This window comes from Candidatus Acetothermia bacterium (assembly GCA_024653305.1).
Lineage (GTDB): Bacteria > Bipolaricaulota > Bipolaricaulia > Bipolaricaulales > Bipolaricaulaceae > JACIWI01.
Genome location: JANLFW010000010.1, coordinates 1 through 53,453 on the forward strand (window position 1 = coordinate 1; position 53,453 = coordinate 53,453).

Annotated in this window: 66 protein-coding genes and 6 tRNA genes; 58 read left to right on the top strand and 14 right to left on the bottom strand. The window is 68.1% G+C overall.

The features are described from left to right. Positions 1-363: 363 nt before the first annotated feature. From NUV94_04875 to NUV94_04900, 6 genes are all read left to right on the top strand, one after another. Positions 364-756 carry a HEPN domain-containing protein gene (locus tag NUV94_04875; GenBank protein MCR4392110.1) on the top strand — a complete coding sequence of 131 codons (393 nt, stop codon included), beginning with the start codon at positions 364-366 and terminating at the stop codon, positions 754-756. Next, on the top strand, positions 731-1,129 hold the full coding sequence (locus NUV94_04880) for a nucleotidyltransferase domain-containing protein (protein ID MCR4392111.1): 399 nt from the start codon (positions 731-733) through the stop codon (positions 1,127-1,129). The genes NUV94_04875 and NUV94_04880 overlap by 26 nt, the downstream gene beginning before the upstream one ends. Continuing rightward, positions 1,126-1,584 carry a sugar transferase gene (locus NUV94_04885; GenBank protein ID MCR4392112.1) on the top strand — a complete coding sequence of 153 codons (459 nt, stop codon included), beginning with the start codon at positions 1,126-1,128 and terminating at the stop codon, positions 1,582-1,584. The genes NUV94_04880 and NUV94_04885 overlap by 4 nt, the downstream gene beginning before the upstream one ends. A gap of 252 nt (positions 1,585-1,836) precedes the next feature. Continuing rightward, a complete protein-coding gene (locus NUV94_04890; GenBank protein MCR4392113.1) occupies positions 1,837-2,058 on the top strand; it encodes a ribbon-helix-helix domain-containing protein in 222 nt (73 codons plus the stop codon). A gap of 411 nt (positions 2,059-2,469) precedes the next feature. Beyond that, entirely contained in the window at positions 2,470-2,955 is a 486-nt protein-coding gene (locus tag NUV94_04895) for an adenosine-specific kinase (GenBank protein MCR4392114.1), read from the top strand. Between the two features lie 347 nt (positions 2,956-3,302). Further along, the gene (locus NUV94_04900) at positions 3,303-4,319 is read left to right on the top strand and encodes an SIS domain-containing protein (GenBank protein ID MCR4392115.1); all 1,017 of its coding nucleotides are present in this window, start codon (positions 3,303-3,305) and stop codon (positions 4,317-4,319) included. Between the two features lie 250 nt (positions 4,320-4,569). Here the strand turns inward: NUV94_04900 and NUV94_04905 are convergent, their stop codons facing one another. After that, a complete protein-coding gene (locus NUV94_04905; GenBank protein ID MCR4392116.1) occupies positions 4,570-8,877 on the bottom strand; it encodes a DEAD/DEAH box helicase in 4,308 nt (1,435 codons plus the stop codon). A 130-nt stretch (positions 8,878-9,007) separates the two neighbouring features. Here NUV94_04905 and NUV94_04910 point away from each other — a divergent pair, with 130 nt between their 5' ends. Further along, the gene (locus tag NUV94_04910) at positions 9,008-10,633 is read left to right on the top strand and encodes a long-chain-fatty-acid--CoA ligase (GenBank protein MCR4392117.1); all 1,626 of its coding nucleotides are present in this window, start codon (positions 9,008-9,010) and stop codon (positions 10,631-10,633) included. A gap of 12 nt (positions 10,634-10,645) precedes the next feature. Here NUV94_04910 and NUV94_04915 read toward each other — a convergent pair whose 3' ends face one another. The 10 genes from NUV94_04915 to frr all read right to left on the bottom strand — a co-directional run bounded on the left by NUV94_04915 (position 10,646) and on the right by frr (position 18,561). After that, the gene (locus NUV94_04915; protein ID MCR4392118.1) at positions 10,646-11,815 is read right to left on the bottom strand and encodes a hypothetical protein; all 1,170 of its coding nucleotides are present in this window, start codon (positions 11,813-11,815) and stop codon (positions 10,646-10,648) included. 102 nt (positions 11,816-11,917) lie between these two features. Further along, a complete protein-coding gene (atpD, locus tag NUV94_04920) occupies positions 11,918-13,318 on the bottom strand; it encodes a F0F1 ATP synthase subunit beta (protein MCR4392119.1) in 1,401 nt (466 codons plus the stop codon). Beyond that, positions 13,318-14,166: an ATP synthase F1 subunit gamma gene (gene atpG, locus NUV94_04925; protein MCR4392120.1), complete on the bottom strand. Its 849-nt coding sequence runs from the start codon at positions 14,164-14,166 to the stop codon at positions 13,318-13,320. Before atpG ends, atpD begins: the two co-directional genes overlap by 1 nt. Beyond that, positions 14,166-15,674, bottom strand: a complete 1,509-nt coding sequence (gene atpA / locus NUV94_04930) for a F0F1 ATP synthase subunit alpha (protein ID MCR4392121.1) — start codon at positions 15,672-15,674, stop codon at positions 14,166-14,168. Before atpA ends, atpG begins: the two co-directional genes overlap by 1 nt. 3 nt (positions 15,675-15,677) lie before the next feature. After that, positions 15,678-16,220 (bottom strand): ATP synthase F1 subunit delta, encoded by a 543-nt coding sequence (atpH, locus tag NUV94_04935; GenBank protein ID MCR4392122.1) that lies wholly within the window; start codon positions 16,218-16,220, stop codon positions 15,678-15,680. 2 nt (positions 16,221-16,222) lie between these two features. After that, entirely contained in the window at positions 16,223-16,738 is a 516-nt protein-coding gene (atpF, locus tag NUV94_04940) for a F0F1 ATP synthase subunit B (protein MCR4392123.1), read from the bottom strand. Between the two features lie 10 nt (positions 16,739-16,748). Then, the gene (gene atpE / locus NUV94_04945; protein ID MCR4392124.1) at positions 16,749-16,988 is read right to left on the bottom strand and encodes an ATP synthase F0 subunit C; all 240 of its coding nucleotides are present in this window, start codon (positions 16,986-16,988) and stop codon (positions 16,749-16,751) included. Between the two features lie 17 nt (positions 16,989-17,005). Next, the gene (gene atpB / locus NUV94_04950; protein MCR4392125.1) at positions 17,006-17,701 is read right to left on the bottom strand and encodes a F0F1 ATP synthase subunit A; all 696 of its coding nucleotides are present in this window, start codon (positions 17,699-17,701) and stop codon (positions 17,006-17,008) included. Further along, the gene (locus NUV94_04955; protein MCR4392126.1) at positions 17,682-18,032 is read right to left on the bottom strand and encodes a hypothetical protein; all 351 of its coding nucleotides are present in this window, start codon (positions 18,030-18,032) and stop codon (positions 17,682-17,684) included. The genes atpB and NUV94_04955 overlap by 20 nt, the downstream gene beginning before the upstream one ends. A gap of 7 nt (positions 18,033-18,039) precedes the next feature. Continuing rightward, positions 18,040-18,561, bottom strand: coding sequence for a ribosome recycling factor (gene frr / locus NUV94_04960; protein ID MCR4392127.1), 522 nt, complete (start codon positions 18,559-18,561; stop codon positions 18,040-18,042). 100 nt (positions 18,562-18,661) lie between these two features. Between frr and NUV94_04965 the strand changes: the two genes are divergently transcribed. The 40 genes from NUV94_04965 (at position 18,662) to NUV94_05160 (ending at position 46,011) form a co-directional block, all read left to right on the top strand. Beyond that, complete coding sequence (locus NUV94_04965; GenBank protein ID MCR4392128.1) at positions 18,662-20,089, top strand: HD domain-containing protein; 1,428 nt, start codon at positions 18,662-18,664, stop codon at positions 20,087-20,089. Between the two features lie 83 nt (positions 20,090-20,172). After that, the gene (locus NUV94_04970; protein MCR4392129.1) at positions 20,173-21,528 is read left to right on the top strand and encodes a DUF87 domain-containing protein; all 1,356 of its coding nucleotides are present in this window, start codon (positions 20,173-20,175) and stop codon (positions 21,526-21,528) included. A 54-nt stretch (positions 21,529-21,582) separates the two neighbouring features. Then, entirely contained in the window at positions 21,583-22,101 is a 519-nt protein-coding gene (gene raiA / locus NUV94_04975; protein ID MCR4392130.1) for a ribosome-associated translation inhibitor RaiA, read from the top strand. A gap of 12 nt (positions 22,102-22,113) precedes the next feature. Continuing rightward, on the top strand, positions 22,114-23,166 hold the full coding sequence (locus NUV94_04980) for a hypothetical protein (GenBank protein ID MCR4392131.1): 1,053 nt from the start codon (positions 22,114-22,116) through the stop codon (positions 23,164-23,166). Between the two features lie 37 nt (positions 23,167-23,203). After that, on the top strand, positions 23,204-23,422 hold the full coding sequence (locus tag NUV94_04985; GenBank protein MCR4392132.1) for a zinc ribbon domain-containing protein: 219 nt from the start codon (positions 23,204-23,206) through the stop codon (positions 23,420-23,422). Between the two features lie 23 nt (positions 23,423-23,445). Then, positions 23,446-28,368, top strand: a complete 4,923-nt coding sequence (rpoC, locus tag NUV94_04990) for a DNA-directed RNA polymerase subunit beta' (GenBank protein ID MCR4392133.1) — start codon at positions 23,446-23,448, stop codon at positions 28,366-28,368. A gap of 40 nt (positions 28,369-28,408) precedes the next feature. Next, positions 28,409-28,786 (top strand): 30S ribosomal protein S12, encoded by a 378-nt coding sequence (rpsL, locus tag NUV94_04995; protein ID MCR4392134.1) that lies wholly within the window; start codon positions 28,409-28,411, stop codon positions 28,784-28,786. A gap of 1 nt (position 28,787) precedes the next feature. Beyond that, on the top strand, positions 28,788-29,261 hold the full coding sequence (gene rpsG / locus NUV94_05000) for a 30S ribosomal protein S7 (GenBank protein ID MCR4392135.1): 474 nt from the start codon (positions 28,788-28,790) through the stop codon (positions 29,259-29,261). Between the two features lie 27 nt (positions 29,262-29,288). Further along, positions 29,289-31,379, top strand: coding sequence for an elongation factor G (fusA, locus tag NUV94_05005; GenBank protein MCR4392136.1), 2,091 nt, complete (start codon positions 29,289-29,291; stop codon positions 31,377-31,379). After that, complete coding sequence (rpsJ, locus tag NUV94_05010; protein ID MCR4392137.1) at positions 31,372-31,680, top strand: 30S ribosomal protein S10; 309 nt, start codon at positions 31,372-31,374, stop codon at positions 31,678-31,680. Before fusA ends, rpsJ begins: the two co-directional genes overlap by 8 nt. Before the next feature lie 10 nt (positions 31,681-31,690). Continuing rightward, the gene (gene rplC, locus NUV94_05015; protein MCR4392138.1) at positions 31,691-32,314 is read left to right on the top strand and encodes a 50S ribosomal protein L3; all 624 of its coding nucleotides are present in this window, start codon (positions 31,691-31,693) and stop codon (positions 32,312-32,314) included. Further along, positions 32,307-32,948, top strand: a complete 642-nt coding sequence (gene rplD / locus NUV94_05020) for a 50S ribosomal protein L4 (GenBank protein ID MCR4392139.1) — start codon at positions 32,307-32,309, stop codon at positions 32,946-32,948. The genes rplC and rplD overlap by 8 nt, the downstream gene beginning before the upstream one ends. Beyond that, positions 32,941-33,240, top strand: coding sequence for a 50S ribosomal protein L23 (gene rplW / locus NUV94_05025; protein ID MCR4392140.1), 300 nt, complete (start codon positions 32,941-32,943; stop codon positions 33,238-33,240). The genes rplD and rplW overlap by 8 nt, the downstream gene beginning before the upstream one ends. Positions 33,241-33,244: 4 nt before the next feature. Beyond that, positions 33,245-34,069: a 50S ribosomal protein L2 gene (gene rplB / locus NUV94_05030; GenBank protein ID MCR4392141.1), complete on the top strand. Its 825-nt coding sequence runs from the start codon at positions 33,245-33,247 to the stop codon at positions 34,067-34,069. Between the two features lies 1 nt (position 34,070). Further along, the gene (rpsS, locus tag NUV94_05035; GenBank protein ID MCR4392142.1) at positions 34,071-34,352 is read left to right on the top strand and encodes a 30S ribosomal protein S19; all 282 of its coding nucleotides are present in this window, start codon (positions 34,071-34,073) and stop codon (positions 34,350-34,352) included. Positions 34,353-34,377: 25 nt separating this feature from the next. Then, the gene (gene rplV / locus NUV94_05040) at positions 34,378-34,707 is read left to right on the top strand and encodes a 50S ribosomal protein L22 (GenBank protein ID MCR4392143.1); all 330 of its coding nucleotides are present in this window, start codon (positions 34,378-34,380) and stop codon (positions 34,705-34,707) included. Next, positions 34,707-35,369: a 30S ribosomal protein S3 gene (gene rpsC / locus NUV94_05045; protein MCR4392144.1), complete on the top strand. Its 663-nt coding sequence runs from the start codon at positions 34,707-34,709 to the stop codon at positions 35,367-35,369. The genes rplV and rpsC overlap by 1 nt, the downstream gene beginning before the upstream one ends. Then, positions 35,370-35,798, top strand: a complete 429-nt coding sequence (rplP, locus tag NUV94_05050) for a 50S ribosomal protein L16 (GenBank protein ID MCR4392145.1) — start codon at positions 35,370-35,372, stop codon at positions 35,796-35,798. Beyond that, complete coding sequence (gene rpmC, locus NUV94_05055; GenBank protein MCR4392146.1) at positions 35,795-35,992, top strand: 50S ribosomal protein L29; 198 nt, start codon at positions 35,795-35,797, stop codon at positions 35,990-35,992. The genes rplP and rpmC overlap by 4 nt, the downstream gene beginning before the upstream one ends. After that, entirely contained in the window at positions 35,985-36,230 is a 246-nt protein-coding gene (rpsQ, locus tag NUV94_05060; GenBank protein MCR4392147.1) for a 30S ribosomal protein S17, read from the top strand. The genes rpmC and rpsQ overlap by 8 nt, the downstream gene beginning before the upstream one ends. A 2-nt stretch (positions 36,231-36,232) precedes the next feature. Then, positions 36,233-36,595 (top strand): 50S ribosomal protein L14, encoded by a 363-nt coding sequence (gene rplN, locus NUV94_05065; protein ID MCR4392148.1) that lies wholly within the window; start codon positions 36,233-36,235, stop codon positions 36,593-36,595. An 8-nt stretch (positions 36,596-36,603) separates the two neighbouring features. Continuing rightward, positions 36,604-36,915 carry a 50S ribosomal protein L24 gene (rplX, locus tag NUV94_05070; GenBank protein MCR4392149.1) on the top strand — a complete coding sequence of 104 codons (312 nt, stop codon included), beginning with the start codon at positions 36,604-36,606 and terminating at the stop codon, positions 36,913-36,915. A gap of 4 nt (positions 36,916-36,919) precedes the next feature. After that, on the top strand, positions 36,920-37,456 hold the full coding sequence (rplE, locus tag NUV94_05075) for a 50S ribosomal protein L5 (protein ID MCR4392150.1): 537 nt from the start codon (positions 36,920-36,922) through the stop codon (positions 37,454-37,456). A gap of 8 nt (positions 37,457-37,464) precedes the next feature. Continuing rightward, entirely contained in the window at positions 37,465-37,650 is a 186-nt protein-coding gene (locus tag NUV94_05080; GenBank protein ID MCR4392151.1) for a type Z 30S ribosomal protein S14, read from the top strand. Between the two features lie 10 nt (positions 37,651-37,660). After that, positions 37,661-38,071 carry a 30S ribosomal protein S8 gene (rpsH, locus tag NUV94_05085; protein ID MCR4392152.1) on the top strand — a complete coding sequence of 137 codons (411 nt, stop codon included), beginning with the start codon at positions 37,661-37,663 and terminating at the stop codon, positions 38,069-38,071. 11 nt (positions 38,072-38,082) lie between these two features. Then, entirely contained in the window at positions 38,083-38,628 is a 546-nt protein-coding gene (rplF, locus tag NUV94_05090) for a 50S ribosomal protein L6 (GenBank protein ID MCR4392153.1), read from the top strand. Between the two features lie 5 nt (positions 38,629-38,633). Continuing rightward, a complete protein-coding gene (rplR, locus tag NUV94_05095; protein MCR4392154.1) occupies positions 38,634-38,996 on the top strand; it encodes a 50S ribosomal protein L18 in 363 nt (120 codons plus the stop codon). Then, entirely contained in the window at positions 38,993-39,499 is a 507-nt protein-coding gene (rpsE, locus tag NUV94_05100; GenBank protein MCR4392155.1) for a 30S ribosomal protein S5, read from the top strand. Before rplR ends, rpsE begins: the two co-directional genes overlap by 4 nt. Next, entirely contained in the window at positions 39,492-39,941 is a 450-nt protein-coding gene (rplO, locus tag NUV94_05105) for a 50S ribosomal protein L15 (GenBank protein MCR4392156.1), read from the top strand. The genes rpsE and rplO overlap by 8 nt, the downstream gene beginning before the upstream one ends. A 1-nt stretch (position 39,942) precedes the next feature. Further along, positions 39,943-41,235 carry a preprotein translocase subunit SecY gene (secY, locus tag NUV94_05110; protein MCR4392157.1) on the top strand — a complete coding sequence of 431 codons (1,293 nt, stop codon included), beginning with the start codon at positions 39,943-39,945 and terminating at the stop codon, positions 41,233-41,235. Beyond that, positions 41,232-41,855 (top strand): adenylate kinase, encoded by a 624-nt coding sequence (locus NUV94_05115; protein ID MCR4392158.1) that lies wholly within the window; start codon positions 41,232-41,234, stop codon positions 41,853-41,855. The genes secY and NUV94_05115 overlap by 4 nt, the downstream gene beginning before the upstream one ends. Further along, positions 41,852-42,649, top strand: coding sequence for a type I methionyl aminopeptidase (gene map, locus NUV94_05120; protein MCR4392159.1), 798 nt, complete (start codon positions 41,852-41,854; stop codon positions 42,647-42,649). Before NUV94_05115 ends, map begins: the two co-directional genes overlap by 4 nt. Continuing rightward, the gene (infA, locus tag NUV94_05125) at positions 42,631-42,849 is read left to right on the top strand and encodes a translation initiation factor IF-1 (protein MCR4392160.1); all 219 of its coding nucleotides are present in this window, start codon (positions 42,631-42,633) and stop codon (positions 42,847-42,849) included. Before map ends, infA begins: the two co-directional genes overlap by 19 nt. 10 nt (positions 42,850-42,859) lie before the next feature. After that, the gene (gene rpmJ, locus NUV94_05130; protein MCR4392161.1) at positions 42,860-42,973 is read left to right on the top strand and encodes a 50S ribosomal protein L36; all 114 of its coding nucleotides are present in this window, start codon (positions 42,860-42,862) and stop codon (positions 42,971-42,973) included. A gap of 4 nt (positions 42,974-42,977) precedes the next feature. Then, positions 42,978-43,343, top strand: a complete 366-nt coding sequence (gene rpsM, locus NUV94_05135; GenBank protein MCR4392162.1) for a 30S ribosomal protein S13 — start codon at positions 42,978-42,980, stop codon at positions 43,341-43,343. 2 nt (positions 43,344-43,345) lie between these two features. Next, the gene (gene rpsK / locus NUV94_05140) at positions 43,346-43,705 is read left to right on the top strand and encodes a 30S ribosomal protein S11 (protein ID MCR4392163.1); all 360 of its coding nucleotides are present in this window, start codon (positions 43,346-43,348) and stop codon (positions 43,703-43,705) included. A gap of 13 nt (positions 43,706-43,718) precedes the next feature. Then, the gene (gene rpsD, locus NUV94_05145) at positions 43,719-44,342 is read left to right on the top strand and encodes a 30S ribosomal protein S4 (protein ID MCR4392164.1); all 624 of its coding nucleotides are present in this window, start codon (positions 43,719-43,721) and stop codon (positions 44,340-44,342) included. Next, positions 44,342-45,271: a DNA-directed RNA polymerase subunit alpha gene (locus NUV94_05150; GenBank protein MCR4392165.1), complete on the top strand. Its 930-nt coding sequence runs from the start codon at positions 44,342-44,344 to the stop codon at positions 45,269-45,271. The genes rpsD and NUV94_05150 overlap by 1 nt, the downstream gene beginning before the upstream one ends. Continuing rightward, positions 45,272-45,622 carry a 50S ribosomal protein L17 gene (rplQ, locus tag NUV94_05155; protein ID MCR4392166.1) on the top strand — a complete coding sequence of 117 codons (351 nt, stop codon included), beginning with the start codon at positions 45,272-45,274 and terminating at the stop codon, positions 45,620-45,622. It begins immediately after the preceding gene. A gap of 2 nt (positions 45,623-45,624) precedes the next feature. Further along, a complete protein-coding gene (locus NUV94_05160) occupies positions 45,625-46,011 on the top strand; it encodes a Rid family detoxifying hydrolase (GenBank protein MCR4392167.1) in 387 nt (128 codons plus the stop codon). On the opposite strand, the gene NUV94_05165 is transcribed toward NUV94_05160, so the two are convergent. Next, entirely contained in the window at positions 46,008-46,964 is a 957-nt protein-coding gene (locus NUV94_05165; GenBank protein ID MCR4392168.1) for an NAD-dependent epimerase/dehydratase family protein, read from the bottom strand. The two genes, NUV94_05160 and NUV94_05165, sit on opposite strands and share 4 nt — an antisense overlap. Before the next feature lie 120 nt (positions 46,965-47,084). On the opposite strand from NUV94_05165, the gene NUV94_05170 reads away from it, so the two are divergent. Then, positions 47,085-48,260 (top strand): glycine C-acetyltransferase, encoded by a 1,176-nt coding sequence (locus NUV94_05170; GenBank protein ID MCR4392169.1) that lies wholly within the window; start codon positions 47,085-47,087, stop codon positions 48,258-48,260. A gap of 10 nt (positions 48,261-48,270) precedes the next feature. Next, positions 48,271-48,918 (top strand): MgtC/SapB family protein, encoded by a 648-nt coding sequence (locus NUV94_05175; GenBank protein ID MCR4392170.1) that lies wholly within the window; start codon positions 48,271-48,273, stop codon positions 48,916-48,918. A 9-nt stretch (positions 48,919-48,927) separates the two neighbouring features. On the opposite strand, the gene NUV94_05180 is transcribed toward NUV94_05175, so the two are convergent. After that, complete coding sequence (locus NUV94_05180) at positions 48,928-49,473, bottom strand: HDIG domain-containing protein (GenBank protein ID MCR4392171.1); 546 nt, start codon at positions 49,471-49,473, stop codon at positions 48,928-48,930. Next, positions 49,470-50,165 carry an endonuclease III gene (locus NUV94_05185; protein MCR4392172.1) on the bottom strand — a complete coding sequence of 232 codons (696 nt, stop codon included), beginning with the start codon at positions 50,163-50,165 and terminating at the stop codon, positions 49,470-49,472. The genes NUV94_05180 and NUV94_05185 overlap by 4 nt, the downstream gene beginning before the upstream one ends. 28 nt (positions 50,166-50,193) lie before the next feature. Here NUV94_05185 and NUV94_05190 point away from each other — a divergent pair, with 28 nt between their 5' ends. From NUV94_05190 to NUV94_05230, 9 genes are all read left to right on the top strand, one after another. After that, complete coding sequence (locus NUV94_05190) at positions 50,194-51,546, top strand: glycerate kinase (GenBank protein MCR4392173.1); 1,353 nt, start codon at positions 50,194-50,196, stop codon at positions 51,544-51,546. After that, positions 51,533-51,949: a DUF296 domain-containing protein gene (locus tag NUV94_05195; protein MCR4392174.1), complete on the top strand. Its 417-nt coding sequence runs from the start codon at positions 51,533-51,535 to the stop codon at positions 51,947-51,949. The genes NUV94_05190 and NUV94_05195 overlap by 14 nt, the downstream gene beginning before the upstream one ends. A gap of 18 nt (positions 51,950-51,967) precedes the next feature. Further along, positions 51,968-52,732, top strand: coding sequence for a class I SAM-dependent methyltransferase (locus tag NUV94_05200; protein MCR4392175.1), 765 nt, complete (start codon positions 51,968-51,970; stop codon positions 52,730-52,732). A 53-nt stretch (positions 52,733-52,785) separates the two neighbouring features. Next, positions 52,786-52,867: transfer RNA gene (locus tag NUV94_05205), tRNA-Leu, on the top strand. A gap of 46 nt (positions 52,868-52,913) precedes the next feature. Continuing rightward, positions 52,914-52,989: transfer RNA gene (locus NUV94_05210), tRNA-Gly, on the top strand. Between the two features lie 11 nt (positions 52,990-53,000). Continuing rightward, positions 53,001-53,086, top strand: a tRNA-Leu gene (locus tag NUV94_05215). Positions 53,087-53,088: 2 nt separating this feature from the next. Further along, positions 53,089-53,165 (top strand) — tRNA-Met (locus NUV94_05220). Between the two features lie 51 nt (positions 53,166-53,216). Beyond that, positions 53,217-53,293: transfer RNA gene (locus NUV94_05225), tRNA-Met, on the top strand. Continuing rightward, positions 53,294-53,366 (top strand) — tRNA-Ala (locus tag NUV94_05230). It begins immediately after the preceding tRNA gene. Positions 53,367-53,453 lie beyond the last annotated feature (87 nt).

Sequence of the window (53,453 nt, forward strand, 5' to 3'; positions counted from 1 at the left end):
ATGATGAAACAGGGACGGGACTACGAGCTAAGGGAGGTCGCATGTCCCACTTGAAAATCCGAGCGGGATGTTCAGATGCTGTATTAGATGTCAAGATGGGACCTGCCAGCGGACGGGCCAGGCCGGCCGGGCCAAGGTCCAGGACTACGCGCTTCCCCGCGTGCTCATGGAGACGGCGACGATCTACGGCCGCAGCCTCGGCCGCAACCCAATGGCCCAAGCGGGCACCGCTGCTAGGTCGTCGGTGCGATGGGGCCAGAGAGTCCCTGCTAACCCCCGGTTTCGCCAACCCGGAAGGGGTTGTGGTGCGCGACACCCACCTAGGGATCGCGGTGCTCGGTGCCGGGCTATAATGGCAGGGCGATGAACCGGTATAAGGACTGGTTGGATCAAGCGATGGGCAATTTGGGCCATGCCGAGCGAAGCCTTGCCATGACGGACTATGCCTGGGCTTGCTTTGCCGCACAGCAAGCGGCAGAGATGGCCGTGAAAGCCCTTCACATGAAGCTAGGCCAGATTGCGTGGGGGCACTCCGTGGTGGATCTCCTCGAGGCCTTGCCTGAAAAGGTGAGACCAGACCGAGAATTCTTGGACAAGGCCAGGGTCCTCGACAAATACTACATTCCCACCCGGTATCCCAACGCTCACCCCGCTGGCCCGGCCCATCGCCATTACATGGCGAAGGAAGCTCACGAGGCGACCACCTTGGCCAGGGAGGTCTTGGAGTACTGTGAGCGTAAGAGTCTGGAGGATTGATCGGGAGGCCATTTTGGCCCGGCTGACCCGTTGGGCGAGCGAGCTCGCGCAGGACGACAACGTGCTTGCCGTGGTGCTTTTCGGATCATTGGCGCGTGGAGATCATACTGGCGCGAGCGATGCGGATGTTTTGATCCTCCTAGGTCACTCTTCGTGCCGTTTCGACGAGCGCATCCCTTCCTTCCTCCCCACGGGCATCGGAATTGGGGTCGATGTGTTCCCGTACACCTTGGAGGAGGCCGCGCGGGCCGTGGAGGAAAGGTGGGGAGTGGTGGAAGTGGCGCTGCGGGAAGGCCTTCCCCTGTTCGAGCGGAGGGAGAAGCTCGGTCGGCTCCGGTCTCTTTTGGGCCCAGGTTTTGAAAAGACAGGGTGAAACCCCAAGGTTGGTACCGCAGTTACAGGAAGCGTTCACGCGACGTGATATTGTCCATCTTGGCCTTGGCAACACTTCTGCCGATAGCCCCAGTGGTGGCGTCGGTTATCCTGGTCTCCATGGGCTCACCTGTGCTCTTCCGCCAAGTGCGCCCTGGGCTGCACGGGCGGCCGTTCACGCCCTACAAGTTCCGCACGATGATAGCCCTGCACGATAAGCAAGGGAACTTGCTTCCGGATGAGCAGAGGCTGACACAGCTTGGGCGCCGCGGTGGTAGAAGACCTGCCGCCGCGCGTGACCCCTGTTGGGACCCCCGCCAAGCCGATGAAAAGATCTCCATGACGGAGGGGGAAGCCATGAAAGAGCTCGTTCCCATGTCGAAGGGCGCTGCTCCTCATTTCCAGGACGTCATTGAGCTGGTTAAGGGATATAGCCAAGCTCGATCCCGGCGTTAAGGAGCGCATCCGGCAAGCCTTGGAGAGGTACGCACAGGATCCTGTCCACTACGCTTCAGAAGATGGCTGATCCCACGCTCTTGAACAAGCAGGGCGTGATTGTAGCGAGGCGCGGGAAGGCGTGTAGTGGGGAAAGGCCCATGGCATCGGGATTGGTGTCGCAGCACGAGGGATGCCTGGGAGCGTCTGGGGAACTAGCCTAAGCTTGCTTTAGCTCGCATGAGCATGTACGATCACCTCGGGTGATCGCCCGTGCTCAAGACATACGTCGCTAAGCTTGAAGAACGCCAGATCGAGGCATTGCGGGAGTTGTCCAAGGAAACAGGGGTCCCCCAAGCCGAGCTCCTGCGCCAGGCGGTTGACCTGCTGCTCGAAAAACGGGCTGCTGAGCGAGAACGGCTGGAGTTTCTCAGGCGCGTGGATCAGGATCTAGATGAGGACCGTGAGGCGATGGAGCGGCTGGCTCGCCTGTGAGGTACCTCACAGGCGAGGAAGTCGTTGTCGTCCATGAGCGGGTCCTGGCCAGGTTTGGCGGGGCTGGGGGCATCCGTGATTGGGGCTTGCTCGACTCCGCCGTGCAGCGTCCTCGGGGGGCCTTCGGTGGGGAGAACTTGTACCCTGACCTGTTCGCCAAGGCCGCCGCACTAGGACACTCCCTCGTTCTCAACCACCCGTTTGTTGACGGCAACAAGCGGACAGCCTAGGAAAGCATGAAGCGTTTCCTTGCGGAGAACGGATATCGGCTCAGGACCGCGAGCGACGAGATCGTCGACCTAATGCTTCGCATCGAGGATAAGGCCTTAGGCGTGGAGCAGACTGTGGATTGGCTTCGTCAGCGGACAATCTCCCCCTGACGGGTGACTCGGGTGGCAAAGGAGGGGAACCGTGGAGCTGAAGGTGGTGCGGATCGAGAAGCCGGACGAGGTGAACCTGATCCTGGGGCAGGCCCACTTCATCAAGACCGTGGAGGACCTGCACGAGACCTTGGTCACCCAGGTGCCGGGGGCCAAGTTTGCTCTTGCGTTTTGCGAGTCGTCCGGGCCGGCGCTCGTGCGGTGGTCGGGCACCGACCCCGAGCTCACCGAGCTCGCCAAGAAGAACGCCCTGGCCCTTGCGTGCGGCCATAGTTTCATCGTGTTCCTGCGGGGCCTTTATCCCATCAACGTGCTCAACGCGGTGAAGATGGTGCCCGAGGTGTGCCGCATCTTCTGCGCCACCGCCAACCCGGTAGAGGTGATCGTGGCCGAGACCGAGCAGGGGCGGGGCATCCTCGGGGTGATCGACGGGGTCAAGACCAAGGGCGTGGAGTCCGAGCCCGAGATTGCCGAACGCAAGGCCTTCCTCCGCACGATCGGGTACAAGCTGGGCTGACCTTGTCACCCTCTCTCCGACCCTCCCCCATCGAGGGGGAGGGGGTTGTGCCCCTTCTCCCCTTTGCGGATCCCTTCTCCCCGTTGTGGGTTCCCATTTATCCCTCTTCCCCGGGTGGGAGAGGGCGGGGGTGAGGGGGCGCCTTTCCTTGCCCGGGCAGTGCCCGAAGGCCGATCATGCTGACCATGTTTCCCGGAAGCGGAGGTGGACGATGAGCACCCGGGTAACGAAGAAAATGGTCACCCCCTTTGAGGCCTGTGGCGCGAGCGGGGCGATACTGATGATCAACCTTTATGACCCTCAAATCCCCACGTGCGTTTGTTCCTCGAGGCCGCGGAGGGGCGGAATTGCCCCTCCTCATCGTGGGGAACAAGCTGGACCTCGTATCGGAAGGGGACGTGCGCCGGGTGCAGGCGGAGCTCGGCATGGAGTTCCCCACGATGTCGCTTCTTTCGGGGACGAATGTGGCCGAGGTCACCGCGGAAGTCGAGAGGAGGTTTCCCCCGGGCTCGCGGATCGTGGTCCTTGGGATCTTCAACTCGGGCAAAACGAGCCTTATCGCCCGCCTGACCGGAAAGGAGTTGAAGATCGGGGACTTGCCGGGCACCACCCTCGAGTTCGAGGAGCATCCCTGGAACGGTCGGGTCCTGATCGACTCGGTAGGCCAAGTGATCGATGTGAACCGGCACTTCATGGTGGGCTACGATTTCACGGGTTGTCAAAGTCCAGAGGCGATGTTCGAGAAGGCCCTGCGGCTTGAGGCAGAGGGCATTCTGTCCTCTCTTGTCACGGCACGGGATGGGTTCATCACGGCGCTCCAGGGGATCTACGGCCGGGTTTCCGCCGGAGGAAAGATCGTGACCACCGGAGCGGGGGCATCGGCGTTGGTAGCGGAGGAGATCGCTGGGCAGTGCTACGAGACCGGGGTTCCGTGTCTATGCATCACCAACAACATGGCCCAGGCGCTGCCGGTATCGTTCGCCAAGGGCACAGCCGAGGAAGAAGGCGGCCTTGCCCGGTACATCGCCGATTCCGTTGGCCCGCGTGATGTGCTCATCGGGATCCCCGCCTCCGGGGGGACGGGGTTCGTCTACGAGGCCCTCCGCTTGGCCCGGGCCAAAGGTGCCCTGACCGTCGCCATCACAGAGAACAAGGATACCCCGCTGGGAAAGAATGCCGATGTGATCATCAAGAGCAACGCCAAGCCCGAGGGGCCATCCAGCACCAGGATTCAGACCGCTCACTTGGCGATCGGACATGCGCTGGTGTGCATCCTCGCCGCCCTCCGCGGGGTGACTGCCGAAGAGTCCATCCAGTTCATGCTCCCGGAGTGCATCGCCACCAAGAAAATGGGGATCAAGTGAGGGCCTGCGGCGATCGTTCCCACTGGCTCCTGTTTTAGCAACCGGTTCAGCTTGCGACCTGGGGCCATGGCAAGCTGCGAAGAAAGGGACGATCGCCGGAGGTGACCCCGGCCGATGCTCTCGCCAGCCTGGCGGTGGCGTGGGCGGCAACCCATGCCGGCGCCTTTCCCCCGATCCCCCGGACCACCGACGCCTTCCCGACGAGCGGGGAGCCCTTGTAGGAAGATCGTGCCGGTGGGGGGCTGGGCCGTCAGGGTCCGCCGTACCGCCGGTAGAGGATCAAGGCATTGGGCCCACGCTGGAACCCGAGGCCCCGCAGAACCTCCTCTAGGGGGCTTCCCAGCACCGGCTGCCCGTTCCAGGTGCGGACGGTGAGCCGGCGGAGTGGGCCCTCGACGAGCTTTGCCAGGGAGGCCAGCGCCTCCTTTCGCTCGGCCTCGGAAAGCTGGGCGAGCTCGGTGACCCGCTCCCCCCAGCCCTCGATCACCAGCACGGGTAGACCTCCGCGGAGGACGAGGAACGTCCCCGGTCCCCGCCGCAGGCGCCACTCCGGATCGGTGGGGTGCGGCACCGGGAACGGGGCCCCCGCCCCGTACAGCACTGCCGGGTCGGACGTGGGGATCAGCATCCAGTCCTCCTCCGACCGGGCGAGGTCGGCCAGTGCCGTGTCGGGAGCGAACTGGGCCCCGGCCAAGCCCTCCACGAGGAGACCCCGCTCCAGTTCCCCCCGCCACTCGAGGCGGGTGAGGAGAGGGTAGAGCTCGCCCCACGCCACGGCCGCCCCATCCAGGGCCAGGATCCCCCGGGAGAGGACCCCATATCGGGCGAGGAGGAGCTGCGCCAGGTTCCCCCGCTCCTCCTCGGTGAGGTCTCCGGCCGGCATGGGGACGAGGGACCACCGTCCGCTTCCGCCCTGCCAGACCCTGGTCTTGCTGACTTCTCGGGGAGGCGGGCCGGCCTGAAGCGGGGAGAGCCCGTCGACTGTCACGAGCCCGGCCCGGGCGAGCTCCCACAGGAGCACCGCACAACGCGCCGCGGGGATCCCAAGGTCCCCGGCAAGCTCGACGAGGAAGCTCGCCCCCCGAGCGGCGAGGCGTTTCCTCAGCGCCTCTGCCTCCGGGGAAAGCTCTCCGCCTGCCGGCGGGGGGTAGGCCTTCCCGAGCCACGGGAGGTCGTCCCGCCGGGCGAACGCGGCCGCCAGGTCCCGCCCGGCCCCGGGCCGGCCCAGCCACAGGAACTCCCCGCTGCGGAGGAGATCCTCCACCCACCCCGTGCGGTACCCCTCCACCCGCGCCGGCAAGGCCTCGCCGTCCCACAGGGCCCACGGGAGCGCGATCCCCTGGAGCTCCCTCAGGACCTGGGCCACGCCCTCCGGCCCGGAGAGGTGCGTGCCCGGCGTGCGGTGCTGGTGGCGGAGCACGTATCCTTGCAGGGCGGCCGGGCCGTACGCCCGGGCCCGCCCGCGGCGCGCGGCCAGGGTCCGGCGGCGCAGGCGCTCCAGGGTCTCCCGGCGCGTCCAGCACCGCTCGCCGCGCCAGGTCACGGCCACGAACGGGGGGCCGGCCAGGGCGGCCTCGATCGTCTCCGCGGGGAACGGATACCGGCGACGAAGCTCGGAACGGGAGACCAGCGCCCGGCTCCCTACACGCCGCCCTACCACCTCGGCCTGGGCTTCCCTGTCCCCAGCGAGGGCCGCCCGGTACAGGGGGAGGTCCTCCCCGGCCACGATCCGCTCCGGCGGGTCGGCTCCAAGGAACTCCACCCGGGCCAGCGTCCCGGTGGCAAGGAACCCGGGCACGGCGCCCCCTGCCTCGGGCGAGGCAAGGGCGGCGAGCTCGTCCTCGCCCACGTCCCCGAGGCGCTTCACGTGGGCCACGAGCTCGGCGCCGGTGCGCGCCCACCGCCCCTCTCCAATTCCGCGGAGCTCCCCCTCCACCTGCGCCACGGCCTCGGGGTCGACCGCGTGAGCAAGATCGCGGTCAAGGAGCACCGCCAGCTCTTCCTCGGCCAGGCCAGTCGGGACCGGGCCGGGCTTGGGCTCGTCCCACTGGTAGAGGTAGGTGGCCTGGAACTCCCAGAGGAGCGAGGCCGAAAACGGGGACGGGGCAAGACCGCGCCGCACGGCCACCTCCACCTCCCCTGCCTCCACCCGGCGGAGCCAAGAGAGGAGCGCATCCATGGGCAGGAACTCGGAGAGGATCTCCCGGTACGTCTCGATGACGATCGGGAACCCCGGTCGGGCCCGGGCCGCCTCGAGGAGATCCCGGGCGGTGAGGCGCCGGAGCCAGAGCGGCATGCGTTTCCCCGGCCGGTCCTGCGGGAGGAGCAGGGCCCGGCTCGCGTTCTCCCGGAACCGGAGGCCGAACAGGGGGGAGTTGGCGAGTTCGGCCAGCACGAGAGGCTCTGCCTCTTCCGGGCGGATGCCCCGGATGAGCGCGACGGCTCGGTCGAAGGGCACTTGGGTGAGCCGGAACAGGATCCCGGTGTTGCCGTGAAGGGAATCGGGCTGGATCCCGAGCTCCTCGCGGAATCGGGCCAGGATCGCCAGGCGCAGGGCGAGGTGGAACCGGCTCCCGAGCGGGGTCAGGAGGGCAAGGCGGAAGCCCCCGGCCTCGTCGGGGAACCCCTCGATCACGGTCCGGCGGTCGGTGGGCACGGCGGACCGGGAGCGTTGCTCCGCCACGTACCGCACGAGGTTCTCCGCCGCCGCCTGGTCCAGCGCGCACTCCTCCCTCAGCCAGAGGACGAGATCGGGATCGCCCAGGCGGTCCTCGATCTCCCGGGCCAGGGCTCCCACCGCAAGCCCCAGGTGGACGTCCCGACCGTAGGCCTCCCCTTTCCAGAACGGGATCTTGGCCGGTCCATCCCCTGGGGCGACCACCACCCGGTCGTGGCCGATGTCCACGATCCGCCACCGGTTCGTGCCGAGGACGATCACCTCCCCCACCCGGGCCTCGTACACGAACTCCTCATCCAGCTCCCCGATCCGTTCCCCTCCTTCGGTGTACACCGGGTACTCCCCGGTATCGGGGATCGCCCCGCCGCTCGTGAGCGCGAGGTGCCGGCTCCCCGGGAGGGGGTGGAGCACGTCGTGCACCCGGTCCCAGACGAGGCGTGGCCGGGCTCCCCAGGGAAGGGCGCCCTCGGAGAGCATCCGCAGCACGGAGAGGAACGCATCCCGCGGGAGGTCGTGGAACGGGTACGCCCGGCGCACGAGGCGCAGGAGGTCGTCCACCGCCATCGGACCCCCGGCGACGATGGCCACGATCTGCTGGGCAAGGATGTCGAGCGCCCCCTTGGGGATACGGACTTCCGCGATCTCCGCCCGGCGCATCGCCCGGGCCAGGGCGGCCATCTCCAGGAGATCGCCCCGGGTCTTGGGGAGGAGCCGCCCCCGGGACGGGGCGCGGTAGAGGTGCCCGGCCCTCCCCACCCGCTGGAGCGCCCGGGCCACCCCATGCGGCGATTCCACCTGGATCACGAGGTCCACGAGCCCCATGTCGATCCCGAGCTCGAGGCTGGCCGTGGCCACGATCGCCGGGAGCTCCCCGGCCTTGAGCCGCCCCTCGAGGTCCCTCCGACGTTCCTTGGCCACCGACCCGTGGTGGACCTGGACGAGCTCGTAGCCCGCGAGCTCGTTGACCTCGGCGGCGATCCGCTCCGCGGCCCGGCGGTTGTTCACGAACACGATCGTGGAGCGGTGGCCAAGGATCAGCTCGTGAAGCCGGGCATAGATCGAAGGCCACACCGAGCCCTCGGGGAGGGCGGTCATGTCCGCGGTGGGGGCGATCACCAGGAGGTCCAGTTCCTTCCGGAGCCCGGCGTCCACGGCCTTCACCGTCCGCTCATGGAACGTCCCCGCGTCTTCGGCGTACCCGCCGAGGAACCGGGCCACCGCGGGGAGGGGGCGGATGGTGGCCGAAAGCCCGATCCGCTGGAACGGCCGTGCGCACAAGGCCTCCAGGCGCTCCAGGAGCACGGAGAGGAACGTGCCCCGCTTGCTCTCGGCCAGGGCGTGGACCTCGTCCACGATCACGTACCGGACGCTCCTCAGGGTCTCCCGCGCCCGGGGCGAGGTGAGCATGAGGTGCAGCGACTCCGGGGTGGTGATGAGGATGTGGGGCGGGCGGCGGACGAGGCGCTGCCGCTCCGCGGATGGGGTGTCCCCGGTGCGCACCCCGACCCGGATCTCGGGCAGGGTAGTCCCTTCGGCCCGGGCCACCTCCTGGATCCCGGCGAGGGGAACGCGGAGGTTCCGCTCGATGTCGTACCCAAGGGCCTTCAGGGGGGAGATGTACAGCGTGTGCACGGCCGGGGCGGAGGGCTCGGGCGGGCGTCGCAGGAGCTCGTCGATGGCAAAGAGGAACGCGGCCAGGGTCTTCCCCGAGCCCGTAGGGGCGAGGATCAGCGTGTGGGATCCTGCAGCGATGGCCGGCCACCCCAGCTCTTGGGCCGGGGTCGGCGTCCCCAGCACCCCCCGGAACCAGCGGGCCGCCACTGGGCTGAACAGGGCCAGCGGATCGTGTTCCGGCGAGGTGATCGGTGAGCGTTCCACCACAGGTCACCGCTCGCATTCTAAGCCCTCGCACGGCTCCCCCTCACCTCGACCCTCGCTCACAAGGGGGAAGGGTGGCGATTGGCCTAGGTCCCCTCTATACTTCGGGCGAATCCAACGAGGAGGGAAAGGGATGCGTACGCTGCCCCAGGTGCTTGAGGAGACGGCCAAGAAGCACCCGGACCGCCCCGCCGTGTTCTACGAGGGGAAGACCCTCACCTACCGCGACCTCGCCAGCGAGGTGGAGCGGTTGGCGGCGGGCTTGGTGGAGCTGGGGGTCGAGCCCGGGGACAAGGTCGCGATCTGGATGTCCAACGTCCCGGAGTGGATCGTGGCCTACTTCGCGGTCGCCCGGGCCGGTGGGGTGGTGGTGCCGATGAACACCCGCTACAAGACCCACGAGGTCGTGTACATCCTCGGCAACTCCGAAGCCAAGGCGGCCTTCCTTGCCCCTGGGTTCCTGGGAATCGACTACACAGGGATGCTCGGGGAGGTACGGCCGAAGCTCCCCCTCCTGCGGGAGGTGATCGCCGTGGGCGAGGGCGCTCCCGGGGCGCGCCCGTACGCAGAGGTCCTGGCCTTGGGCGATACCCCTGCCGCCCGGGCTGAGCTCGCCCGCCGCCAGAACGCGATCCACCCTGAGGACTGCGTGTTCATCCTGTACACGTCCGGCACCACCGGGGAGCCCAAGGGGGCGATGCTCTCCCACCACAACATGGCCGAGAACGCCCGCCAGATCACGGAGATCATGGAGGTGACAGAGCAAGACGTGTTCCTCCTCGCGGTGCCGTTCTTCCACTGCTTCGGGTGCGTGATGGGGATCCTGGGGGCGATCACGTGGGGGGCGGCGATCGTGCCGATGCCCATTTTCAAGCCCGACGAGGCCCTTCGCCTCGTGGAGAAGCACCGGGTGAGCATCCTCTACGGGGTGCCCACGATGTTCGTCCTTGAGCTCGAGGAGCAGCGCCAGGCCAAGGCCGCCGGCCGGCCCTACGACGTGTCCTCGCTCCGCACCGGGATCATGGCCGGGGCGCCGTGCCCGGTGGAGGTGATGCGGGGGACGATGGACGAGCTCGGGTGCAACGTGTGCATCTGCTACGGTCTCACCGAGGCCTCTCCCGTGATCACCATGACTAGGTTTTCGGACCCGATCGATAAACGGGTGGAGACGGTGGGCAAGACCCTCCCCGGGGTCGAGGTCAAGGTGGTGGACGATGCCCGGCGGGAGGTCCCCCTCGGGGAGACCGGGGAACTCGCGTGTCGGGGGTACAACGTGATGCTCGGGTACTGGAAGAACCCCGAGGCCACCCGGCAGGTCATCGACGAAGGGGGTTGGCTCTACTCCGGCGACCTCGCCACCCTCGATGCCGAGGGGTACGTGCGGATCGTCGGCCGGAAGAAGGACATGTACATCGTGGGCGGGTTCAACGTGTACCCGGCGGAGGTGGAGGAGGTCCTGTTCACCCACCCCGGGATCCAGAACGTGGCCGTGGTCGGGGTGCCGGACCGGGTGATGGGCGAGGTGGGGATGGCGTTCATCATCCCCCGCCAGGGCACACATCTGGACCCCCAGGAGGTCGTGGACTTCTGCGCCCACAGGATCGCCGGGTTCAAGGTCCCGCGGTACGTGGTGGTGGCCACGGAGTTCCCCATGACCCCCTCAGGGAAGGTCCAGAAGTACAAGCTCGTCGAGCAAGGTCGGGAGCTCATCGCCCAAGGGAAGGTCCGGAAGCTTGAACCGCGCAAGACCGGACGTTGAGGGGGATCGGGGTTACAGGCCCTGGCGGGCGAGCCAGCGGGCCAGGACCGGGTCGGTGAGGACCCAGTCCCCTCGCCCGCTCCGTTCGGCTAGCCCCTTCTTTTCCAGGTACAGAAGGTAGCGGGACACCACATTCGGCGTGTCCCCCACCGCCTGGGCGATGGCCGTGGGCGCGGAATGGCCTTGGGCCAAGGCCAAGGCCACCTTTCGCTCCTTGGGGGCGAGGTGCGTCCACTCCTCGCGCAACAGGAGATCCCCCTCTTCCCTCAGGAATTCCTCCCCGGCCTGGGCCACCGCCTCCGCGGTCACCTTCCCACCCAGCCGGGCCAGCTCCCGGCCGAGGAACTGGACGTAGAACGGGATCCCATGGGTGAGCTCCCACAACGCCTCCAGGGCTTCGGCGGGGACCCGTTGCCCCAGGTTTCGGGAGAGGAGCGTGTCCACCGCAGGCTTGGGGAGCGGGCCCACCTCCCGTACCACGAACTGGCGCCAGAACGCGGCGGCCGGGGATAGGGCCACCGCCTCCATGGTGCCCCGCATCGATCCGGAGATGGAAAACACGGTGTGTTCTATCCTTTCGTACAGGGTGCGGAGCTTGCGCACTGCCCCCTCCCCCAGCGCCTGTCCGGCGTGCTTGACCTCCATCAGGGTGGGGAACTCGTCCAGGAAAAGGACACAGCGCACCCCGGTCTCCCGGGCCAGGTTCTCCGGGAAGAGCACCGCCCGTTCCAGGAAGTCCGCGGCCGAGGGGCGTTCCTCTCCCCGGGAAAAGAGGAGCAAAATCTCGATCTCCCGACGAAGCCTCACGGAGATTCGCACGCCGTCGAGGACTTCCCGCAGGAGGTCGAGAGGGGCGGAAAGAAGGTTCCGCGCCCGTACGGCCAGCGGGAGCCTCCCCCGCTCCTGGAACCGTTCCAGGGTCTCCCGCACCAGGGATTGGGCAAGCTCCCCGAGTGTCCCCTCCACCAGGTCCCACAGGGACAGGTACACCGGGATCACCCTGGGGTTTTCATCCAACCGACGGACGACCTCCAGGAAGACCGAGGTCTTGCCCATGCGGCGGCGGCCCACGAGGGCGAACCCCATGCGCTCGCGGGGGGAGCTCAGGGCCTCCACCATTTCCGCGAGGAGCTCCTCGCGATCCACGAAGTCCTCCCCATACGCCGGACGCAACGTGAACATCTTACGACAAGTTTATCGTCGACAAATCTATCGTCAACGTTGCCCCCTGGTTTCGTGAGCTGGGGGAGGCCTTGGTTGTGGGAATGGGATGCGTGAAACGGCTTATCGTTTGGCCCGGGCGAGGGCCTCGTCGATGGTGCCCGTCATGTAGAACGCCTGCTCCGGTATCTCATCGAGCTCCCCGTCGCAGATCATGCGGAACCCGCGCACCGTGTCCTCGATCTTCACGTATGCCCCCTTGCGGCCCGTGAACTGCTCGGCCACGTGGAACGGCTGGGCCATGAACCTTTGGATCTTCCGGGCCCGCATGACCACCGTCTGGTCCTCCTCGGAGAGCTCCTCCATCCCCATGATGGCGATGATGTCCTGGAGGTCCTGGTAGCGCTGGAGGATGGCCCGCGTCCGCTGGGCGACCTCGTAGTGCTCGCGGGAAAGGACCCGCGGGTCCATGAGGCGGGAGTCGGACTGCAGGGGGTCCACCGCCGGGTAGATCCCCTTCTCCGCCAGCTCCCGGGTCAGGGTGATCGTGGCGTCGAGGTGGGCGAACACCGTGGCTGGGGCCGGGTCGGTGAAGTCGTCGGCCGGCACGTACACCGCCTGGACCGAGGTGATCGACCCCCGGCGGGTGGAGGTGATCCGCTCCTGGAGCTCCGCCATCTCCGTGGCGAGCGTCGGCTGGTACCCGACCTCGCTGGGCATCCGCCCCAGCAGGGCCGACACCTCGCTCCCGGCCTGGGCGAACCGGAAGATGTTGTCGATAAAGAGGAGCACGTCTTTGCCCTCCTCGTCGCGGAAGTGCTCGGCCATCGTCACCCCGGACAGGCCCACCCGGAACCGGGCCCCGGGGGGCTCGTTCATCTGCCCGTACACGAGCACCGTGCTCGGCAGCACCCCGGCCCGCTTCATCTCCAGGTACAGGTCGTTCCCCTCCCTCGACCGCTCCCCGACCCCGGCGAACACGGAGTAGCCCTTGTGCTCGTAGGCGATGGCCCGGATCAGCTCCATGATCAGCACCGTCTTCCCCACCCCGGCCCCGCCGAACAGGCCGATCTTGCCCCCTTTCGGAAACGGGGCGATGAGGTCGATGACCTTGATCCCGGTCTCCAGCACCTCGTCCTCCACCGCAAGGTCGGCGAGCGGTGGGGGCTCGCGGTGGATGGGGTAGCGCTTGGTCGTCGCGGGGGGAGGCTGCTCGTCGATGGGGTGCCCGGTGAGGTCGAACATCCTGCCCAGGGTCTCCGGGCCCACCGGGACGGCGATCGGCCCGCCGGTGTCCACGACCTTGTCCCCCCGGCGGAGGCCATCGGTGGTGTCCATGGCGATCGCCCGCACCGCGGAGTCCCCGAGGTGCTGGGCCACCTCGAGCACGAGGTCCTTGCCCTCCCGGGCGATGATCAGCGCCTGCCGCAATGGGGGCAGGTGCCCATGTGGGAACTGCACGTCCACCACCGGCCCACGGATGACCGTGATCCAACCCTCGGCCACAGGTTCTCGGTTCGCCATCAGTCCCTCACCGCCTCCGCCCCGCCCATGATGTCGGCGAGCTCAGTCGTGATCCGGTGCTGACGGGCCTTATTATAGTTCAGGGTCAGCTTCTCCATGAGCTCGTCGGCGTTGTCGGTGGCCGCCTTCATCGCCTGACGGCGGATCGCGTGCTCGGAGGTCTTGGCGTCGACCAGGATCTCGTAGATCCGGCCGAGGAGCACGAGGCGAGCCAGCTCGTTCACGACCTGGGGCAGTCCCGGCTCGACCAGGAGATCGCGGGGCCGGCCTTCCGGCAGGGCCAGGGGGAGGAGGCGCTCCACCCGCACCTGCTGGGAGAGCTCCCCGCGAAAGTACATGTACACCGCGTAGGCCTCGCCCACGTCGCGCCCGTACAGGGCGAGGAGGTCGGCCTGGATCGCCCGGGCGATGTCCAGGTTCGGCCGGTCGTAGAGGCGCAGGTACCGGCGCACGATCGGCCACGGACCGCCCCGGAAATGGCGATTCGCTTTGTCCCCGCCCACCAAGAGCCGGACCCCTTCCCGCCCGCGGCAGAAGTGGTCCGCCGCCCGGTTCACATCCCCTACGTAGCGGCCACACAGGCCGCGGTCGGTGTTGATCACCAGCACCGCCGTCCCTGGCTGCCCGACCCCATCCACGAGCGGATGGGACAGGCCCCCCTGCCGGAATGCGGCGACAAGGTCGGCGAGCACCTGGCGGCTCTCCGCGCCGAACGGCCGGGCCGCCAGGAGCACCCGCTTTCGTTGCATGACCTGGGTGGTGGCGATGGTGTACATGGCCTTGGTGATCTGCCGCACGTGGCGGACGTTCTGGATCCTCCGGTAGATCTGGCGGGCGCGGACGGCCATCAGGCCCTGAACCCTTCCCTGAACTCGGCGATCGCTGCCTCCAGGCCCGCGCGAACGCCCTCGGTCAGGCGGCGTTGCCGCTTGAGCTCGGCCAAGACCTCGGGGTGCCCTTCCCGCAGCGACGCGAGGAACCCCTGTTCGAACGCGTTCACCGCTTCCACCGGGATGTCGTCGAGGTGCCCGCTCACCGCCACGTACAGGATCGCCACCTGTTCCTCCACCGGCATCGGCCGATACTGATCCTGCTTGAGGATCTCCATCACCCGCTCCCCCCGGGCGAGCTGGGCCTGGGACGCCTCATCGAGCTCCTGGGCGAACTCGGCGAACGCCGCGAGGTCCCGGTACTGGGCGAGCTCCAGCCTGAGTTGCCCGGCCACCTCCTTCATCGCCGGCACCTGGGCCGCCCCGCCCACCCGCGACACCGAAAGCCCCGCGTTCATCGCCGGCCGCTGCCCCTTGTTGAAGAGGTCGGCCTCGAGGTAGATCTGGCCGTCGGTGATGGAGATGAGGTTCGTCGGGATGTAGGCGGTGATGTCCCCGGCCTTGGTCTCCACGATGGGCAGCGCGGTGAGCGATCCGCCTCCGTATTCGTCCGCCAGGCGCGCCGCCCGCTCGAGGAGGCGGGAGTGGGTGTAGAAGATGTCCCCAGGGTACGCCTCCCGGCCCGGCGGCCGCCTGAGGAGAAGGGAGATCTCCCGGTACGCCACGGCGTGCTTGGAGAGGTCATCGTAGATCACCAGCGCGTCTTCTCCGCGGTCGCGGAAGTACTCGCCCATCGCGCAGCCGGCGTAGGGGGCGATGTACTGGAGCGGGGTGGGGTCCTCGGCGGCCGCGGCGACGACGATCGTGTGCCCCAGGGCATCGTACCGGCGCAGGGCGTCCACGACCTTGGCGATGGTGGACGACTTCTGGCCGATGGCCACGTAGATGCAGTACACGCCTTGGTCGCGTTGGTTGATGATCGTGTCCACCACGATCGCGGTCTTGCCGGTGCGGCGGTCGCCGATCAGGAGTTCCCGCTGCCCGCGGCCGATCGGGGTCAGGGCGTCGATGCACTTGATCCCGGTCTGGAGCGGGGTGTCCACCGGCTGGCGCATGATCACGCCGGGGGCCTTCTCGTCCGTCTTGCGGTGCCCCTCGGGTTGAACCGGCTCCCCGCCGTCTAGGGGACGGCCGAGGGGGTCCACCACCCGCCCCAGGAACCCCCGGCCGACCGGGGTCTCCAGCACCCGCCCCGTACGACGGACCTCGTCCCCTTCCTTGATCTCCTGGTCCGGGCCGAGGAGGGCGACCCCCACCGAGTCCTCGGCCAGGTCCAGCACGAGGCCGTAGATGTCCCCTGGGAACAGGAGCAGCTCCGAGGCCATCGCCGACCGCAGCCCCCACACCCGGGCGATGCCGTCCCCCACCTCCACCACCACCCCGACCTCCTCCATCGCGAGGTCGGCGCCGAGGTCGCGGATCTGCTGCTTGATGATGGACGCGATTTCGTCTTTGCGTGGGCTCATCGGCTACCCCTTTGCCAAACGCTCGGCCAGTCGAGCAAGACGCCCGCGCAGGGAGGCGTCAATGCGCCGGCCGGCCAACTTCAACTCCACCCCTGCCAGAAGCTCGGGGGCGTCCACCGTCTCCAGGTCCACCGGCCGGCCCACGGCCTCTTCCAACCGGGCCTTGAGCGTGCTCAGCCACGCCGCGGATAGCGGCCGAGCCGTGCGCACGAGGACATGCACCGCCTTGCCCTGTTCCTCGGCAGCGTTGAAGAAACCTTCGGCCAACTCGGGGAGGAGGGCGGCCCGCCCCTTGCGCATCAAAAGCCGTAGCAGGTTGAGGGTGTAAGGGTGCACCACCTCCCCTAGGGCCTGACTCAGCACGGCCTCCTTGGTTTGGGTGGCGATCAGGGGGTGGGCGAGGAACGGGGGCACGAGGTCGGGATGGTCGTTCCACAGCTCACGGATGAGGGAGAGATCCTGGGCAATGCGCTCCGTGAGGCCCTCGGCCGCGCTCACCTCGTACAGGGCCTGAGCATAGCGGCGGGCGACCTCTGGCTCGGGCATGGCTACTGAAGGAGCCGGGGGTCAATCCGCCCGCTGAGCTCGGCGAGGAGCCGCTCGTGGTCGGCAGGCCTCACCTCCCGCTCCAGGACCCGGGAAGCCCCGAGGAGGACGAGCTCCGCGTACGCGCGGCGCAGCTCGGCCAGGGCCTCCTCCCGGGCCCGCCCCGCCGCGGCCTCTCCCTCCGCGATGATGCGTTGGGCCTGGTCTCGAGCTTCCCGCCGGGCCTCGCGCAGGAGCCGCTGGGCCTCGGCCTCGGCACGGGCCAGGATCTCCCGCGCCTGGCGGTTGGCCTGGCTCAATTCCTCCTCCCGCCGGCGGAGCAGGGCCTCGGCCTGGGCCTGTGCGTCCTTGGCCCGCAAGAGCCGCTCCTCCTCAAGCTGCCGACGCCGGTCGAGCCAAGCGAGCACCGGCCTCCAGAGGAGGCGCTTGAGGAGCCACAGGAGCAGGGCGAAGTTGACCAGGTTTAGGATCAGCGTCCAGTTGATGTTCTTGACGATGGTGCCCCACTCCAAGCGCACGCTCTCCTCCTCAGGCCACGAAGATGAGGACGATGGCCACCACAAGCGAGTAGATGCCGGTGGTCTCGGTGATGGCCTGGCCGATAACCATGGTCCGGAGCAGGACGTTGGCCATCTCCGGCTGGCGGGCCATGGCGTCCAGGGCATGGGCGGCGGCGATGCCCTCTCCCACCGCCGGGCCGATGGCCCCCAAGCCCATGCAGATCCCGGCCGCCAGGTACCTTGCTGCGTTGATGATCACGCTGTCCATCTTCCTCTCTCCTCCTCTCACTCTGCGGTTACCTGGATGTACGCCGATGCCAGAAGCGCGAACACGAATGCCTGGATGGTGCCGGCGAACAGCCCGAACCACCCGTTGAGCACCACCGGGACCAACACCGGCGCGAACTTCTCCGTGACTATCGTGGTCAAGATCGCCCCCCCCAGGATGTTCCCGAACAGACGGAACCCGTGCGACAGCGTCCGCCCGAAGTCCCCGACCACGTTCAAGGGAAGCAAGAACGGGAACGGCTCGAAGTACCCCCTGAGGTGGCGGAAGAACCCCTTCTCCCGGATCCCGTAGTAGTGGGTGAGTCCGTACACCATGAGGGCCAAGCCCATGGTCACGTTCAAATCCTGGGTTGGGGAAACGACGTACGGGATGGGAAGGAGGCTCGCCCAGTTGCACAGAAGCACGTACAGGAGCAGGGTGGCGATCAGGGGGAGGAGCCGCCGCCTCAAGGACTTGGTGAATCCCCCGAGGAGTTGGTCCTCCACCAGCTCCACCGCCGCGGCCAGGGCCGCGGCGCGACGGCTCGGCGGGGCGTCCGGATCCGCGGAGAGCCCTCGCCGCAGCCACAGCGCAACCAGGGCCAGGGCGATCGTGACCCCCACTGCCGCCGCGATGACGGCGAGGTTGAACGCGATCTCCACGCCGCCGATCCGGATGTGGAGGGCTAGCTCTTTACCCAAGTGCTCGAGCAACCCGCACCGTCCAGATCCAACGCCCCGCGGTGGGCAGGAGGAGCCCCACCGCCACGGCCAGCGGTTCCAGTCCCAAGGCGATCCCGCCGAACGAGAGCACCCCAAGAAGCACCTGGCGGGAGAACGCGGCCAGCCCAGCCGCGGGCCCGCCCCGGGATTCCCGGACCCACGCTCCCAGGAGCCATCCCCGCACCAGCCGGCCGGCGGCGATCACCCCCACCCCCCATGCCACACCGGCCGCCCACTCCCAGCCCACCGCGAGGAAGGCCAGCGCCACCAGCACCGCGAGCAGTGCCCCTTCGCGCATCCCTACCCAGATCCACGCTGGCATTCTGACCTCACAACGTCCGCATCTCTTGGCCTTTTTTCTCCGCCAGCTCGTCCGCCTTCTTCACGTGGTCTGCGGTCAGCTCGTCGAGCTCATCCCGGACCCGGAAGTAGTCGTCCTCAGCGAGACGCCCGTCCTTCTTCTCCTGGTCCAGCTTCTCCCGCACGTCCCGGCGGATGTTGCGTAGGGCGATCTTGGCCTCTTCCGCCCGTTTATGGACGAGCTTGACGAGCTCGTTCCGCCGCTCCTCCGACAGTCGCGGCACCTTGATCCGCACCACTTGGCCGTCGTTCTGGGGGTTGAGGCCGAGGTCGGCGGCCAGGATCGCCTTCTCCATGGCCGGAATCTGTGTACGGTCGAACGGGCGCACCACGATCAGGTCGGGATCGGGGGCCACCACGTTCGCCAGGTGTTTGAGCGGGGTGGGGGTGCCGTAGTACTCCACCATCACGTTCTCCAGGAGCGCCGGGTTGGCCCGTCCGGTGTGCACCTTCCCCAGCTCCGCCCGGAACACCTCCAGCGTCCTCGCCATGTGGGCTTTGGCGTCACGTAGTAGCGGATGTTCCATACGTTCCCACCTCGGCGAATCCTAGCCGCGATGCGTCCCGGTCGCAAGCAGGCGATAATCGCCCGTGCGCATTCCGGTGGGGTCCGTGCTCGCCGGGCACCCGTACGCCCGGGAGATCCTGGCCCGCCTGAACGCGGCCGGCCATCAGGCCGTGCTCGTCGGGGGGGCGGTGCGGGACGCGGTCCTGGCCGAGGCCCGGGGGGAAGCTTTCGTGGCCCAGGACGTGGACATCGCCACCTCGGCCGCCCCGGCCGAGGTGCGGCGTCTGTTCGCCGACCGCAAGGTCCTCACGGTGGGAGAGAGCTTCGGGGTGGTGGTGGTGGTCGGCCCGGATGGCCGACAGTACGAGGTGGCCACGTTCCGCACCGAGGACGGCTACGCCGACGGCCGGCGGCCGGACCGCGTGCGGTGGGGCTCCCTCGCCGAGGACGTGCGGCGACGGGACTTCACCGTGAACGGGCTCGCCGCCGACGCCGACGGGGAGGTCCTGGATCTGGTGAAAGGGATCCCCGACCTTAAGGCCGGCCTCATCCGGGCCATCGGTGATCCCCACCAGCGGTTCGCCGAAGACTTCCTGCGCATGCTGCGCGCCGTGCGCTTGGCCTGCCAGCTTGGGTTTGCCATCGAGCCCCAGACCGCCGCCGCCATCCGCGCCCATGCCCCCCGCATCACCGGCATCTCCTGGGAGCGGATCCGCGACGAGCTTTTGCGTACCCTGGCCACCCCCCGAGCCGCCCGCGGGGTCGCCCTCCTCGAGGAGCTCGGCCTTCTCCGGCACGTGCTCCCGGAGATCGCCGCCCTGCGCGGCGTGCCCCAGCCCCCGGAGTACCACCCGGAGGGGGATGTCCTGGTCCACACCGTGGCCGCGGTGGGCGCGGCGGACGGGGTGTGGGACGACCCGGTTCTCAAGCTGGCGGTGCTGTTCCACGATGTGGGCAAGCCCGCGGCCCTGGAGCGCTCCGGGGGGGAGAACATGGGCGGCCACTGTGGGATCGGGGCCCGCATCGCCGAGGAGGCGCTGACGCGGCTGCGGCTCCCGCGGCGTGAGGTGGACCGGGTCGCCTACCTCGTGCGGGAGCACATGCGGGTGGCCCGCCTCCCGGAGATGGGCATCGGCAAGCAGGTGCGCCTCCTCGGCGAAGGGGAGGACGAACGGGCCCCGCTCGCCGACCTGCCGCGGCGGTTCCCCTTGTTCGCCGACCTCCTGCGCTTGGTGATCTGCGACGCCGAGGCCTCCGCCCATCGGGCCGATGCGTGGCGGCCCCTCCTCTCCCGGTCGGTGGGGCTCCTCGTCCACCTGCGGCACATCCACGGCATCCGCCGGGCGCGGGAGCTCATCACCGGGGACGACCTCGTGGCGCTGGGGGCGCGGCCAGGGCCCCGCCTCGGCCAGGTGCTTTCCGCCGTGCACGAGCGGATCCTGGCCGGGGAGATCACCACCCGGGATGAGGCGCTCGCCCTCGCGGCCCGCCTCCTCGAAGGTCAGCGGTAACGCGCGTCACGTCCCCGATGTCCCCTCGCCGGTTCGCGTCTCGCCTGGCGGAGGGCGGCCGCGCCGGCTAGCCTGGCCACGGTATGGACGCGCTCAACCTCGGACCGGGCCTGGCGCTACCGCTGGCGGACGTCGTCGGGCAATGCGTGGCCATCCTCGGCATCCGCGGGTCCGGCAAATCCAACACCGCCGGGGTCATCTTCGAGGAGCTCCTCACCGCCCACTACCCGATGTCCATCGTGGACATCGACGGGGAGTACTTCGGCCTCAAGGAGAAGTACGAGGTGCTCGTGGTGGGGTCTGGGGAGAACGTGGACGTGGAGCTGGATATGGCCGCCGCGGGCGAGGTCGCCGACCTCTCCCTCCACGAGGGCGTCCCGGTGATCTTGGACGTGTCGGACATGCTCGCCGACGAGCGAGAGCGGTTCCTGCTCGAGTACCTCACCCGTATCTGGGCCCTGGCCGGCAAGCTCAGAAAGCCGTACATGATCGGGATCGAGGAGTGCCACGAGTTCATCCCCCAAGGGGTGCGCACCGACCTCAAGGAGGTCATCGCCCGCATCGCCCTCCGCGGCCGGAAGCGGGGCCTGGGGGCGGTGGTCATCTCCCAGCGCTCGGCCAAGGTGGAGAAGGACGTCCTCACCCAGGCCGGGATGCTGTTCCTCCACCGGGTGGTGCACGAGGCGGACATGCGCGTGTACGGGGAGCTTCTCCCATGGCGCCGGCTGGAGGCCAAGGAGACGGTGTCCCAACTTGGGGTGGGGGAGTGCATCTTCATGTCCGGGTCCACGGCCCGCAAGGTCAAGATCCGGGTGCGGCACACGTTCCACGGTGGGTATACGCCGTCGTTCCGGGCGGTGGAGTCGCCGAAGCTCCGGCAGGTACGGAGTCGGATCTTAGACGCGCTCGCCCGCGCTCGGAACGTGGCCCCGCCGGTCGCGGTGGGGCCCCAACCGTCGCCGCGCGAGGATCCGCGTGCCAGGCCGGTCGACCCGCCCCCGGCGCCGGCCCTGATCGCGGACGACCCGGACCCTCCCGCCCCGGACGCGGACTTGCCCGGCCCGGTCCTCCTGCGGGTGGACCGGCTCCTCCGGCGCCTGCGGCGGCTTCCCCCGGTGAAAAGGCGGCTGGTCGCGTTCCTGGTGGAGCGGGAGCCGAACACCTACACCACGAGCGAGCTCGCGTCCTGGATCGATTGTGCCGAGGCGGCTCTGCTGGCCGAGCCGCCCACCGAGCTCGTGGACCTGGGCCTGATCGTGCAGGAGCGGTTCGCCCGCGGCCTGGCTTATCGGGCGGCCTTGCGGCAGTACGTGGCCGAGGCGTTCGCCGGGTTCGCCGCCGAGCTCGGGCCGGAGGGGACCCGCCGCCTGATCGCCCATCTCCGCCACCGGCTGGCCGGCATTTCCACAGCTGAACGTAATCTAGTTCACATCCCTTGACGGCCCGCCTCCCGACGTGGTAGGATTCACGCGTTGGAAGGGGGAGAACGTATCATGAAGGTCCACATCGTCGAGCGCTACGTTTCCGATTCCGATGCCCTGGAAAACTACGTTGAGAAGAAGGTAGAGACCTTGTCTCGCTACTTCGACAAGATTTTGAAGCTCGACGTGATCATGGAGGTGGAGGGGGCCGCCCATCGGGTGCAGATGATGGGGTACCTCGTAAACCGCAAGGTGGTCAAGGCGGCGGTGGAGACGAACGACATGTACGCCTCGGTCGACCAGGCGGTGGACAAGCTGCAGCGGCAGCTGGTGCGGTACAAGGAGCGGCTGCGGGTGCCGCGGAAGACCGGGCGGCCCGAGCCGACCTCCCCCCGCACCGCGCCTACCGGGCCGCGCATCGTGGTCGTGGACGACTACCCGCGCAAGCCGATGACCCCTGAGGAAGCGGTCCTGGAGCTGGATCGCAGCGACCGCGAGTTCCTCGTGTTCTTCCACGCCGTGGACGATGGGCCGGCGGTCATGTTCCGCCTGGAAGATGGGAAATATGGGCTCATCTTGCCGCGTCGCTAGGAACGGAGGCGGATGATCCGCGCCCTTGCCCTGTATTCCGGTAGCCCCGCGAGCGCCCTCGCGGTGAAGCTGGCGGAACGGGCCGGGGGTCTCGATATCCGCCTCGTGTACTTTCGGTCCCCGTTCTTCCGAGGCGAGGACCGGATCGGGTTGAGCGCGCAGCGGCTTTTTCCTTGTCACCCGTTCCGCTCGGCCACCCTCAAGCGCGACTACCTCCGGTTGTCGTTGGGCGGTCACGGGCTGCCCTTCCCCTGTGGATCCTGTCGGCGTGTGCTTCTCAGCAAGGCGGCCCGGCTGGCCCGAAGGCTGCGGGCGGAGGTGGTCATCACCGGCGAGGTGGTGGGCCGAGGGGGCCTCGGGCCAGATGGGCTGTCCGCCCTGGACGCCGCGGTGGGTTTAACGGGCCGGGTGTTGCGTCCCCTGTCCGCCCGTCTCCTTTCCCCCACCGAGGCCGAGCTCGCGGGGTGGGTGGACCGGGCGGTCTTCCTCGACGTGGAGGACGGGGCGTCCACGGGTGAGGAACGGCTGGACCGTCTGGCCCGGGAGCTGGGGGCAACAACGCCCCGGGGCGAGCAGCGATGCCTCCTCTCCGATCCGGAGTTCGTGGCCCGGCTGGCGGTGTACCTGGCCGAGGGCAAGGCCACGGCGAACCTCATCCAGCTCCTGGAGTTCCGGCATTTCTACCGCGTCGCCCCGGATGCGGTGGTGGTGATGGCGTTGACCCGGGAGGAACAGGCCACCCTGCAAACCATCTTCCTCCCCACCGACGTGCGCCTGTACCTGCCGATCCCGGGTTCCCCGCTGACCCTGGTCCGGGCCGATTGGACCCAGTGCTCGCCGGAGGAACGACGGCGCATCATCGCCGACGCGGCCCGGATCACGTTGCGTGTGGCCGGGGTGGCCCCCGGTCACCCGTGGTCGGTGCGCTTCCGGTGTGAGTGGGAGGAGGAGACCCATCGGATGAGCGTGTTCCCCCCCGGCCAGGGGTGGGAGGCCCGCTGGTCGGACTTGATCCCCCCGCAGGTCGGCGTAGAATTCCAAGGAAGTTGTCAGCCTACAGCTTGATCCCGTTACCTTAGGGCTTGAAGTGAGGAGGTGTATCATGCCCATTTATCGTTACCGTTGCTCCCGCTGTGGTGCGGAGTTCCGCGAACTCCAGGCTGGGAAAGGCGAGGGGTTGGTCCGCTGCCCGGGCTGCGGGGCAAGCGAGGTGGCCCGACTGCTCCCGCGGTTCGGCGTGGTGTACAAAGGCAGCGGGTTCTACACCACGGAGTATCGACGCCGGTCGTCGGCCGATGGCGAGGCCAAGGGCGAGGCGTAAACAGGATGACGAGGTGATCCTGGGTGGCGATTTCGGGGGATGACATCACGCGGATCCGGCTGGGCTTGGCCTCGCCGGAGGAGATGCTGTCCTGGTCCCGGGGGGAGGTAACCAAGTCCGAGACCATCAACTACCGGACCCACAAGCCGGAGCACGGCGGGCTCTACGCTGAAGAGATCTTCGGCCCGGAAAACGACTACGAGTGCGCCTGCGGCAAGTACCGGGGAAAGAAGTACGAGGGGATCACGTGCGACAAGTGCGGGGTCCTCATCACCGACTCCTCGGTGCGTCGGGTGAACATGGGCCACATCCGCCTGGCGAGCCCGGTGGTCCACTTCTGGTACCTGAAGGGGGTGGCGAGCCCCCTGTCCCGCCTCCTGGGCATCAAGCGCCGGGACCTGCGGCGCATCGCGTACTACGAGACCGAGACCTCACGTGAGGACCTGTACATCGTGACGCAGTCCGCGTCCCCCAAGGTCCGGGTCGGCGAGGCGTTGTACGGCACCGAGGCGCGCATCCTCGCCAGCGCATTCACGTTCCAAGTAGAACGGGCGTTCCTCGTGACCCAAGCCCCACGGGTGGTGGCCGAGGAGGCGGGGCGGGTGAGGATTGAGGATCGCCGGCTCCAGACCGGGGAGCCGTTCCGGGCGGTGGGGGTCGGCCACCACGAGTACCCGGTGACCATGGACTGCGAGCTCATGGTCGAGGACGGGGATGAGGTGGGCGAAGGGGAGCTCATCGCCGAACGGCCAGCGCGGGAGATCTGTTCTCAGACGATGTTTGAGATGCTGCGGGCTCGGTACGAGGCGGTGGAGGGCCACCCCATCCAAGAGGTGGTGGACAACCTGGCCTACCTCGTGGTGCGGGTGGGGGAGAACGTGCCGTTGCGGGTGGGGCAAGAGCTTTCCACCCTCGAAGTACGCGCCTACGAGCGCGCGTTCCCCGGTGGGTTCGAGGCGGCTACCGGGGCCGAGGGGGTGAGGCGCCTCCTCGCCGCCCTGAACCTGGACGCGTTGGCCGAGGAGCTGGAAGACGAGCTGGACCGGTCGGCCAACCAGGGCGAGCGCCGGCGGATCCTCCATCGCCTCGAGGTCGTGGAGCAGCTTCGCCGCTCCGACAACCGTCCCCAGGACATGGTGCTGGAGGTGGTGCCGGTGCTCCCGCCGGCCCTCCGGCCGATGATCCAGCTCGAGGGCGGCAAGTTCGCCACCACGGACCTCAACGACCTTTACCGGCGGATCATCAACCGCAACAACCGCCTGAAGAAGCTCATGGAGATGGGGGCGCCGGAGATCATCCTCCGTAACGAGCGGCGGATGCTCCAGGAAGCGGTGGACGCCCTGATCCACAACGAGAAGAAGGACAACCCCATCCGCGGCCGGGACAACCGCCCCCTCAAGTCCTTGTCCGAGCGCATCCAAGGGAAACAGGGCCGCCTCCGTCGCCACCTCCTCGGTCGGCGGGTGGACTACTCCGGCCGGGCGGTGATCGTCGTCAACCCCAAGCTCAAGCTCCACCAGTGCGGCATCCCCAAGAAGATGGCCCTGGAGCTGTTCAAGCCGTTCATCCTCGCCCGCCTGGAGAACGTGCCCTATTCGGACTACGACGAGGTCAAGAACAAGGCCCTCGCCGGAGAGCTCCCCGAGGTGTGGGACATCCTGGACCAGCTCATCCGCGAATATCCGGTCCTCCTCAATCGGGCCCCCACCCTGCATCGGCTCTCGATCCAGGCGTTCGAACCGGTGTTGGTGGACGGCGATGCCATCCAGATCCATCCCCACGTCTGCCCCCCCTACAACGCCGACTTCGATGGCGACCAGATGGCCGTGCACCTGCCCCTTTCCAAAGAGGCGGTGCGGGAGGCGCGGGAGCTGATGCTCTCGGCGAGGAACATCCTGTCCCCGGCCCATGGCCGCCCGCTGGCCCTTCCCACCCAGGAGCAGGTGTACGGCTTCTACTACCTCACCCTCCTCGATCCCAACGGGAAGGGAGCGGGCAAGGCGTTTCGCTCCATCGATGAGGCCCTCAAGGCCTACGAGCAGGGGGTGATCGACCTCCACGCCCCGGTCAAGATCCGCATCGACGGGGAGATCATCGCCACCAGCCTTGGCCGGGCCCTTCTCAACCAACCCCTGCCCCCGGACCTGCGCGACTACAACCTGGTGTTCGACTCGCGGCGCACGCGGCGGAAGGTGGAGGAGTGCTGCCTCCGCTACGGCTGGGAGCACACCGCCGAGCTCCTGGACCGCATGAAGGAGCTCGGTTTCCGGTACGCCACCCTGTCTGGGCTCACCGTGTCCATCCCCGACTGCGAGATCCCGCCGGAGAAGTGGGACCTGGTACGGGAGGCGCAGGCCAAGGTGGAACGGATCAACCACATGTACGACCGGGGCCTGGCCACGGAGGAACAGCGGTTCCAGGCGGTGACCAAGGTGTGGCGGGAGACGGTGGACGCGGTGGAGCGGGCGACGATGAGGAACCTCGAGCGGAAGCCGTTCAACCCGGTGTGGGGGATCGTCGCCTCCGGGGCCCGGGGCTCGTCGGGGCAGGTCAAGCAGCTGGCGGGCATGCGCGGCCCGATGGCCGACCCCGAGGGCCGGGTTATCGAGTGGCCGGTGATCTCCAACTTCCGCGAGGGCCTGTCCATCATCGAGTACTTCATCTCCACCCACGGTGGGCGCAAAGGCACCGCCGACACCGCCCTCCGCACCGCCACCGCCGGCTACCTCACCCGGCGGCTGGTGGACGCGTGTATGGACGTGGTGGTCAAGGAGCGGGACTGCGGGACGCGCCAGGGCACGGAGATCGATCCCCTCTACTTCTCCCCCAAGGGCGAGGTGATGGAGGACATCTCCGACCGGATCTATGGCCGGGTGGCAGCGGAGCCCATCCGCGACCCGGCCACCGGCGAGGTGCTGGTGGAGGCGGGGACGATGATCGACCGGGCCACCGCCGAGCGGGTGGGGCAGCTGAAGGTTGATCTGGATCCGGATGCGCCCGCGGTGGCGGAACGGATCGCCTACTGCAAGGCGGTGGAGGACGTCCACCATCCGGAAACAGGGGCGATCCTCGTCCGCCAGGACGAGGCGCTTACCCCGGAGCTTGCGGAGGAGCTGCGCTTGGCCGGGGTGACCACGGTCCGGGTCCGGCCGCGGGTCGTCGTGCGCTCGCCCGTGGCCTGCCAGACCTCGGGCGGGATCTGCCAGATGTGCTACGGCATGGATCTCGCGTTCCACCGGTTGGTGGAGTTGGGGACGGCGGTGGGGGTCATCGCCGCCCAATCCATCGGCGAGCCCGGCACCCAGCTCACCATGCGTACCTTCCACACCGGCGGCGTGGCCGGGGTGGACATCACCCAAGGCCTGCCGCGGGCAGAGGAGCTGTTCGAGGCGCGCAAGACCACCAAGGCCGCCCACGCCACGGTGGCTCCCCTCTCCGGGCGGGTGACCAAGGTGGAGACGACCCGCGCCGGCCGGGCGCTGGTGGAGATCACGAGCGAGCCGCGTACGGTGCGGGTCCCGGCGGCCCTGCTCCACGTGGGCGAGGGGGAAGAGGTGGACGCCCGCAAGTTCCTATCCCTTCGTTCGCCCATCGATGGCCGGGCGTTCCTGTTCGTCGAGGACGGGCAGCGATACTTGGCCCTGCTCGATGAGGAAGGTCTGGACCGGATGTACGTCCTCCCCGAAGGGGTAGAGGTCAAGGTGGCCCACCGCACGGGCGTGGCGGAGGGCGAAGCGTTGACCGCGGAGTACCACGTCGAGGCCCCCCTCGCCGAGGTCGCCGGGCAGGTCGCGATCAAACAGGACGGGGGAACGCGCCGGGTGATCGTGCGCGGGAAGCGGGGTGAGGTGTTCGAGTATGAGGTCCCCTACGGGGCCCAGATCCTGGTCTCCGACGGCCAGGAGGTGGAGCCGGGGCGCAAGCTCACCACCCGTTCCCGGCCGCTCGCGGTGATCGCCGAGGCCGCCGGAACCGTGCTCGTCGGCGATCGCAGCATTGCCGTGGTCGCCCCCGCCAGCCGGGCGGTGATCGTCCCCGTCACCGGCGACCTCCTGCCGAGGGTGGAGCACGGGGCGCCGGTGCGGCACGGGGAGGAGCTGTTCCACCTGAACCTCCCCCAGGGGGAGGTGGTGGTGGTGGACCGGGTCACGGTGGAGGATGGCGTGGCCACCGTGCGCTTCCGGTACCGCGCCCAGGTAGAGTGTGCCGAGACGGCCATCGTCCGCACCGGGGACAAGGTGGAGCGGGGCGAACCCATCTCCAAGGGCGTCATCCCCCCGCACTACCTCATGGGGGTGGCCGGGGCCCAGAAGACCCGGGAGTACCTGCTCGTGGAGCTGCAGAAGGTGTACAGATCTCAAGGGGTGGACATCAACGACAAGCACTTCGAGGTCGTGATCCGCCAGATCCTGAACAATGTGCGGATCGTGGACCCCGGGGAGTCCTCGTTCCTGTTCAACGACGTCGTGCCCCTGGAGGTGTTCCAGCTGGAGGTGCAGCGGCTGTCCGAGGAAAACGAGCGGATCCGTCGCGGCCGCGAGGAACTGGTGGGGGCGAAGCTCCTCGCCCCGGTGAGCCGCGGCGGGGCCACCCTCGCCGAGGCCGGGGACGCGATCACCCGGGAGCTCCTGGAACGGGCGGTGGCGATGGGGATCCGGCAGGTCCGGGTGGAATTGCACGGCGAGCCCCGCACCGTGCGCCTTACCGAGTACCGCCTGCCCCAGGGCGAGCGGGAGCTCCTGCGCATTTCCCGCGCCGCCCTCCTCCGCAAGTCCTGGCTCGCCGCGGCCTCGTTCGAGCGCACCACCAAGGTCTTGGCCGACGCCGCCCTGCGGGGGGAGGACGACTACCTCGATGGGCTCAAGCCTTGCCTGATGGTAGGGAAGAAGATCCCGGTGGGGACTGGATTTCGGCGCCAGGCCGACGCCGTAGATGGGGAGAGTTGAACGAGGGGAGCAGGGCTTCTAGAATCCTAACGGAGGTAAGATGTCAACATTCAATCAGCTTGTACGCCATGGGCGCAAGCCGAACCCGGACAAGAGCAAGTCGGTGGCCCTCACCGGTTGCCCGCAGCGGCGCGGGGTGTGCCTCCGGGTATTCATCCGCACCCCGAAGAAGCCGAACTCCGCGCTCAGGAAGGTGGCCCGGGTGCGGTTGTCCAACGGTCGGGAGGTGACCGCGTACATCCCCGGCGAAGGGCACAACCTGCAGGAGCACTCCATCGTGCTGGTGCGGGGCGGGCGCGTGAAGGACCTGCCCGGGGTGAAGTACCACATCATCCGCGGGGCGCTGGATGCCGCTGGGGTGGAGGGGCGCCGCCAGGGCCGTTCCCGGTACGGGGTCCGCCGCCCCAAGGAAGGCTGACATGCCCACGTTCGATGTGGTTATCCCCGGACGGGACGTGGCCCCGGATGTGCGTTACGGGTCCAAATTGGTGGAGAAGTTCGTCAACTACCTGATGTGGGACGGCAAGAAGTCCCTGGCCCGGCGCATCGTGTACGAGGCGTTCGAGATCCTGGAGCGCCGGGGCGAGGGGCCGGCGATGGAGACGTTCATCAAGGCCGTGCAGAACTGCATGCCCAAGCTGGAGGTGCGCTCGCGGCGGGTTGGGGGGGCGGCCTATCAGGTGCCGTTCGAGGTCCCGCCCCACCGTCAGACGATCCTCGCCTTGCGGTGGCTGGTCCAGGCCGCCCGTGCCCGTTCCGAGCGAACGATGCCCGAGCGGTTGGCCGGCGAGATCTCCGCCGCCGCCCGCGGGGAAGGCGGAGCTTACCAGAAGAAACAGGAAGCCCACCGCATGGCCGAGGCCAACCGCGCCTTCGCCCACTACCGCTGGTAGTTTGTCCATCCGAGAAAGGGCGAGCCGATGTCGGAGCCTTCCTATGATATCCGTAAGGTCCGCAACATCGGCATCATCGCCCACATCGATGCCGGCAAGACCACGTTGACCGAGCGCATCCTCTACTACACCGGGAAGGTCCACCGCATGGGCGAGGTCCACGAGGGCACCACCGAGATGGACTGGATGGACCAAGAGCGGGAACGGGGCATCACCATCACCGCCGCGGCCACCACCGTCACCTGGCGCGACCACCAGATCAACGTCATCGACACCCCCGGCCACGTGGACTTCACCGTGGAAGTGGAGCGTTCCCTGCGCGTCCTGGACGGGGCGGTGGTCGTGTTCTCCGGGGTGGAAGGGGTGGAGTCCCAATCGGAGACGGTGTGGCGCCAAGCCGACCGGTACCGGGTGCCGCGGATCGCGTTCGTGAACAAGCTGGACCGGGTGGAGTCCGACTTCACCGGCGCCGTGCACGACATGGAGGAGCGGCTGGGGGCGGTGGTGCTGCCCCTCGTCATCCCCTGGCGGGACCGGGATGGGCGGCTCCTCGGGTTGATCGACCTCCTGCGGTGGGAGGCCCGCCGCTGGGACCCGCGGTCCCTGGGGAAGCAGTTCGAGGTCTGTCCCGTCCCTCCCGAAATGGCGGACACGGCCGGGGAATGGCGGGAGGCCCTCCTCGAGCGGCTGGCCGAGGTCTCCGACGCGGTGGCCGAGTTGTACCTGGCTGGGGACGAGGTTGGGGTCGAGGAGGCGATCTCTGCCGTCCGCCATGCCACCGTGGACCGGCTGTGGGTACCGGTCCTGGGCGGGTCGGCGTTCGGCAACATCGGGGTCCAGCCGGTGTTGGACGCCGTCGTGGAGTTCCTCCCCTCCCCATTGGATGTCCCCCCGGTGCGCGGGTTCGCCGTGGCCGGGGGCGGGCAGGAGACACGGCGGGCCGCGGCGGACGAGCCGTTTTCCGCGCTGGTGTTCAAGGTCGCCACCGACCCCTACGCCGAGCGCCTCCTCTACACCCGCGTCTACTCCGGAGCCCTGGCCGAAGGGCAGGTGGTGCTGAACGTTACCTCCGGGCGCAAGGCCCGGGCGGTGCGGCTGTTCCGCCTCCACGCCAACCGCCGGGAGCGCTTAGCCCAGGCGCTGGCCGGGGACATCGTCGGGCTGATCGCCTCCGGACCGGTGGCCACCGGGGATACCTTGTGCGATCCCGATCGGCCGCTCGTCTTCGAGCGCATTGCGTTCCCCGAACCGGCGGTGTTCCTGGCCGTGGAGCCTCGGTCAGAGCGGGAGGAGGGGGCGCTGCGCGAGGCGCTGGACAAGATCGCCCAGGAGGACCCGACGTTCCGCGTCCGAGTGGACGAGGCCACTGGCCAGATCCTGGTGGGGGGCATGGGCGAGCTCCACCTTGAGGTTCAACTGAGGCGGGTGTGGGAGGAGTTCGGGGTGCCCCATCGGGTAGGTCTTCCCATCGTCGCCTACAAGGAGACACTGGCCCGGCCGGTGGAGCTCACCGAGGAGTTCGCGCGGACCCTGACCGGCCGGGGCCAATTCGCCCAGGTTCGGGTGCGGTTCGAGCCGCTCCCTCGTGGGGAGGGATTCCGGTTTGAGGCGACGGTCCCCCCAGAGGCCCTGCCCCAGACGTACGTGGACGCGGCCCGGCGCGGGATCGAGGGGGCGCTGGCGGCGAGCCCGGTGGGGGGGTTCCCGGTGACCGACCTCCGGGCGGTGCTCATCGGTGGCAAGTTCCATCCCGTGGATTCGTCGGAGGTGGCGTTCGAGGCGTGCGGAACCCAAGCGTTGCGGAGGGCGCTCGAGAAAGGCGGGGTGCTCCTCTTGGAACCCATCGCCGAGGGGGATATAATCACGCCCAGCGAGTACCTGGGAGAGGTAGTTTCGGATCTGGGTCGCCGGAGGGGCGAAATCCGGTCCATTCAAACCCGTGGGGTGGTGGCTGTGGTTCAATGTGCCATCCCGCTGGTGGAGACCTTCGGGTACGCTACCCAATTGCGGTCGTTGACGCAGGGACGGGCGATTCATGCCCTTCGGGTGACCCGTTACGATGTGGTGCCGACGGAGATCGCCCAAGAGGTGCTAAGGAGTCGAGGGTACGATGGTTAGGGAGAAGATCCGGATTCGGTTGCAGAGCTACGACCATGAGCTGGTGGACGCCGCCGTGCGCAAGATCGTGGAGTCGGCGAAGGCGACCCGGGCCAAGGTCAGCGGTCCCATTCCGCTTCCCACCGAGCGCCGCCTGTACACGGTGCTCCGCTCGCCGCACGTGGACAAACGGTCCATGGAGCACTTCGAGCGCAAGGTCCACCGCCGCCTGATCGACATCAAGGAGCCCACCGCGGCCACGATCAACGCGCTCATGGAGGTCGAGCTCCCAACCGGTATCGACATCGAGATCAAACTGTAAGGGGCAGGCCATGGCCTTGGAGCTGATCGGCAAGAAAGTGGGCATGACCCAGTGGTTCGATGGAGAGGGGCGTTCCGTTCCGGCCACTGTGGTGCTGGTGGAACCGGCGGTGGTGGTGCAGGTCAAGGCCCCGGAGGGCGATGGGTATGCGGCCCTCCAGCTGGGCGCGGGCGCGGTGGAGGAGCGGAAGGTCACGAAGCCCGTGCTCGGCCACTTCCGCCGGGCCGGCGTTTCCCCGCGGCGGCACCTGTTTGAGGTGCGGGTGGGTGACCCTGCCGCGTTCTCCGTGGGGCAAGAGTTCGGGGTCGACGTGTTCGCCCCCGGGGAACGGGTGGACGTGACCGGGGTCTCCAAGGGGCGGGGCTTCCAGGGGACGATCAAGCGCTGGGGGTTCAGCTACCGTCCGAAGTCCCACGGCCACAAGTGGATCCGGCGCCCCGGCACCGCCGGCCCCACCGGGTTCCGCAAGGTGATCAAGGGCAAGAAGTACCCCGGCCATCATGGGGCGGACCGGATCACGGTGAGGAACCTCGAGGTGCTGAAGGTGGACGTGGAGCGGAGGCTCCTCGTTCTGCGCGGTTCCGTGCCCGGGCCGCGGACGGGGCTCCTCAGGATAAGGAAGCGCGATGCCTAACGCCAAGCTCTATCGGTTCGACGATCTGGATGCCGGCCCCACCGAGGTGGAACTCCCGGCGGCCCTGTTCGGGGCCCCGGTGTCCACCGACCTCCTGTACCGGGCGGTCCGGGTACACCTCCTGAACCGGCGCCAGGGCACGGCGTCCACCAAGACCCGGGGGGAGGTTTCGGGAGGGGGACGGAAGCCGTGGCCCCAGAAGCACACCGGCCGGGCCCGTCATGGCTCCATCCGCTCACCGATCTGGCGCCACGGTGGCGTGACGTTCGGGCCCCAGCCCCGCCGCTGGGAGCTGAAGCTGACCAAGCGGATGCGGCGGAAGGCGCTTGTCTCGGCCCTGTCCGCCCGTTATCGAGAAGGGGCGGTGTGGGTGATCGATCGGCTCGGGTTCGAGCGGCCGCGGACCAAGGACGCGGTGGCCGTGCTGGGGAAGCTCTCCTGCCCGGAGAAGACCCTCGTCGTGGTTTCCCCCGAGGAGTACGAGATGCGGGTGGTGCGGTCGTTCACGAACATCCCCGGGGTGGCCTGTGTGCGGGCCGATGCCCTGACCCCGTACACGGTGCTCCTTCATCAGGGGGTGCTCCTCACCACGGGCGCCGTCCAGGCATTGGCAAGGAGGCTCGGCGATGGCTGACGGGAAGCTCCTGCCGGAGGACATCCTCCTCCGACCGATCCTGTCCGAGAAGACGTGGCGGCTGAGGGAGGCCGGCAAGTACACGTTCGAGGTGCATCCGGACGCGGGCAAGACGGAGGTCCGCCACGCGGTGGAGGAGTTGTTCGGGGTCAAGGTGGAGCGGGTGTGGACGATGACCCGCCAGGGCAAGCCACGGCGGACGCGCATGGACCGCCGGCATGGCCGGACCAAGGGCGAGAAGCGAGCGGTGGTGCAACTCGCCCCCGGGCACAAGATCGACATCGTGGGGTGATGAGATGGGTCTCAAGAAGATGAAGCCGGTTACGCCGGGGCAGCGCCACGCCATCCTCCCTGACTTCTCCGAGCTCACCCGGGACAAGCCGGAGAAGGCGTTGCTTGCCCCCCTGGACCGGGCGGTGGGGCGGAACAACCAGGGGCGGGTCACCTCCCGCCACCGCGGCAGCGGGCACAAGCGCCGGTACCGCCTGATCGACTTCGCCCGGGAGAAACAGGGTATCCCGGCCAAGGTGGCCTCGGTGGAGTACGACCCGAACCGGTCGGCGTGGATCACCCTCCTCCACTATGCGGACGGGGAGAAGCGGTACATCTTGGCCCCGCTCGAGCTGCGGGTCGGCGACGTGGTGGAGGCAGGGGAGAACGCGGAGCCCAAGCCCGGGAATGCGTTGCCCCTCAGAAAGGTCCCGGCCGGGGCATTCGTGCACAACGTGGAGCTGCGCCCTAGGTCGGGGGGCAAGGTGGCGCGGGCGGCGGGGACGGTGGCCCAGGTCCTGGGGAAAGAGGAGGACCGGGCCATCCTGCGCCTCCCCTCGGGGGAGGTGCGCGTGTTCAGCCTGGACTGCATGGCCACTGTGGGCCGGGTCAGTAACCCCGACCACAAGAACGTGCGCTATGGCAAGGCGGGCCGGGTGAGGAACCTTGGCCGGCGCCCCCACGTGCGGGGGGTGGCGATGGGCGCGGACGACCACCCGCATGGCGGCGGCGAAGGCCGCACCGGCGAGGGCCGCGTGCCCAAGACCCCGTGGGGCAAGCTGGCCAAGGGCGGCCACCGTACCCGCAAGCACAAGGGGAGCGACGCCCTCATCCTCAAGAGGAGGAAGTGACATGGCGCGGTCCGAGAAGAAAGGCCCTTTTGTACACCCCAAGCTCCTGCGCGCGATCGAGCGGTTCAGGCGGGGCGAGCTGAGCGAGATTCAAACCTGGTCGCGGAGTTCGATGATCACCCCGGAGATGGTGGGGTTGACGATCCGTGTTCACAACGGCCGGACCCACGTGCCGGTGCGCATCACCGAGGCGATGGTCGGGCATCGCCTCGGGGAATTCGCCCCGACCCGGACCTTCCGCGGCCACGGCGGCGTGAAGAAGAAGGCCGTGGTCCCCAAGTGATCGAGGTGGCGTGATGAGGGAAGCGATGGCCAAGGTGCGATTTGTTCGGGTTTCCCCGCTTAAGGCGCGCTTGGTGATCGACGAGATCCGGGGCAAACCGGTGGCGGAGGCCCAGCGGATCCTGGCCTTCCCCCCGAAGAAGGCGGGGCGGATCATCCGCAAGGCGCTGAACTCGGCGGTAGCCAACGCCCAGCACAACTTCGGCATGGACCCGGACCGGTTGTGGGTGGTGCGGGCGTTCGTGGACGAGGGGCCGCGCATGAAGCGCCTGAACCCGCGGGCATTTGGGCGGGCCGACGTCATCCGGCGGAGGCTCAGCCACATCACCGTCGTGGTCGGCGAGAAGGAGGACTGATGGGGCACAAGACGCACCCGGTGGGGTTCCGCATTGGGGTCCTGAGGAAGTGGCGCTCCAATTGGTTTGCCCCCGACGCCAAGGTCCCCGAGTACGCGGAGGAGGATCGCCGGCTTCGGCTGCGCATTCACCGCGCGTACCGGGGGGCGGGGATCGCCGAGGTCCTGATCGAGCGGGCCACCGAAGGCCGGGTTACCGTGACCATCCGCGCCGCGCGCCCGGGGATCGTCATCGGCCGCGGAGGGGCGGAGATCACCGCGTTGCAGGAGGAGCTGTCGCGCCTGAGCGGGCGCGAGGTCCGGATCGGGGTCATGGAGGTGGAGCGGGCCGAGCTCGAGGCCCCGCTGGTGGCCCAGGACGTGGCTTTCCAGATCGAGAGCCGGATCAACCCCTATCGGGCGATCAAGGAGACGATCCGCCGGGTGATGGCGGCCGGGGCCCAAGGGGTGAAGATCCGGGTGTCCGGGCGGCTCGGGGGGGCGGAGATCGCGCGGACGGTGGAGATGAAGGAAGGCCGGGTGCCGCTCCATACCCTGCGGGCGGACGTGGACTATGGCCTTGCTGAAGCGTGGACGAAGTACGGCGTGATCGGGGTCAAGGCGTGGGTGTTCCGCGGCGAGGTGTGGACCCTGGGGGAGCACGCCGAGGCGGAGGTGAAGTAGATGCCGCTTCTCTTCCCAAAACGCACCAAATACCGTAAGCAACACCGCGGCCGGATGAAAGGCCGGGCCACCCGCGGCTACGAGGTCGCGTTCGGGGACTTCGGGATCCAGGCCCTGAGCCCGGCGTGGATCACGAGCGAACAGATCGAGGCCGTGCGCACCGCCCTGGCCCGAGCCACCCACCGGGGAAAGGTGTGGGTCCGGATCTTCCCCGACAAGCCCTACACCAAGAAGGCGGCCGAGTCGCGGATGGGCAAGGGAAAGGGGAACGTGGAGGACTGGGTGGCGGTGGTGAAGCCGGGGCGGATCATGTTCGAGTTCGTCGGCGTATCCGAGGACGAGGCCAAGGAGATCCATCGCCGGGTGGCGGGCAAGCTCCCCATCCCCACGCAGCTGCGGGCGCGGTTTCAGTGGGGAGGCGAGCGATGAAGGCCCAGGAGATAAGGGAACTGTCCGACGACGAGCTGCGCCATCGGGTGCGGGACTGGAAGAGGAAGCTCCTCAACCTCCGGTTTCAGCTCGCCTCAGGGCAGCTCCAGAATGCGGCGGAGATCGAGAAGACGAAACGGGACGTCGCCCGGGCCCTGACCGTATTGCGGGCGCGGGAGGAGCACGATGCGTAAGCAGCGGATTGGCCGTGTGATCAGCGATCGGATGCAGAAGACGATCGTGGTGGTAGAGGAACGGCTTGTGGAGAACCCTCTCTACCACAAGCGGGTGCGCCACCGCACCAAGTACTACGTGCATGACGAGGCGCGCCAGGCTCGGGTTGGGGACTGGGTGAGGGTCGAGGAGACTCGGCCTCTGTCGCGGCTCAAGCGGTGGCGGCTGGTGGAAGTCGTGCGCCGCGCGGAAGGGTAGCCATGATCCTCCCGGAGACGAAGCTAGTGGTTGCGGACAACACCGGGGTCAAAGAGGTGAAGTGCATCAACGTGCTCGGGAAGAAACGCCGGGCGGAGATCGGCGACATCGTGGTGGCCTCGGTGAAGAAGCGCATCCCCACCTCGGACTTCGTGAAGGGAGACGTGGTGCGGGGGGTGGTGGTGCGCACGCGGAAGGCGTTCCGCCGGGCCGACGGCAGCACCCTGCGCTTCGACGACAACGCGGTGGTATTGGTGGACAAGAACATGCAGCCCATCGGGACCCGGGTGTTCGGGCCGGTGGCGCGGGAGCTCCGGGATCGGGGGATGATGCGCATCATCTCCCTGGCCCCGGAGGTGGTATAGGAGGTCCCATGCGGAAGGTGAGGAAGGGGGACCGGGTGAAGGTGACGAGCGGGGACGACCGCGGCAAGATCGGCAAGGTGCTCCAGGTCTTCCCCGACCGGGAGCGGGTGTTGGTGGAGGGGGTCAACATCGTGACCAAGCACCAGCGCCCAACCCAGACCGTGCGGGAGCCCGGGATCATCAAGCGAGAGGCCCCCATCCATGTGTCCAACGTGAAGGTCATCTGCCCCGAGTGCGGTGTGCCCACCCGGCTGGGCGTGGCCGTGGCGGAAGGTCAAAAGCTCCGCAAGTGCAGACAGTGCGGGGCTACGTTCGCGTAAGGCCATGCTCCTCTACGAACGATACCGGACGGAGATCGTGCCCCGACTCATGAAGGAGCTTGGGTACCGTAACGTGATGCAGGTGCCCCGGGTGGAGAAGGTCGTGGTGAACATGGGCGTGGGCAAGCACGACGATCCCAAGGTGCTGGAGGGGGCGATGAAGAACCTGGCCCAAATCACCGGTCAGAAACCGGTGGTGACCCGGGCCAAGCGGTCGATCTCCGACTTCAAGATCCGCGAGGGCGACGCCATCGGGTGCATGGTCACGCTGCGGGGGGTACGGGCGTACGAGTTCTTGGCGAAGTTCTTCCACGTGGCCCTGCCGGGGGTCCGGGACTTCAAAGGGGTGTCCCCCGATTCGTTCGACGGGCGGGGGAACTTCTCGGTGGGGATCACCGAGCAACTGGTGTTCCCGGAGGTGTCCTACGACGATGTGGTGCGCGTGCAGGGCATGGACATCACCATCGTCACCACGGCCCACACCGACCGCGAGGCGTACCACCTGCTGGCCGCGCTCGGGTGTCCATTCCGCAAAAGCTAGGAGGCAAGATGGCGAGGAAGTCGCTCATCGTGAAGTCGCAGCGGTCGCCCAAGTTCCCGGGTCGCGCCCACAACCGCTGTCGGCTGTGCGGCCGACCACGCGGGTACATCCGGGACTTCGGCCTGTGTCGCATGTGTTTTCGTAAGCTGGCCTTGAATGGGGAGATCCCCGGCGTGAAGAAGGCCGCGTGGTGAAGGAGGGACCGTGACCGTAAGCGACCCCATCGCCGATATGCTCACCCGGATCCGCAATGCCCTCGCCCGGTCGGCGGCCGAGGTGGCGTTGCCCTCTTCCCAGTTGAAGGAAGCCATCGCCCGGATCCTCAAGGAGGAGGGGTACATCGAGTCGTACGAGGTGGAAGTGGGGGAGAGCTATCCGGTGCTGCGCCTGCGCCTCAAGTACCTCCAGCAGGGGACCCGCCTCCGCCGGCCCGCCATCCGAGGGCTGCGCCGGGTGAGCCGCCCGTCGCGGCGGGTGTACGTGGGGGCAGGGGAGATCCCCAACACCCGGGACGGCTTGGGCACGGCCATCCTCTCCACCTCTCAAGGGGTCATGACCGGCCGCGAGGCCCGGGAGCGCCGCATCGGCGGGGAGCTCCTGTGCGAGATATGGTGAGGTGAACGGAGATGTCCAAGGTTGGCAAGAAGCCGATCCGCCTCCCGGACGGGGTGCGGGTGGAGGTCCACGCCGATCAGGTGGTGGTGCACGGGCCCCACGGGACGCTCGCCTGCCCCTACGAGCCGGAGTACGTGACCGTCGAGGTCGAAAATGGCGAGGTTCGGGTGGAGCGGAAGGGGGAGCGGGCCCCGTTCCGGGCCCGGCACGGCCTGTACCGGGCCCTCATCGCCAACATGGTGCAGGGGGTCACGCAGAAGTGGCAGAAGGAATTGGAGATTCAGGGTTTGGGGTACCGCGCCCGCCAGGAGGGGAAGGCCCTGATCATGGAGCTCGGCTATTCCCACCCCATCCGGTTTGAGATCCCCCCCGGGATCGAGCTCGAGGTGCCCGACCCAGCGCGGATCGTGGTCCGGGGGATCGACAAGCGGCTGGTGGGCCAGGTGGCCGCGAACATCCGCGCGTTTCGGCCGCCGGAGCCCTATCGGGGCACGGGAATCCGCTACCGGGGCGAGGCGATCGTGCGCAAAGCGGGTAAACTTGGAGCCAAAGGATGACGGTTATGGCCGGTTTGGGACGTAATGCGAAGCGACTCAAGCGGCGGGCGCGGATCCGCCGCCGGGTGGTCGGGACCCCGGAGCGGCCCCGGCTGTGCGTGTACAAAAGCCTGCGCCACATCTACGCCCAGATCGTGGACGACGTCCATGGCCGGGCGCTCACCGCCGCATCCACGCTGTCGCCGGAGATCCGCGGTCAGGTCGCCTCAGCCAACGTGGAGGCGGCCCGGCGGGTGGGGCAGTTGATCGCCCAGCGGGCCCGGGAGCGGGGGATCGAGCGGGTGGTGTTCGACCGTTCCGGCTATCCCTACCACGGCCAGGTGCGGGCCCTGGCGCAAGCGGCGCGAGAGGAGGGACTCCTATTTTGACGGGCAACTTCCTGGAGCAACTCGCAAACGAGGTCATCGACATCCGTCGCGTGGGCAAGGTCACCAAGGGCGGCAAAAGGCTGCGGTTCCGGGTGGTGGTGGTGGTCGGGGACGGCGCCGGGCACGTCGGGGTCGGGGTGGGGAAGTCGGTGGAGATCCCCCAGGCGGTGCAGCAGGCGATCCGCGATGCGGCCAAGCGCATGCTGGAAGTGCCCGTGCAGAACGGGACCATCCCCCATGAGGTGATCGGCGAATTCGGCGCAGCCAAGGTGCTTCTGCGGCCGGCTTATCCGGGCACCGGGGTCATCGCCGGGCGCACGGTAGGCGCGGTGTGCCGCTTGGTCGGCATCCGGGACGTGCTCACCAAGGCCCTCAAGTCCACGAACCCCCTCAATCTGGCCCGGGCTACGTTGGACGGGCTGGCCCAACTGGAGAGCGCGGAGATGGTGGCCGCCCGGCGGGGGAAGAAGCTCGAGGAGATCGTGGAGGCAAGCGATGCTTGACGTAGATAACCCGCGCCCCGCTCCGGGGAGCAAGCGCCGGCGAAAACGGGTCGGCCGCGGCTACAGCTCCGGCCACGGCGGGCACGAATCGGGCCGGGGCACGAAGGGGCAGAAGTCCCGGTCGGGGGTGACCGTGCGGCCGGCGTTTGAGGGCGGGCAAACCCCGTTCTGGATGCGTTTCCCGAAGCGGGGGTTCAGGAACCCTACCCGGGTGGAGTACGCGGTGGTCAACATCGACGACCTCGACGCCCACTTCTCGGCACAAGACGAGGTGACCCCCGAAGCCCTCGTTGCCCGGGGCCTGGTCAAGGATCTCCGATGTGGGATCAAGGTCCTCGGAAGGGGGGAGCTCACCAAGGCGCTCGTGGTGAAGGCGCACCGGTTCAGCCGGGCGGCGCGGGATAAGATCCTCGCCGCGGGGGGCCAGGCGGAGGAGGTCTAGCGTGCTCGGCCGTATCCAGCAGGTGTTCGCGATCGAGGAGCTGCGGAAGCGCATCCTGTACACGCTGGGGATGCTCCTCGTGTTTCGGCTTGGCGTGCACATCCCGGTGCCGGGGGTGGACACGAAGCAGCTCGGCGAGGTGTTGTCGGGCGCGTTCGGGGCCGGCCTTTTCCAGTTCATCAACCTGTTCACCGGCGGGGCACTGCAGCAGTTTTCCCTGTTCGCCCTGGGCGTGATCCCTTACATCAACGCCTCGATCATCCTGTCCCTCCTCATCCCGGTGTTCCCGCGCCTCAAGAAGCTCCAGGAGGAGGGCCGTGAGGGGCGACGGAAACTCACCCAGTACACGCGGTGGGGCACGGTGGCGTTGGCGCTCGTGGAGGCGTACGCCATGAGCTTCCTCGTGATCCGTTATGGTCTGGCCCAACCAACGGCCGGGTTCTTCCTGACCTCGATCATCACCCTCACCGCCGGGTCCATCTTCCTGATGTGGGTAGGGGAACGGATCACGGAGAATGGCGTTGGGAACGGTATTTCCATGCTAATCCTCGCCGGGATCGTCGCCCGGCTTCCGGCGGAGATCCAACAGACGTATCTCGAGATCTCGGCCGGGACGGTGCACCCGATGTGGGCGCTTGTCCTGATCGTAGTGTTCGTGGCGGTCATTGCTTTGACGGTGATCGTCCAACAGGGGCAACGCAAGATCACGATCCAGTACGCGAAGCGCACCGCCGGCCGGCGCGTGTACGGCGGACACACCACCCATCTGCCGCTACGGGTGAACCAAGGGGGCGTGATCCCCATCATCTTCGCCTCGGCGATCTTGACCCTGCCGAGTTCGATCGCCACCTGGATCCCGAACCTGCAGTGGCTCCAGAACTACGTGGCCCCGGGAAGCCTCCCCTACCTGCTCGCGTACGTGACCCTGATCATATTCTTCACCTACTTCTATTCGACGCTGGTGTTCGACCCCAACGAAATCAGCAAGAACCTGCGTGAGGCGGGCGGGTTCGTCCCCGGGGTTCGCCCGGGAGCACCCACGGCCGAGTACCTGTCGGACGTGACCAGGCGCCTTCTCCTGGTGGGGGCGCTGTTCCTCGCGGGGATCGCCGTGCTCCCCTACATCTTCCAGGCGCTGTCCGGGATCCGCTCGTTCTGGATCGGCGGCACGTCGCTCCTAATCCTGGTCGGGGTGGGCATCGACACGATCATGCAGATCGAGGCGCACCTGGTGATGCGCCAGTACGAGTCGCTCGTGAAGGGAGCGGCGTTCCTCGGGAGGAGGGGCCGGTGAGGAACGTGGTCCTCTTAGGGCCCCCCGGGGCGGGGAAGGGGACGCTCGCCGCCCGCTTGAGCCAGGAGCTCGGGCTCCTCCATCTCTCTACCGGCGACGTGTTGCGGGACGAGGTGGCCCGGGGCACGGAACTGGGGCGGCTTGCTCAAGGGTACATGTCCCGCGGTGAGCTCGTCCCGGACGAGGTCATCCTGGCCATGGTCCGGGAGCGGGTGGATGGCCGGCGCGGGGTCCTGTTCGACGGATTCCCCCGCACCCTGGCCCAGGCCAAGGGGCTCGCCGCGTTCGCCCCGGTGGACGTGGTGGTGTTCCTGGCCATCGCCAAGGACGAGGTGGTGCGGAGGCTATCGAGCCGCCGGGTCTGCGCGAGCTGCGGGGCGGTGTACAACCTGATCACCCAGCCGCCCCAGGTGGCGGGGCGGTGCGACCGCTGTGGGGGGGACCTCGTGCAGCGGCCGGACGACCGTCCGGACGTGATCGCCCGCAGGTTCGAGGTCTACGAGCGCGACTCCGCTCCGCTCGTGGACCATTACGCGCGGCAAGGGCTGCTGGTCCGGGTGGATGCCGGGCGCCCGCCCGAGGCCGTGTTCGCCGACGTGCTCGCGAAGATTCAAGGATGATCGCCCTGAAGACGGAGCGGGAACTGGCTCTGGTGGAGGAGAATGCCCAGCTCCTGGCGGAGATCCTGGTGGAGGTGGCGCTGCGGGTGGAGCCGGGGGTCACCACCGGAGAGTTGAACCGGCTGGCGGAGCGGCGGATTCGGGCTGCCGGGGCGGAGCCGGCGTTCATCGGGCGTGTGGACCTGGAGACCGGGCGCAGGTATCCGGCCGCCCTCTGCGCCTCGGTGAACGAAGAGATCGTGCACGGGATCCCCTCTGACCGGCGGGTGCTTGAGGAAGGGGACGTGATCTCGCTCGACCTGGGCCTGCGGCGGGCCGGGTACTACGCGGACGCCGCGGTGACGGTGGGGGTTGGGCGGATTTCGCCGGACGCGGAGCGGCTGCTTGATGTGGCTCGAGGGGCCTTGCAGGCCGCGATTCGGGCGGCTACACTTGGAAACCGAGTTTCGGATTTGTCTCGAGCCATCGAGGAGCACGTGCACCGCCATGGCTTTTATGTAGTGCGGGAGTACGTTGGGCATGGGATCGGGCAGAAGTTGTGGGAAGACCCACAGATCCCGAACTTCGTCGCTTCAGGCGGGGGAGCGGTGCTCCGAAAGGGGATGGTGTTGTGTCCGGAGCCGATGGTCAAAGGGGACGACCTCCCGGTGCGGAAGCTGGACGACGGGTGGACGGTGGTGACGGCCAGCGGTTCCTGGGCCGCCCACTGCGAGGAGATGGTGGCGGTCACCGCCGACGGCCCGAGGGTATTGACGGGAGGGATTTGGGAGGCGATTTGGCGAAGAAGGACGTGATCCGCGCCCGGGGCGAAGTGCTCGAGGTGTTGCCCGACTCCATGTACCGGGTGCGGTTGGACAACGGGCACGAGTCGTTGTGCGTGACCTCGGGACGGATGCGCAAGCACTTCATCCGGGTGGTGGTCGGAGATCGGGTGGTGGTGGAGTTTTCCCCGTACGACCTCACCCGAGGACGGATCGTGTATCGGGAGACGTAAGGAGGCGAGGATGAAGATCCGCAGCTCGGTGAAGAGGATATGCGACAAGTGCCGGGTCATCCGTCGCCACGGCCGCCTGTGGGTTGTGTGCCGCAACCCGAAGCACAAGCAACGGCAAGGGTAGGTGTATGGCGAGGATAGCAGGGATTAACCTTCCGGCGAAGAAGAGGATCGAGGTGGCGCTGACCTACATTTACGGTATCGGGCCATCTCGAGCGCGACAGATCCTGCAGCGCACGCGGGTCGACCCGAACACCAAGGTCATGGACCTCACCGAGCAGGAGGTCACCGCCTTGCGCCGCGAGGTCGAGGCCTGCGTGGTGGAGGGCGATCTGCGGCGCCAGGTGCGTAACGATATTCAGCGCCTGATCGACATCGGGTGCTACCGGGGCATTCGACACAAGGTCGGCCTCCCGGTGCGGGGCCAGAAGACCCAGTCCAACGCCCGCACCTGGAAGGGGCCGCGGCCGGCCAAAGCGGGCAAGAGGAAATAACCGTGCCCAGGACACGCACAACGACGCGGAAGAAGAAGACGATCCGGTTGGACCGGGCGCGGGTCCATATCCACTCCACGTTCAACAACACGATCATTACGCTGACCGAACCCAACGGCAACGCCATCGGCTGGCAGTCGGGTGGTACCGCGGGTTTCTCCGGTTCTCGGAAGGGGACCCCGTACGCGGCGCAGCTCGCCGCCCAAGCCCTGGCGCGGGACATGAAGGACTACGGGATCCGCTCAGTGGTGGTGACCGTGAGCGGCACCGGGCCGGGGCGCCAAGCGGTGGTCCAGACGTTGCGCTCCTCTGGCATCCAGGTGGAAGAGGTCAAGAACGTGACCCCGGTGAGCCATAGCTAGGAGGCCGCACGGTATGGGTAGGTATGTAGGCCCCAAATGCAAGGTGTGCCGACGGGAGGGCGTGAAGCTCTTCCTTCGGGGAGATCGTTGTTATACCGGGAAGTGTCCGATCGGCCGACGACCGCAGGCGCCCGGCCAGCACGGGCGGTTCCGCCGCCGGGCCACGCCTTATGCCCTGCGCATCCGGGAGAAACAGAAGCTGAAGCGGATCTACGGGGTGCGGGAGGCCCAGTTCCGCCGGTACGTGGAGGCGGCCAAGAAGTGGAAGGGCGTGACCGGGGAGGCGCTGCTGAAGTTCCTCGAGCGGCGGCTGGACAACGTGGTGTACCGCACCGGGTTCGCCCCGTCCCGTGACCAGGCCCGCCAGCTCGTGAGCCATGGCCACTTCGCGGTGAACGGTCGGCCCACCAACATCCCCTCCTACCTTGTCCGGGAAGGGGATATCGTTGAGGTCAAGGCGGAGTCCCGGGACAAGCTGCGGGAGCTGGTCAAGGCCGCGGCCGAGCGTCGTCCCGTCCCCAGTTGGTTGACCCGGGATCTGGAGGGGCTACGGATCCAGGTGGCGGCCGAGCCGAACCTGGAAGAGCTGGACCAGTCCATCGACACCAGCTTGATCGTCGAGTTCTACTCAAGATAATGCCGACGTTCGTCTATCCGGAATCGGTGACGTGGGAGGAGCACACCGACCACTACGGGCGGTTGGTGGTGGCCCCGTTGGAGCGGGGCTATGCCACCACCCTCGGCAACAGCCTCCGCCGGGTGCTCTTGTCGTCCCTCCCCGGGGCGGCGGTGGTGCGGGTCCTGTTCCCTGGACATTTCCACGAGTACGACACCATCGAGGGCGTACGGGAGGACATCCTCGCCATCACGTTGAACCTAAAGGGGCTGGCTATCCGTACTCGGGACGAGGCCCTGCATCGCCTCTACCTCAACGTGGAGGGGCCGCGGGAGGTCCACGCGCGGGACATCGAGACCCCGGCCGGGGTGGAGATCGTCAACCCGGATCACTACATCGCCACCCTGGACAAGGGGGGGAGGCTCGAACTGGAGATGGAGGTAGAGACGGGGCGGGGATTTCGGCCGGCCGAGGACAACAAGCGGGAGGATGCGCCGCTGGCCCTCATCCCGGTGGACGCCGATTTCTCCCCGACCGAGCGGGTCAACTTCACCGTGGAGGAGACCCGGGTCGGCGGGCGGTCCGGCTACGAACGGCTGGTGCTTGAGGTGTGGACCAACGGGACGATCTCCCCGCAGGGCGCGGTCGAGCGGGCGGTGGACATCCTGAGCAAACACCTTTCGCTCCTGGTGGGTGTGAAGGCGGCCGCGGAGGAAACGGCGGCCAAGGCAGTTCCCGAGGAACTCCTCCGCCCACTCGTCGAACTCGGGTTTGAAGTGCGGGCCTGCAACCTCTTGCGCGAAGAAGGGGTGATCACCCTGGGCGACCTCCTTGCCCGCACCCGGGAGGAGCTCTACGACATCCACGGGTTCGGGGAGAAGACCCTGGCCCGGGTGGAAAAGCGGTTGAGTGAGCTTGGCCACGCGCTTCGCTCGGAGAAGGAGGTTTAGGTGAGGCATCGGCGCAAGGTAGCCAAGCTCAGTATGCGGAGCGACCGCCGTCGTTCGGTATTGAGCGGGCAGGCCAAGGATCTCATCCTCTACGGCAAGGTGGACACCACCCCCGCCCGGGCGCGGGCCACCCAAGCATTGGTGGAGCGGCTGGTGACGTGGGCGCGGCGCGGCGATCAGGCCGCGCAACGGATGGCGTTCTCCGTGCTCCGGGACAAAGAGGCCACCCACAAGCTGTTCGCCGAGATCGGTCCCCAGTACCGGGAGCGGGATGGGGGGTACACGCGGCTGCTCAAGCTGGGACCTCGCCACGGAGATGGGGCGGAGATGGCCCGCCTGACCTGGGTCTGAACATGGTCCGCCGGGTGGTCGCCCCCAAGGGCCTCCACACCGCGGGCCCGTATTCCCCGGCCGTTCAGGCCGGGCCGTTGTTGTTCATCTCCGGGCAGCTCCCCCTCGACCCGGCCTCGGGCCAGCTCCTGCCCGGCCCGATCGAGGCCCAGACCAAAAGGTGCCTGGAGAACCTCAACGAGATCCTCTCCGCGGCCGGCGGGTCCCTCCAGGACCTCGTCAAGGTCACGATCTACCTCGCGGACATGCGGGACCTCGAGGCCGTGAACCGGGCCTACGCCGAGCACTTCGACCTCGCCCCCCCGGCCCGGGCCTGCATCGGGGTGGCCAGCCTCCCCAAGGGTGCCCGGATCGAGATCGAGGCGATCGCCTACCTCCCCCAGGCCTAGAGCTCCCCCCGTTCGTGCCGGCGGCGCAGGGCCCCGAGCATGTCCTCCACCATCGCCGCCAGGTCATACTTGGGCTCCCAGCCCCAATCTTCCCGGGCTGCGGAGTCGTCGATGCTTCGCGGCCAGGAGTCGGCAATGGCCTGGCGGAAGTCCGGGGCGTAGGTGCAAATAAAAGAGGGCATGGGCTTTTTGATCTCTGCCGCGAGCTCCCCCGCGGAGAAACTCATCCCCGTGATGTTGTACATCCGGTACCGCAGCCGGGACGGATCCGCGTCCATGAGTTCCAGCGCAGCCCTCAGGCAGTCCGGCATGTACATCATGGGCAAGGTCGTGTCCGGCCGCACAAAACAGGTGTACGGCTCGCCTTTAACTGCCGCGTAGAACATCTCCACCGCGTAGTCGGTGGTCCCTCCTCCGGGCGGGGTCTCGCTGGAGATGATGCCGGGGAAGCGCAGTCCCCGCACGTCCAGGCCATAGCGGCGCGCGTAGTACTCGCACAGAAGCTCCCCGGCCACCTTGGTCACCCCGTACATGGTGGTGGGGGAGAGCACCGTGTCCTGGGGGGTGAGGTCGCGGGGGGTTCGTGGCCCGAACACCGCGATGGAGCTGGGCCAAAAGACTTGGCGGATCCCGTGGGCTCGGGCGGCCTCGAGGACGTTGTAAAGCCCCTCCATGTTGACGCGCCAGGCGAGCTTGGGGTCCCGCTCGCCCGAAGCGGAGAGGACCGCGGCCAGATGGTACACCACCTCGGTCTTGTACTTCCGCACCACCTCCTCCACCTGCGCCCGATCGGTCACGTCCAGGGTCACGAACGGCCCGGACGAGCGCAGCGGCTCCGGGGGAGTCCGCCTGTGGCCCGCCGCCACTACCTGCTCCCTTCCGTACCTCTCCCGAAGGGCCAAGGTGAGCTCCGATCCAATTTGGCCTGTGGCTCCAGTCACCAGGATGCACATGTCCCGTCCTTTCTTTCCAGTGCTGTTGGGCATTCTATCGGTCCTGTGCGATCAGGACAAACCCGGGGTTTGCCCGGCCCTGGGTCCTTGGGTAACCTGGGAACGAAGGAGGAGAAAAGGATGGGCAAGTACGATTTTCTCGTGGCCGAGCTGGATTCGCTCAGGGAGCAGGGGCTGTACAACGTGATCCGCACCATCGAAAGCCCGGTGGGGGCGTGGACGGTGGTGGACGGGAAGCGGGTCCTCAACATGTGCTCCAACAACTACCTCGGGTTTGCCGACGATCCCCGGTTGAAGGCGGCGGCGCGGCGGGCGATCGACGAGTACGGGGTGGGGCCGGCGGCGGTGCGGTCCATCGCCGGGACGATGACCCTCCACGTGGAGTTCGAGCGCAAGCTCGCCGCGTTCAAGGGGGTGGAGGACGCGATCTCCCTCCAGTCCGGGTTCTGCGCCAACCTCGCCGCGATTCCGACCCTGGTCGGAGCCGGACACGTCCTGTTCACCGACGAGCTCAACCACGCCTCGATCATCGACGGCTGCCGGCTGACGAAGGCCGAGCGCGTGATCTACCCCCACCGGGACGTGGACGCCCTCCGCAAGGCCTTGGCGGAGAAGAAGGACGCGCCCCGCAAGCTCATCGTCACCGATGGCGTGTTCTCCATGGACGGGGACCTCGCCCCGTTGCCGGAGATCGTGGAGGCGGCGGAGGAATTCGGAGCGATGGTGATGGTGGACGATGCCCACGGGGAAGGAGTTCTGGGGTCCCACGGCCGGGGCATCGTGGACCATTTCCGCCTCCACGGCCGGGTGGACATTGAGATGGGGACCCTGTCCAAGGCGTTTGGGGTGGTCGGGGGGTACCTGGCCGGCAAGCGCCCGATCATCGAGTACCTTCGCCAGCGGGCGCGGCCGTTCCTGTTCTCCAGCGCCGTCACCCCGGCCGACGTCGCAGCGTGCATCGCCGCGGTGGACATCCTCCAGGGAAGCGACGAGCCCGTGCGGAGGCTGTGGGACAACGCCCGCTACTTCAAGGCGAAGATGGTGGAGCTGGGGTTTGACATCGGGCAGTCGGAGACCCCGATCACCCCGGTCATGCTCGGGGAGGCGGCCACGGCGTGGGAGTTCTCCAAGCGGCTTTTCTCCGAGGACGTGTTCGCCCAGGCCATCGTGTTCCCCACCGTTCCGCGGGGCAAGGCCCGCATCCGGGTCATGGTGTCCGCGGTCCACAGCCGGGACGACCTCGACTTTGCCTTGGACAAGTTCGCCCGGGTGGGCCGCCAGCTCGGCGTGATCTAGGGGGGTGGCCGTGGCGGCGTGGGAGTTCCTGGCGCGGATCGTGGTGGCGGGGGCGGTCGGGGGGACGATCGGGTTGGAGCGGGAGCTGCGCGGCCGGGCGGCCGGGCTACGCACGCACATCCTCGTGTGCGCCGGGGCGGCGGTGGTGATGGCGGTGGCGGAGGCGCTGGGGCAGCCGGACGGCCCGGGGCGGGCTCTCGCCGGAATTGTGACCGGGGTCGGGTTTCTGGGGGCGGGGGCGATCGTCAAGACCGGGGACATCGTGCGCGGTCTCACCACCGCGGCCTGTATCTGGTTCGTGGCCGCGCTGGGGGTGGTGGTCGGGCAGGGGCTGTACGTCCTCGGGGCGGGCAGCACCGCGTTGGCCTTGTTCGTGTTGGTGACGCTGAACCGCGTCGAGCGCTGGATCCCCGCCCTCACCTATCACACCGTTGCCGTCCGCGCCGAGCTGGCGGAGGCGGCGGGGTTGGAGGAGCGGTGCCGAGCGGTGCTCGCTGCCGCCGGTTACCGGGTGCTGGCCGTGGACCTCACGCTGGACCGGGCCGAACACCAAGCGACGCTGGTGCTCCACGTGCGGGTGCAGGGGACGCCGGAGGTGTCACGGGTGGCCCAGGAGCTCCTGGCCATGCCCGAGGTGATCCAGGTCAAGTGGGGATGAAGGGCGGCCTCACAGCCCGAGTTCGCCCCGGATGGCCTGCATCGCCGTAAGGACCGCGGTGACGAACTCGTCGAGCGACATCCCCAGGTTCGTACACGCGGCGATCGCCTCCCGGGATGCGGACCGGGCGAACCCTTTTTCCCGGTAGCGGTTGAGCACGTTCTGCGGGGTGAGGCCCCCGAGGCGCTCCGGGTGCACCAGGGCCGCGGCCACGATAAGGCCGGTGAGGGGGTCCACCGCGGACAGAGCCCACTCCATCGGAGTGTCCGGCGCCTTCTGGCCGGCGTGGGCGAGGATCGCGCCCAAGACCTCCTCGTCGGTGAACCCTTGCCCGCGCAGGGAGTCCACCGTCACCCGCCCGTGCCGATCCGGGCGGTCTTTGGTGTCCTCGTAATCGAGATCGTGGAGCAGACCGGCCAATGCCCACCGATCTGGATCCCCGGCAAAGTGGGGGGCGAGGGCGCGCATCGCCGCCTCCACCGCCAGCATGTGCTTCACCAGGTTCTTCGTCTTCACCCTCTCCTGCACGAGCGCCAGCGCCTCCTTGCGGGTCATCGCACCTCCTTTCGCGGTGGCCCCATTCTAGCCTGATTCGGATGAGTTGATCGGGCGTATCCACACAGGTCGGCGAGCGGACACGCCGGACACCGGGGCCGCCGGGCCCGGCAGATCTCCCGCCCCAGCCGGATCAGCTGGAGGTGGACCTCGGCCTCCGTCCCTGGGGGCACGAGGGGGGCGAGGGCAGCGTGCGGTTCGGCTTGGGAATCGACGATCCCCAACCGTCGCGTCACCCGACGGATGTGCGTGTCTACCGGGAAGAACGGGCGGCCGAACCCGAACAAGAGCACCACGTACGCCGTCTTCTTCCCGATCCCGGGCAGAGACAGGAGCCATGCCGCCGCCTCCTCGTCCGGGAGCCCCGCGAGGAAGGCGAGGGAGAGCTCTCCCTGTTCGTCCTGGATACGGCGGAGCACATGCTTCAGGCGGGCCGCCCGCTGGTGATGGAGCCCAGCCCCCTGGATGGCCCGCTCCACATCGGCCACCGGGGCAGACAACACCGCCTCCCAAGTAGGGAAGCGGCGGCGGAGCTCGGCATAGGCCCGGTCGCGGTTGCGATCCGATGTGTTCTGGGAAAGAATGGTGCGGACGAGGAGGTCGAGCGGATCGCCACCCGGGCCCTCGCGGATCGGGCCGAACCTCGTGCGCAGGCGGCGGGCCACCTCGAGGAGCACCTTCCGCTCGTCCATGGACCCGAGGATAGGGGAAGGCGAGGAGATGGGCAAGGGAGACGGGCTTCGTGCTGATGCGTGGCGCATCGTCCAGGCCGCGCTGGCCGCGGTGGACCCGACGGCGTGCGTGCACCGGGCCCTGCGACGGGAGGACGACCGGCTGCGGGTGGGGGAGAGCATCTACGATCTCCGCCGAACGCGGCGGGTCGTGGTGGTGGGGATGGGGAAGGCCGCGGCGCGGATGGCGGTGGCCGTGGAGGAGGCCATCGGCGATCGGATCAGCGCCGGCCTCGTGGTCACCGCGGACGGCTGCGGTGTCGCGACCCGGCGGGTCGAGGTGGTGGAGGCCGGCCATCCGGTGCCGGACGCGCGGGGACTCGCCGCCGCCCGCCGGATCGTGGCGCTGGTGGACGGCGCCGGGGAGGACGATCTCGTGATCGTCCTCATCTCCGGTGGCGGCTCGGCCCTGCTCACCCTGCCCGCGGAGGGCCTTTCCCTGGACGACCTCGCCCAGGTGAACGCGCTCCTCCTGCGCAGCGGGGCGCCCATCCACGAGATGAACACGGTGCGCAAGCACCTGTCCCAGGTCAAAGGCGGGCAGCTCGCCCGGCGGGCGGCCCCGGCTCAAGTGCTGGCCCTGATCCTGTCCGACGTCCCTGGCGATCCCTTGGACGTGATCGCCTCTGGCCCCACCGTCCCCGACCCCACCACCTACGCCGATGCGGAGCGGGTCCTCCGTGGCTACGGGTTGTGGGATGAGGTCCCCCTCTCCGTGCGGGGGCACATCGCCGCCGGGGCGACGGGAGGGCTTCCCGAGACCCCCAAGCCCGGGGACCCCCTGTTCACTCGGGTGGTGAACGTGCTCGTGGGCACGGGGAGGGTGGCGGCGGAGGCGGCGCGAGCGGAGGGCGAGGCCCTTGGGTACCAAGGGCTCATCCTCACCACCACCCTCGCCGGGGAGGCGCGGGAGGTGGGAAAGGTGGTGGCCGCTGTGGCCCGGGAGGCGGTGCGGTTTGGCCGGCCGGTGGGGCGGCCGGGGCTCCTCGTGGCGGCCGGGGAGACCACGGTCACCGTGCGCGGGCCGGGCAAGGGCGGCCGGAACCAGGAACTTGCCCTATCCGCGGCCAGGGGGATCGCCGGGATCCCCGGGGTGGTGATCTGCGCGCTGGGCACCGATGGCCGGGACGGACCTACCGATGCCGCGGGGGCCATCGTGGACGGCGGCACCGTCGCCCGGATGAGGGAAGCCGGGGTGGACCCGGCCGAAGCCCTGACCAGGAACGACGCCGGAGGCGCCCTCCGGGCCTCCGGAGACCTCCTCGTCACCGGCCCTACCGGAACGAACGTGGCCGACCTGTGCCTCGTGCTCGTAGGGAGGGACGACGATGATCAAGGCTGAGAGCGGTTCAGTCGTGGTGGTGCGGTGTCAGGATGGGGAGAGGCTTCCCGATGTCCTCCTTGAACTTGGCTTGCAAGCGGCAGGGATCCTCTGCGGGATCGGGATGGTCCGCGACCTTGCCCTTGGGTACTGGGACGGGGAGAAATACGTGGAGGAGCGGGTCGAGGAGCCGGTGGAGCTCCTTTCCCTCCAGGGGAACATCGGGGACGAGGAGGGCCGGCCCGTGGTCCACGTCCACGTGGTGGCCGGGCGTAAGGGGGGCGAGGCGATCGGGGGCCACCTCCTGTCCGCCACGGTCCACAACACGGCGGAGATCATCCTCCTCCCTCTGGCGGGGGTGCGGCTCGCCCGCCGCCGGGAACCCACAGGGCTCTTGGGCCTCTACCCACAGGACGGGACTTAGCAGTTCCACGGAGGCGCCATGAGTGACCACCTTGATACGCTTAGAACTGTTTGGAACGAGAGGGTTCTCCGGGAGGCGTGCCGTGAGCAAGAAGACCCAAGGAAGCGAGTTCACACCGATCTCCTCTGGAGGATCCTCGACAGGCACCTTCCGCCTCCTCCATGCCGGATCCTCGATGCGGGCGCAGGGACCGGAAGGTTCTCCCCCCTGGCAAAACGGGGTTACCGGGTAGCCCACCTCGATTTGGCGCCGGAGATGCTCAAGCACGCGGAAGAGCAGGCCGCGAAAAACGGCATAGCCACTGTCCATTTCATGGAAGGCTCGATCACTGACCTCTCCCAATTCCCTGACCGAAGCTTCGAGGTCGTGGTTTGTGTGATGAACCGCCTTGGGGTGATCACGGAAAGCGGGGTCAAGTTTGATCTGCAGCACTTCGGAGCCCTTAGGACCGTGCGCGAGGTCTATGCCACCGGGAACCTGGTGGTCACGCCAGAACTGAAGGAGCTTCAGTATATCATGCCCAGTTGGCACGCCTTTACCCCGGGGGAGTTGACCCATGAGCTAGGGGCCCGTGGTCTTGAGGTGGTAGAGATCTCGGCTCCGGGTACGCGGGCTCGGTTTGTGGATCCAGGATTGCTCACCCGGTTGTTTGCCTGCCCGGAGGCGTATGCCGAGTGCCTCGCGTTCGAGGAGGAGTTCGATCGGGACCCCACCCTTGTTGGGGTCGGAGCTGTGGGTGCAGGCGGGTTGGCGGCTGTAGCTGTGCGGCGGGAGCCACGGTAGTCGGGAGCCGGGGGTTGACCCCGGGTCCCGGGGGGGCTAAAACCGTCGTCGAGGCGAAGGTGGCGGAACAGGCAGACGCGCTGGCCTTAGGAGCCAGTGCCGCAAGGCGTGCGGGTTCGAGTCCCGCCCTTCGCACTACGCTTGGACGAGTGGACGGGGGCCCGTATAATCGGGTCGGCAAGCGGGAATAGCTCAGTTGGTAGAGCGCCACCTTGCCAAGGTGGAGGTCGCGGGTTCGAATCCCGTTTCCCGCTCCAAGCGAAGGTGCGCCGGGGTGGCGGAAGAAGGTAGACGCGGGGGACTTAAAATCCCTTGAGCCATGCGCTTGTGCGGGTTCGAGTCCCGCCCCCGGCAGGAGCGGGGTGGAGCAATTAGGCAGCTCGCCGGGCTCATAACCCGGAGGTTGCTGGTTCGAGTCCAGCCCCCGCAACCAGCGGGTAGGGGTCCCCATGAAACCGCAAGGTTTCGTGGCGTGGATATGTATGGCGGTGTAGCTCAACCGGTAAGAGCGCGCGGCCCATAACCGCGAGGTTCAGGGTTCGACTCCCTGCGCCGCCACCAGGGGATGTAGCTCAGCTGGGAGAGCGCCGCGTTCGCAACGCGGAGGCCGGCGGTTCGAATCCGCTCATCTCCAAATCTGATCTGGCCCGTCTAACGGCCTTCCCCGAAGGGTTCCCCTGCCACTTTGCCTCTTCTTACGGCATCTCGGGTTTGCGTTTCC

Bases quoted from the DNA above. Each gene is read 5' to 3' on its own strand.
- rpsD (MCR4392164.1), top strand. From the start codon at position 43,719: ATGGGTAGGTATGTAGGCCCCAAATGCAAGGTGTGCCGACGGGAGGGC.
- rplN (MCR4392148.1), top strand. From the start codon at position 36,233: ATGATCCTCCCGGAGACGAAGCTAGTGGTTGCGGACAACACCGGGGTC.
- NUV94_05080 (MCR4392151.1), top strand. From the start codon at position 37,465: ATGGCGAGGAAGTCGCTCATCGTGAAGTCGCAGCGGTCGCCCAAGTTC.
- NUV94_04875 (MCR4392110.1), top strand. From the start codon at position 364: ATGAACCGGTATAAGGACTGGTTGGATCAAGCGATGGGCAATTTGGGC.
- fusA (MCR4392136.1), top strand. From the start codon at position 29,289: ATGTCGGAGCCTTCCTATGATATCCGTAAGGTCCGCAACATCGGCATC.
- rpsG (MCR4392135.1), top strand. From the start codon at position 28,788: ATGCCCACGTTCGATGTGGTTATCCCCGGACGGGACGTGGCCCCGGAT.
- rpsC (MCR4392144.1), top strand. From the start codon at position 34,707: ATGGGGCACAAGACGCACCCGGTGGGGTTCCGCATTGGGGTCCTGAGG.
- rplD (MCR4392139.1), top strand. From the start codon at position 32,307: ATGCCTAACGCCAAGCTCTATCGGTTCGACGATCTGGATGCCGGCCCC.
- NUV94_05200 (MCR4392175.1), top strand. From the start codon at position 51,968: ATGAGTGACCACCTTGATACGCTTAGAACTGTTTGGAACGAGAGGGTT.
- rplW (MCR4392140.1), top strand. From the start codon at position 32,941: ATGGCTGACGGGAAGCTCCTGCCGGAGGACATCCTCCTCCGACCGATC.
- NUV94_04980 (MCR4392131.1), top strand. From the start codon at position 22,114: ATGATCCGCGCCCTTGCCCTGTATTCCGGTAGCCCCGCGAGCGCCCTC.
- atpE (MCR4392124.1), bottom strand. From the start codon at position 16,988: ATGGACAGCGTGATCATCAACGCAGCAAGGTACCTGGCGGCCGGGATC.
- rpsL (MCR4392134.1), top strand. From the start codon at position 28,409: ATGTCAACATTCAATCAGCTTGTACGCCATGGGCGCAAGCCGAACCCG.
- NUV94_05150 (MCR4392165.1), top strand. From the start codon at position 44,342: ATGCCGACGTTCGTCTATCCGGAATCGGTGACGTGGGAGGAGCACACC.
- rplV (MCR4392143.1), top strand. From the start codon at position 34,378: ATGGCCAAGGTGCGATTTGTTCGGGTTTCCCCGCTTAAGGCGCGCTTG.
- rplR (MCR4392154.1), top strand. From the start codon at position 38,634: ATGGCCGGTTTGGGACGTAATGCGAAGCGACTCAAGCGGCGGGCGCGG.
- rplC (MCR4392138.1), top strand. From the start codon at position 31,691: ATGGCCTTGGAGCTGATCGGCAAGAAAGTGGGCATGACCCAGTGGTTC.
- rpsQ (MCR4392147.1), top strand. From the start codon at position 35,985: ATGCGTAAGCAGCGGATTGGCCGTGTGATCAGCGATCGGATGCAGAAG.
- rplX (MCR4392149.1), top strand. From the start codon at position 36,604: ATGCGGAAGGTGAGGAAGGGGGACCGGGTGAAGGTGACGAGCGGGGAC.
- rplF (MCR4392153.1), top strand. From the start codon at position 38,083: ATGTCCAAGGTTGGCAAGAAGCCGATCCGCCTCCCGGACGGGGTGCGG.
- rpsM (MCR4392162.1), top strand. From the start codon at position 42,978: ATGGCGAGGATAGCAGGGATTAACCTTCCGGCGAAGAAGAGGATCGAG.
- atpD (MCR4392119.1), bottom strand. From the start codon at position 13,318: ATGGCGAACCGAGAACCTGTGGCCGAGGGTTGGATCACGGTCATCCGT.
- NUV94_05180 (MCR4392171.1), bottom strand. From the start codon at position 49,473: ATGACCCGCAAGGAGGCGCTGGCGCTCGTGCAGGAGAGGGTGAAGACG.
- raiA (MCR4392130.1), top strand. From the start codon at position 21,583: ATGAAGGTCCACATCGTCGAGCGCTACGTTTCCGATTCCGATGCCCTG.
- rplB (MCR4392141.1), top strand. From the start codon at position 33,245: ATGGGTCTCAAGAAGATGAAGCCGGTTACGCCGGGGCAGCGCCACGCC.
- atpH (MCR4392122.1), bottom strand. From the start codon at position 16,220: ATGCCCGAGCCAGAGGTCGCCCGCCGCTATGCTCAGGCCCTGTACGAG.
- NUV94_04915 (MCR4392118.1), bottom strand. From the start codon at position 11,815: ATGTTCACGTTGCGTCCGGCGTATGGGGAGGACTTCGTGGATCGCGAG.
- NUV94_05165 (MCR4392168.1), bottom strand. From the start codon at position 46,964: ATGTGCATCCTGGTGACTGGAGCCACAGGCCAAATTGGATCGGAGCTC.
- map (MCR4392159.1), top strand. From the start codon at position 41,852: ATGATCGCCCTGAAGACGGAGCGGGAACTGGCTCTGGTGGAGGAGAAT.
- rpmJ (MCR4392161.1), top strand. From the start codon at position 42,860: ATGAAGATCCGCAGCTCGGTGAAGAGGATATGCGACAAGTGCCGGGTC.
- rpmC (MCR4392146.1), top strand. From the start codon at position 35,795: ATGAAGGCCCAGGAGATAAGGGAACTGTCCGACGACGAGCTGCGCCAT.
- rpsS (MCR4392142.1), top strand. From the start codon at position 34,071: ATGGCGCGGTCCGAGAAGAAAGGCCCTTTTGTACACCCCAAGCTCCTG.
- NUV94_04955 (MCR4392126.1), bottom strand. From the start codon at position 18,032: ATGCCAGCGTGGATCTGGGTAGGGATGCGCGAAGGGGCACTGCTCGCG.
- frr (MCR4392127.1), bottom strand. From the start codon at position 18,561: ATGGCGAGGACGCTGGAGGTGTTCCGGGCGGAGCTGGGGAAGGTGCAC.
- atpG (MCR4392120.1), bottom strand. From the start codon at position 14,166: ATGGCCGTCCGCGCCCGCCAGATCTACCGGAGGATCCAGAACGTCCGC.
- NUV94_04985 (MCR4392132.1), top strand. From the start codon at position 23,204: ATGCCCATTTATCGTTACCGTTGCTCCCGCTGTGGTGCGGAGTTCCGC.
- atpA (MCR4392121.1), bottom strand. From the start codon at position 15,674: ATGAGCCCACGCAAAGACGAAATCGCGTCCATCATCAAGCAGCAGATC.
- rplO (MCR4392156.1), top strand. From the start codon at position 39,492: ATGCTTGACGTAGATAACCCGCGCCCCGCTCCGGGGAGCAAGCGCCGG.
- rplE (MCR4392150.1), top strand. From the start codon at position 36,920: ATGCTCCTCTACGAACGATACCGGACGGAGATCGTGCCCCGACTCATG.
- NUV94_05170 (MCR4392169.1), top strand. From the start codon at position 47,085: ATGGGCAAGTACGATTTTCTCGTGGCCGAGCTGGATTCGCTCAGGGAG.
- NUV94_04910 (MCR4392117.1), top strand. From the start codon at position 9,008: ATGCGTACGCTGCCCCAGGTGCTTGAGGAGACGGCCAAGAAGCACCCG.
- NUV94_04970 (MCR4392129.1), top strand. From the start codon at position 20,173: ATGGACGCGCTCAACCTCGGACCGGGCCTGGCGCTACCGCTGGCGGAC.
- NUV94_05190 (MCR4392173.1), top strand. From the start codon at position 50,194: ATGGGCAAGGGAGACGGGCTTCGTGCTGATGCGTGGCGCATCGTCCAG.
- NUV94_05195 (MCR4392174.1), top strand. From the start codon at position 51,533: ATGATCAAGGCTGAGAGCGGTTCAGTCGTGGTGGTGCGGTGTCAGGAT.
- rplP (MCR4392145.1), top strand. From the start codon at position 35,370: ATGCCGCTTCTCTTCCCAAAACGCACCAAATACCGTAAGCAACACCGC.
- rpsJ (MCR4392137.1), top strand. From the start codon at position 31,372: ATGGTTAGGGAGAAGATCCGGATTCGGTTGCAGAGCTACGACCATGAG.
- NUV94_05185 (MCR4392172.1), bottom strand. From the start codon at position 50,165: ATGGACGAGCGGAAGGTGCTCCTCGAGGTGGCCCGCCGCCTGCGCACG.
- NUV94_05160 (MCR4392167.1), top strand. From the start codon at position 45,625: ATGGTCCGCCGGGTGGTCGCCCCCAAGGGCCTCCACACCGCGGGCCCG.